Annotated in this window: 55 protein-coding genes and 3 tRNA genes (1 of these 58 running past the window's edge); 37 read left to right on the top strand and 21 right to left on the bottom strand. The window is 34.8% G+C overall.

What is annotated here, in order from left to right; all coding sequences use genetic code 11:
- On the top strand, nt 1–236 hold a 236-nt coding region (locus tag H4K33_RS13600; RefSeq protein WP_255493736.1), incomplete at its 5' end, for a hypothetical protein.
- A gap of 461 nt (nt 237–697) precedes the next feature.
- On the opposite strand, the gene H4K33_RS13605 is transcribed toward H4K33_RS13600, so the two are convergent.
- A complete protein-coding gene (locus tag H4K33_RS13605) occupies nt 698–2,104 on the bottom strand; it encodes a hypothetical protein (RefSeq protein ID WP_182649905.1) in 1,407 nt (468 codons plus the stop codon).
- A 178-nt stretch (nt 2,105–2,282) separates the two neighbouring features.
- Here H4K33_RS13605 and H4K33_RS13610 point away from each other — a divergent pair, with 178 nt between their 5' ends.
- Nucleotides 2,283–3,899: an ABC-F family ATP-binding cassette domain-containing protein gene (locus H4K33_RS13610; RefSeq protein WP_182649907.1), complete on the top strand. Its 1,617-nt coding sequence runs from the start codon at nt 2,283–2,285 to the stop codon at nt 3,897–3,899.
- 254 nt (nt 3,900–4,153) lie between these two features.
- On the opposite strand, the gene H4K33_RS13615 is transcribed toward H4K33_RS13610, so the two are convergent.
- From H4K33_RS13615 to H4K33_RS13635, 5 genes are all read right to left on the bottom strand, one after another.
- Nucleotides 4,154–4,348 carry a cold-shock protein gene (locus tag H4K33_RS13615; RefSeq protein ID WP_002991706.1) on the bottom strand — a complete coding sequence of 65 codons (195 nt, stop codon included), beginning with the start codon at nt 4,346–4,348 and terminating at the stop codon, nt 4,154–4,156.
- 15 nt (nt 4,349–4,363) lie between these two features.
- Nucleotides 4,364–4,783: a cold-shock protein gene (locus H4K33_RS13620; protein WP_182649911.1), complete on the bottom strand. Its 420-nt coding sequence runs from the start codon at nt 4,781–4,783 to the stop codon at nt 4,364–4,366.
- 818 nt (nt 4,784–5,601) lie between these two features.
- Nucleotides 5,602–6,228 carry a hypothetical protein gene (locus H4K33_RS13625; protein ID WP_182649913.1) on the bottom strand — a complete coding sequence of 209 codons (627 nt, stop codon included), beginning with the start codon at nt 6,226–6,228 and terminating at the stop codon, nt 5,602–5,604.
- A 328-nt stretch (nt 6,229–6,556) separates the two neighbouring features.
- Nucleotides 6,557–7,297, bottom strand: coding sequence for a LytTR family DNA-binding domain-containing protein (locus H4K33_RS13630; RefSeq protein ID WP_182649915.1), 741 nt, complete (start codon nt 7,295–7,297; stop codon nt 6,557–6,559).
- Nucleotides 7,298–7,307: 10 nt separating this feature from the next.
- Nucleotides 7,308–9,215: a histidine kinase gene (locus H4K33_RS13635; protein WP_182649917.1), complete on the bottom strand. Its 1,908-nt coding sequence runs from the start codon at nt 9,213–9,215 to the stop codon at nt 7,308–7,310.
- Between the two features lie 277 nt (nt 9,216–9,492).
- On the opposite strand from H4K33_RS13635, the gene H4K33_RS13640 reads away from it, so the two are divergent.
- Nucleotides 9,493–10,224 carry a YoaK family protein gene (locus tag H4K33_RS13640; RefSeq protein WP_182649919.1) on the top strand — a complete coding sequence of 244 codons (732 nt, stop codon included), beginning with the start codon at nt 9,493–9,495 and terminating at the stop codon, nt 10,222–10,224.
- 392 nt (nt 10,225–10,616) lie between these two features.
- On the opposite strand, the gene H4K33_RS13645 is transcribed toward H4K33_RS13640, so the two are convergent.
- A complete protein-coding gene (locus tag H4K33_RS13645) occupies nt 10,617–11,420 on the bottom strand; it encodes a DNA alkylation repair protein (RefSeq protein ID WP_182649921.1) in 804 nt (267 codons plus the stop codon).
- Nucleotides 11,421–12,168: 748 nt separating this feature from the next.
- Here H4K33_RS13645 and H4K33_RS13650 point away from each other — a divergent pair.
- From H4K33_RS13650 to H4K33_RS13745, 20 genes are all read left to right on the top strand, one after another.
- Nucleotides 12,169–13,467, top strand: coding sequence for a nucleotide sugar dehydrogenase (locus tag H4K33_RS13650; protein WP_182649923.1), 1,299 nt, complete (start codon nt 12,169–12,171; stop codon nt 13,465–13,467).
- 16 nt (nt 13,468–13,483) lie between these two features.
- The gene (locus H4K33_RS13655) at nt 13,484–14,893 is read left to right on the top strand and encodes a UDP-glucose 6-dehydrogenase (protein ID WP_182649925.1); all 1,410 of its coding nucleotides are present in this window, start codon (nt 13,484–13,486) and stop codon (nt 14,891–14,893) included.
- 27 nt (nt 14,894–14,920) lie between these two features.
- Nucleotides 14,921–16,039: a non-hydrolyzing UDP-N-acetylglucosamine 2-epimerase gene (gene wecB / locus H4K33_RS13660; RefSeq protein ID WP_182649927.1), complete on the top strand. Its 1,119-nt coding sequence runs from the start codon at nt 14,921–14,923 to the stop codon at nt 16,037–16,039.
- A gap of 41 nt (nt 16,040–16,080) precedes the next feature.
- Nucleotides 16,081–17,289: a UDP-N-acetyl-D-mannosamine dehydrogenase gene (gene wecC / locus H4K33_RS13665; RefSeq protein ID WP_182649929.1), complete on the top strand. Its 1,209-nt coding sequence runs from the start codon at nt 16,081–16,083 to the stop codon at nt 17,287–17,289.
- Between the two features lies 1 nt (nt 17,290).
- Nucleotides 17,291–18,337 (top strand): dTDP-glucose 4,6-dehydratase, encoded by a 1,047-nt coding sequence (rfbB, locus tag H4K33_RS13670; RefSeq protein WP_182649931.1) that lies wholly within the window; start codon nt 17,291–17,293, stop codon nt 18,335–18,337.
- A 68-nt stretch (nt 18,338–18,405) separates the two neighbouring features.
- Nucleotides 18,406–19,275 (top strand): glucose-1-phosphate thymidylyltransferase RfbA, encoded by an 870-nt coding sequence (gene rfbA / locus H4K33_RS13675; protein ID WP_182649933.1) that lies wholly within the window; start codon nt 18,406–18,408, stop codon nt 19,273–19,275.
- Nucleotides 19,275–20,396, top strand: a complete 1,122-nt coding sequence (locus H4K33_RS13680) for a GNAT family N-acetyltransferase (RefSeq protein ID WP_220485331.1) — start codon at nt 19,275–19,277, stop codon at nt 20,394–20,396. Before rfbA ends, H4K33_RS13680 begins: the two co-directional genes overlap by 1 nt.
- Before the next feature lie 4 nt (nt 20,397–20,400).
- Nucleotides 20,401–21,111, top strand: a complete 711-nt coding sequence (locus H4K33_RS13685; RefSeq protein ID WP_182649937.1) for a GNAT family N-acetyltransferase — start codon at nt 20,401–20,403, stop codon at nt 21,109–21,111.
- Nucleotides 21,098–22,234: a dTDP-4-amino-4,6-dideoxygalactose transaminase gene (gene rffA / locus H4K33_RS13690; protein ID WP_182649940.1), complete on the top strand. Its 1,137-nt coding sequence runs from the start codon at nt 21,098–21,100 to the stop codon at nt 22,232–22,234. The genes H4K33_RS13685 and rffA overlap by 14 nt, the downstream gene beginning before the upstream one ends.
- Complete coding sequence (locus tag H4K33_RS13695; protein ID WP_182649942.1) at nt 22,227–23,390, top strand: TDP-N-acetylfucosamine:lipid II N-acetylfucosaminyltransferase; 1,164 nt, start codon at nt 22,227–22,229, stop codon at nt 23,388–23,390. The genes rffA and H4K33_RS13695 overlap by 8 nt, the downstream gene beginning before the upstream one ends.
- Nucleotides 23,377–24,672 (top strand): MOP flippase family protein, encoded by a 1,296-nt coding sequence (locus H4K33_RS13700; protein WP_182649944.1) that lies wholly within the window; start codon nt 23,377–23,379, stop codon nt 24,670–24,672. Before H4K33_RS13695 ends, H4K33_RS13700 begins: the two co-directional genes overlap by 14 nt.
- On the top strand, nt 24,656–25,918 hold the full coding sequence (locus H4K33_RS13705) for a hypothetical protein (protein ID WP_182649946.1): 1,263 nt from the start codon (nt 24,656–24,658) through the stop codon (nt 25,916–25,918). Before H4K33_RS13700 ends, H4K33_RS13705 begins: the two co-directional genes overlap by 17 nt.
- Nucleotides 25,915–27,780: a hypothetical protein gene (locus tag H4K33_RS13710; protein WP_182649948.1), complete on the top strand. Its 1,866-nt coding sequence runs from the start codon at nt 25,915–25,917 to the stop codon at nt 27,778–27,780. The genes H4K33_RS13705 and H4K33_RS13710 overlap by 4 nt, the downstream gene beginning before the upstream one ends.
- Nucleotides 27,777–28,910, top strand: coding sequence for a glycosyltransferase (locus H4K33_RS13715; protein ID WP_182649950.1), 1,134 nt, complete (start codon nt 27,777–27,779; stop codon nt 28,908–28,910). The genes H4K33_RS13710 and H4K33_RS13715 overlap by 4 nt, the downstream gene beginning before the upstream one ends.
- Nucleotides 28,894–29,943 carry a right-handed parallel beta-helix repeat-containing protein gene (locus H4K33_RS13720; protein WP_182649951.1) on the top strand — a complete coding sequence of 350 codons (1,050 nt, stop codon included), beginning with the start codon at nt 28,894–28,896 and terminating at the stop codon, nt 29,941–29,943. Before H4K33_RS13715 ends, H4K33_RS13720 begins: the two co-directional genes overlap by 17 nt.
- Nucleotides 29,940–31,061 carry a glycosyltransferase gene (locus tag H4K33_RS13725; RefSeq protein ID WP_182649953.1) on the top strand — a complete coding sequence of 374 codons (1,122 nt, stop codon included), beginning with the start codon at nt 29,940–29,942 and terminating at the stop codon, nt 31,059–31,061. The genes H4K33_RS13720 and H4K33_RS13725 overlap by 4 nt, the downstream gene beginning before the upstream one ends.
- Before the next feature lie 12 nt (nt 31,062–31,073).
- On the top strand, nt 31,074–32,246 hold the full coding sequence (locus tag H4K33_RS13730; protein WP_182649955.1) for a glycosyltransferase family 4 protein: 1,173 nt from the start codon (nt 31,074–31,076) through the stop codon (nt 32,244–32,246).
- A gap of 4 nt (nt 32,247–32,250) precedes the next feature.
- Nucleotides 32,251–33,156: an NAD-dependent epimerase/dehydratase family protein gene (locus H4K33_RS13735; protein ID WP_182649957.1), complete on the top strand. Its 906-nt coding sequence runs from the start codon at nt 32,251–32,253 to the stop codon at nt 33,154–33,156.
- Nucleotides 33,157–33,165: 9 nt separating this feature from the next.
- The gene (locus H4K33_RS13740) at nt 33,166–34,131 is read left to right on the top strand and encodes a glycosyltransferase family 4 protein (protein ID WP_182649959.1); all 966 of its coding nucleotides are present in this window, start codon (nt 33,166–33,168) and stop codon (nt 34,129–34,131) included.
- A gap of 31 nt (nt 34,132–34,162) precedes the next feature.
- Nucleotides 34,163–34,639, top strand: a complete 477-nt coding sequence (locus H4K33_RS13745) for a transferase (protein ID WP_182649961.1) — start codon at nt 34,163–34,165, stop codon at nt 34,637–34,639.
- A gap of 107 nt (nt 34,640–34,746) precedes the next feature.
- On the opposite strand, the gene H4K33_RS13750 is transcribed toward H4K33_RS13745, so the two are convergent.
- From H4K33_RS13750 to H4K33_RS13775, 6 genes are all read right to left on the bottom strand, one after another.
- The gene (locus H4K33_RS13750) at nt 34,747–35,013 is read right to left on the bottom strand and encodes a hypothetical protein (RefSeq protein WP_182649963.1); all 267 of its coding nucleotides are present in this window, start codon (nt 35,011–35,013) and stop codon (nt 34,747–34,749) included.
- 533 nt (nt 35,014–35,546) lie between these two features.
- Nucleotides 35,547–35,795 carry a hypothetical protein gene (locus H4K33_RS13755; protein ID WP_182649965.1) on the bottom strand — a complete coding sequence of 83 codons (249 nt, stop codon included), beginning with the start codon at nt 35,793–35,795 and terminating at the stop codon, nt 35,547–35,549.
- Between the two features lie 478 nt (nt 35,796–36,273).
- Nucleotides 36,274–36,522 carry a hypothetical protein gene (locus H4K33_RS13760; RefSeq protein WP_182649967.1) on the bottom strand — a complete coding sequence of 83 codons (249 nt, stop codon included), beginning with the start codon at nt 36,520–36,522 and terminating at the stop codon, nt 36,274–36,276.
- Nucleotides 36,523–36,905: 383 nt separating this feature from the next.
- Nucleotides 36,906–37,346 (bottom strand): hypothetical protein, encoded by a 441-nt coding sequence (locus H4K33_RS13765; RefSeq protein WP_182649970.1) that lies wholly within the window; start codon nt 37,344–37,346, stop codon nt 36,906–36,908.
- Nucleotides 37,324–38,454, bottom strand: a complete 1,131-nt coding sequence (locus tag H4K33_RS13770; protein ID WP_182649972.1) for a hypothetical protein — start codon at nt 38,452–38,454, stop codon at nt 37,324–37,326. The genes H4K33_RS13765 and H4K33_RS13770 overlap by 23 nt, the downstream gene beginning before the upstream one ends.
- A complete protein-coding gene (locus H4K33_RS13775; protein ID WP_182649974.1) occupies nt 38,438–38,920 on the bottom strand; it encodes a hypothetical protein in 483 nt (160 codons plus the stop codon). The genes H4K33_RS13770 and H4K33_RS13775 overlap by 17 nt, the downstream gene beginning before the upstream one ends.
- 975 nt (nt 38,921–39,895) lie before the next feature.
- Between H4K33_RS13775 and H4K33_RS13780 the strand changes: the two genes are divergently transcribed.
- Nucleotides 39,896–40,144: a hypothetical protein gene (locus H4K33_RS13780; protein ID WP_182649976.1), complete on the top strand. Its 249-nt coding sequence runs from the start codon at nt 39,896–39,898 to the stop codon at nt 40,142–40,144.
- Between the two features lie 1,258 nt (nt 40,145–41,402).
- Here the strand turns inward: H4K33_RS13780 and H4K33_RS13785 are convergent.
- The 4 genes from H4K33_RS13785 to H4K33_RS13800 form a co-directional block, all read right to left on the bottom strand.
- Nucleotides 41,403–41,843, bottom strand: a complete 441-nt coding sequence (locus H4K33_RS13785; RefSeq protein ID WP_182649978.1) for an adenylyltransferase/cytidyltransferase family protein — start codon at nt 41,841–41,843, stop codon at nt 41,403–41,405.
- Nucleotides 41,844–42,078: 235 nt separating this feature from the next.
- On the bottom strand, nt 42,079–43,116 hold the full coding sequence (locus tag H4K33_RS13790) for a heme A synthase (RefSeq protein ID WP_182649980.1): 1,038 nt from the start codon (nt 43,114–43,116) through the stop codon (nt 42,079–42,081).
- A 4-nt stretch (nt 43,117–43,120) separates the two neighbouring features.
- On the bottom strand, nt 43,121–44,557 hold the full coding sequence (locus H4K33_RS13795; RefSeq protein ID WP_182649982.1) for a CCA tRNA nucleotidyltransferase: 1,437 nt from the start codon (nt 44,555–44,557) through the stop codon (nt 43,121–43,123).
- Between the two features lie 17 nt (nt 44,558–44,574).
- Nucleotides 44,575–45,147 (bottom strand): L-threonylcarbamoyladenylate synthase, encoded by a 573-nt coding sequence (locus H4K33_RS13800; RefSeq protein WP_182649984.1) that lies wholly within the window; start codon nt 45,145–45,147, stop codon nt 44,575–44,577.
- A 189-nt stretch (nt 45,148–45,336) separates the two neighbouring features.
- Here H4K33_RS13800 and H4K33_RS13805 point away from each other — a divergent pair, with 189 nt between their 5' ends.
- The 6 genes from H4K33_RS13805 to H4K33_RS13830 all read left to right on the top strand — a co-directional run bounded on the left by H4K33_RS13805 (nt 45,337) and on the right by H4K33_RS13830 (nt 47,937).
- Complete coding sequence (locus tag H4K33_RS13805) at nt 45,337–45,783, top strand: PaaI family thioesterase (RefSeq protein ID WP_182649986.1); 447 nt, start codon at nt 45,337–45,339, stop codon at nt 45,781–45,783.
- The gene (locus H4K33_RS13810; RefSeq protein WP_182649988.1) at nt 45,783–46,847 is read left to right on the top strand and encodes a chorismate-binding protein; all 1,065 of its coding nucleotides are present in this window, start codon (nt 45,783–45,785) and stop codon (nt 46,845–46,847) included. Before H4K33_RS13805 ends, H4K33_RS13810 begins: the two co-directional genes overlap by 1 nt.
- A gap of 4 nt (nt 46,848–46,851) precedes the next feature.
- Nucleotides 46,852–47,568: a bacillithiol biosynthesis deacetylase BshB1 gene (bshB1, locus tag H4K33_RS13815; protein WP_182649990.1), complete on the top strand. Its 717-nt coding sequence runs from the start codon at nt 46,852–46,854 to the stop codon at nt 47,566–47,568.
- A gap of 72 nt (nt 47,569–47,640) precedes the next feature.
- A tRNA-His gene (locus H4K33_RS13820) sits at nt 47,641–47,714 on the top strand.
- Between the two features lie 48 nt (nt 47,715–47,762).
- Nucleotides 47,763–47,836, top strand: a tRNA-His gene (locus H4K33_RS13825).
- A 24-nt stretch (nt 47,837–47,860) separates the two neighbouring features.
- Nucleotides 47,861–47,937: transfer RNA gene (locus H4K33_RS13830), tRNA-His, on the top strand.
- Between the two features lie 139 nt (nt 47,938–48,076).
- Here H4K33_RS13830 and H4K33_RS13835 read toward each other — a convergent pair.
- The gene (locus tag H4K33_RS13835) at nt 48,077–48,646 is read right to left on the bottom strand and encodes a porin family protein (protein WP_182649992.1); all 570 of its coding nucleotides are present in this window, start codon (nt 48,644–48,646) and stop codon (nt 48,077–48,079) included.
- Nucleotides 48,647–49,035: 389 nt separating this feature from the next.
- Here H4K33_RS13835 and H4K33_RS13840 point away from each other — a divergent pair, with 389 nt between their 5' ends.
- From H4K33_RS13840 to H4K33_RS13865, 6 genes are all read left to right on the top strand, one after another.
- Nucleotides 49,036–49,368, top strand: a complete 333-nt coding sequence (locus H4K33_RS13840; RefSeq protein WP_182649994.1) for a helix-turn-helix domain-containing protein — start codon at nt 49,036–49,038, stop codon at nt 49,366–49,368.
- Nucleotides 49,369–49,995: 627 nt separating this feature from the next.
- On the top strand, nt 49,996–50,856 hold the full coding sequence (locus H4K33_RS13845; protein WP_182649995.1) for an NUDIX domain-containing protein: 861 nt from the start codon (nt 49,996–49,998) through the stop codon (nt 50,854–50,856).
- A gap of 79 nt (nt 50,857–50,935) precedes the next feature.
- The gene (locus tag H4K33_RS13850) at nt 50,936–51,241 is read left to right on the top strand and encodes a hypothetical protein (RefSeq protein ID WP_182649996.1); all 306 of its coding nucleotides are present in this window, start codon (nt 50,936–50,938) and stop codon (nt 51,239–51,241) included.
- Nucleotides 51,242–51,416: 175 nt separating this feature from the next.
- Nucleotides 51,417–52,958: a SulP family inorganic anion transporter gene (locus tag H4K33_RS13855; protein WP_182649998.1), complete on the top strand. Its 1,542-nt coding sequence runs from the start codon at nt 51,417–51,419 to the stop codon at nt 52,956–52,958.
- Between the two features lie 2 nt (nt 52,959–52,960).
- Nucleotides 52,961–53,584 carry a carbonic anhydrase gene (locus H4K33_RS13860; protein WP_182650000.1) on the top strand — a complete coding sequence of 208 codons (624 nt, stop codon included), beginning with the start codon at nt 52,961–52,963 and terminating at the stop codon, nt 53,582–53,584.
- Between the two features lie 357 nt (nt 53,585–53,941).
- Entirely contained in the window at nt 53,942–54,580 is a 639-nt protein-coding gene (locus H4K33_RS13865) for a helix-turn-helix domain-containing protein (RefSeq protein ID WP_182650002.1), read from the top strand.
- 28 nt (nt 54,581–54,608) lie between these two features.
- Here H4K33_RS13865 and H4K33_RS13870 read toward each other — a convergent pair whose 3' ends face one another.
- Complete coding sequence (locus H4K33_RS13870; RefSeq protein WP_255493747.1) at nt 54,609–55,604, bottom strand: AraC family transcriptional regulator; 996 nt, start codon at nt 55,602–55,604, stop codon at nt 54,609–54,611.
- Between the two features lie 191 nt (nt 55,605–55,795).
- Between H4K33_RS13870 and H4K33_RS13875 the strand changes: the two genes are divergently transcribed.
- On the top strand, nt 55,796–56,518 hold the full coding sequence (locus H4K33_RS13875; protein WP_182650004.1) for a DUF6796 family protein: 723 nt from the start codon (nt 55,796–55,798) through the stop codon (nt 56,516–56,518).
- A 75-nt stretch (nt 56,519–56,593) separates the two neighbouring features.
- On the opposite strand, the gene H4K33_RS13880 is transcribed toward H4K33_RS13875, so the two are convergent.
- Both H4K33_RS13880 and H4K33_RS13885 read right to left on the bottom strand, forming a co-directional pair.
- Entirely contained in the window at nt 56,594–57,199 is a 606-nt protein-coding gene (locus tag H4K33_RS13880; RefSeq protein WP_220485332.1) for a hypothetical protein, read from the bottom strand.
- Nucleotides 57,190–57,671, bottom strand: the final stretch of a protein-coding gene (locus H4K33_RS13885; protein WP_255493748.1) for an AAA family ATPase. 787 nt of this gene lie beyond the right edge of the window; only the last 482 of its 1,269 coding nucleotides appear in the window; its start codon lies beyond the right edge, outside the window — the gene reads right to left on this strand; the stop codon is at nt 57,190–57,192. The genes H4K33_RS13880 and H4K33_RS13885 overlap by 10 nt, the downstream gene beginning before the upstream one ends.

A 57,671-nucleotide genomic window follows, 5' to 3' on the forward strand; every position in this document is an offset into this window, starting at 1 on the left:
TGTTTGAAGAGGTGTTGTTTGAAGAGGTGTTGTTTGAAGAGGTGTTGTTTGAAGAGGTGTTGTTTGAAGAGGTGTTGTTTGAAGAGGTGTTGTTTGAAGAGGTGTTGTTTGAAGAGGTGTTGTTTGAAGAGGTGTTGTTTGATGAGGTGTTGTTTGTTGAGGTGTTGTTTGTTGAGGTGTTGTTTGTTGAGGTGTTGTTTGTTGAGGTGTTGTTTGTTGAGGTGTTGAGATGTTGAGGTGTTGAGCCAACTGTTAACGACAAACAGATAACCCCTAATAAAAAACCCCTTCTATAGCAAAGAGAAGTTTGAGGCTATGGAAGGGGTTATATTTTTTAAGAATTTCAGTATAATATATTTAGTCCCCACTAATATTTTTATGATATCTTAAAATAAGTAAACACAATCAAGTATTGTGTTTTTTTCAAACTTCATAGACAAAAGTACAAGTACTTTTGTAAAAACAAAACACAAGTTTGCTTTTTTTTCACATTAAACCCTAGTATTTATCCCTGTTTAGAGAAATATCAATGTGATATTCTCAAAGTAATTACTTTAAAATCAAAGGATATAAGATACTTTATTAGAGAACTCAACCTCTCAACAAACAACAAACAACCAACAGCACCCAACCAACATAAAAAAAAACCACCCCTATAAAAGGAGTGGTTTTCTATGATCGATATTTTTTTATTTAACTATTTCAATAACTCTTCTATATTGCGATCGAAGATATTGACGAAAGCCTCTTGGATACTAGCATCAGCGTTTAAGATGATACTGCGTTGTATTTTGGTAATAATCCACTTGTCTTTCATCTCATTAAAATCTGTACAGCGCAATTCGATTAAGTTGGGGTGTTTGTATTGACTTACAAGATCTCTCCATTCGTTGTGTTCTCCGTCAATGCACACAGAAATAACCTGAATGTTAGGGATTTGTTCAAGCAGTTGTAAAGCTCTTTTATGGCTTGCTTCTGCATGAGCCAACCCGTTTTTGGTCCACACGAACATCAGTGTCTTTTTGTTGATCAACTTTTTGAATTCAACTGGTTTTTCGTTGAGATCAACTAGTTCTACACGGGGTAAGCGATTTTCGTACTTCAGATTTTGTACGGCATTCTGAATTTTTACAATCTCTTGATGCTGTGTCGTATCGGTTGAAAGTTTAAAATACGCTTCAAAAAACTTATCGTTATTATTGAGGTTTTGATCTTCCAGGAGGTAGATCAATGCTATATTATCTAAAATTGTATTCTTTACCTTTTCGTTGCGGATTAACGTGTCAACAACATTGAGTTTTGTTATGTTTTTGTCAAACTTTGTTTGGCTGTCAAAATCGAGATCCGACTCATCGCTAACTGAACTTAGCATAATAGCCAAATATTTGGTGAAAGACGAATAGCGGATTAACTTTTCATTGTTGAAATCTACTTTGTTTCGAAATGAATAGTAATCGGCAGGTAGTTGATCTCGGATATCTTCTTTTGTTCGAACATAATGCGCAATAGGGTAAATCTCTTTTTGACTAAAAAAGTGAAGATCTAGTTTTGTTTTGGCATACATGTCAAACTCAGGTCCCCAACCAACGATGGCTTTACTGCGTAAATAATAGGTGGTACGCGCTGCATGTGCAGAGTCTATAAAACGGATGAATTGATTCACACCATAATCGTAGTTTTCGTAACGCGTTGATTCGTCTACTAAATTTTTAACAGTAAGGTTCATTAAGAAGTTGTTCTTTTCTGCTCCACGACCTGAAAAAATGATAGAATGATCAAAGTCTCTGGAGTTTAAACGCAGGTGTAAGCTGTCATTTTTGTCAAAATAAACGTACTGAAATTCGGGGTTCATACGGTAAATGTAGAGCCCAGGTGAAAGTGAATCGAATTTCTTTTCAAAGTGGTTGTTTTTATCTAAGTAGATCGTGTCTAATAGGTCGTTATCTTTGAAAAATAAAATGTAATTGGTGGTTGGGTTTTGTATTTCGCCACTGAAATGAGCAGAGTAATCGGTTGTCTCGAATTTCTTTTGACAAGAAAATAACAAAACAACCAATGGCAATAAACCATAGCGAATACTGGTATGTAAAAAGTTACTACACATTGTTTGGGGAATAATGCTAGTTAAAAAATTGACGTCGAGGACAAAAGTAAGTTTTACGGTTAGTTAATGTTGTTAACATATGGTTAAAATAAGTAATTCAAAATTGAAATAAATTAAGAGAGATTAAATCTCATATATATTTAGTAATTTTGCAACAATTTAAATCAAACAAGAAATAATGTTAACAGTTTCAAATCTGTCAGTTCAGTTCGGTAAGCGAATTTTATTTGATGAAGTAAATGTAACCTTTACACAAGGTAATTGCTATGGAATTATCGGTGCAAATGGTGCGGGTAAATCAACTTTTTTGAAAATATTATCAGGAGAAATTGATCCTACATCTGGACACGTTATTCTAGAGCCTGGTAAACGTATGTCTGTGTTAAACCAGAACCACAACATGTTTGATGAGCATACAGTGCTTGAAACAGTGGTGATGGGAAACAAAGATTTGTTTGCCGTTAAAAAGGAAATGGACGAACTGTATTTGAATTATACAGATGAGAACGCTGATCGTATCGGAGAGCTTCAAATTCGCTTTGATGAGATGAATGGATGGAATGCCGAATCTGACGCAGCGACAATGTTGTCTAACTTGGGAATTGCTGAAGAATTTCACTATACTTTAATGGGCGAAATGGACGCGAAACTAAAAGTTCGCGTGTTATTAGCGCAAGCTTTATTCGGAAATCCAGACGTACTAATCATGGATGAGCCGACCAACGACCTGGATTTTGAAACCATCGGTTGGTTGGAGAATTTCTTGGCAAACTATGAAAATACAGTGCTTGTTGTATCTCACGACCGTCACTTCCTTGATGCAGTATGTACACACGTATCGGATATCGACTTTGGTAAGATTACTCACTACTCTGGTAACTATACATTCTGGTATGAATCTAGTCAGTTGGCTGCTAAACAAAGAGCTCAACAAAACAAGAAAGCAGAGGAGAAAAAAGCTGAATTAGAAGAATTTATCCGCCGTTTTAGCGCGAACGTTGCCAAATCAAAACAAGCAACTTCTCGTAAGAAAATGATCGATAAATTGAAATTAGACGATATTAAACCTTCTTCTCGTCGTTATCCTGCTATCATTTTTGATCAAGATAGGGAAGCAGGTGATCAAATCTTGAATATCACCGGATTGGCAAGTTCAATTGACGGTGAGGTTCTATTTAAAGATGTAGACTTGAATGTGGTGAAAGGGGATAAAATTGTTGTTATCTCTCGCGACTCTCGTGCAACTACAGCATTTTACGAGATTATTAACGACAACCTTAAAGCAGATGCAGGTAAAGTAGAGTGGGGAATTACTACTTCTCAATCTTACTTGCCAGCAGATAACCATGCGTTTTTTGAAAATGACTTAACGCTAGTGGATTGGTTGCGTCAATGGGCAAAAACAGAAGAAGAAAGAGACGAAGTTTATGTACGTGGCTTCTTAGGAAAAATGATTTTCTCAGGAGAAGAAGCGTTGAAAACGGGTCGTGTATTGTCTGGAGGTGAAAAAGTACGTTGTATGTTGTCTCGTATGATGATGCTTAGAGCAAACGTATTGATGCTAGATGAACCGACAAACCACTTAGACTTAGAGTCAATTACGGCTTTTAATAACTCATTAAAAGGATTTAAAGGTACGGTGTTGTTCACTACACACGATAAAGAATTCGCACAAACTGTGGGAACGCGTATCTTGGAATTAACACCAAATGGTGTAATCGATCGCTATATGACGTTTGAAGACTATTTGGATGATCCGAAAGTAAAAGAATTAAGAGATAAAATGTATAAATAGTTAACGGTTTACGGTTAACGGTTTACAGAAGATTTTTCAATTGTAAGAAAAGCCATTCCTTTGTAGGGGTGGCTTTTTTTGTTTTTTGCTTTTCGCAAGTTGCTTTTTTGCTAGATAATCGATTAAAGAAAAAACATCCTTAAATCAGAAAATTATCTGATAACCGATAACCACAAAAAAAGCCAACCCAACTAAATGGATTGGCTTTTTTGTTGCTGATAATTTACCGTTAACTGTAAACTGTTAGTCGTTAATTATCTAACTCTTCTAACTTCAACTGCGTTTAAACCTTTTTTTCCTTTTTCAACTTCGTAAGTAACTACGTCGTTTTCACGGATACGGTCAACTAAACCTGAAGTGTGTACGAAAATATCTGCTCCGTTATCGTCTGGTGTAATAAAACCAAACCCTTTTGTTTCATTAAAAAACTTTACTGTTCCTTGTTGCATAATTAATTGAATTTATTATTCTGTTTTAGCTGCTTCTACAGCTCTAATTCCATTTTTACTTTGCTCTAATTTAAAGCTTATTTTTAATCCTTTTTCCAAAGGTATATTCAGATCATTTTGGTGAAGAAAAATACTCTCTCTCGTCTTAGAATCGATAACAAAAGCATATCCTTTATCCGTAACATAACTGATGGTACCTTCGTGATTTTCTTGAGAGATTTTTTCTGTATTCTTGTAGTCTTGCTTTTCTTGCAAGGCTTGTTCTTCTGGGGTTAGGTGAGTTAATTGTCCTTGTTTATCTACATAAACAAATAAATCCTCTAAATCCTTTCCTTTATTATTGTGTTGTTTACGCTCTTCTCTGCGTTTTAATTTTTCTTCTTGTTTTTGTTTTTTCTTTTTGTTGTTTTCTTTTTTAAAAAATGAGTCTGCCATTAATTGAATAGTTAACAAATGCTCAAAGCATCTGCAGGTTTATATATAGGTGTTGCTTGTACAGCAACAAAGAGTAATATGATTTATTAAATATGTAGCCCCATGGGGTTCTTCCTTAAGAAGTGAAATGAGAAGTTTGTTTGGATAAAAAAACTGACTTACTACGTATGAAAATAAACAATATTTATCTTTTGGTGATAAATGCAAAAACAGTAGTAAAAGTTTGAAAAAGTTAAACGAAGAATACTCTTCGATTGAAATTTACCAGGCTATACAATATAGTTTAATTGCCGAAATCCCGACAAAGGTATTGTTTTTTTAATTAGAAAAAGGTTTTTAGTTAAAAAATATTTTTTTATTCAACACAAATAGAAATCTGCTATAAGCTTCGTTTTTTGAATTGAATCCATCTTGACTTTTTTAATTGAAGTGAAAATAAACTATTTTGAGTCTGATTAAAGGCGTTTTTAAGTTGAATAGCAGGGCTATGGAATGAAAAAAGGACAAAAAGCAGGTTCAAAAGAGCGATTTTTTACCAATTAGAGAAAGTTTAGAGCAATTCATCGTTCTATGGATGGACAAGTATACATCAAGAAAAGAAAAAACGCAAAAGGAACAAACCTCTTGCGTCTTCGTTTTAGATTGACTGTTTTGATATTGATACTTTGCTCAATATGCCTTACTAAACGCGTCTTTCTTTTATAGCAATTTTTTTGTATTGTGGGGTATGTAAACTTCTATTTCTTTTGTTTGTTGATTGTTGATTGTCGTTTGTTGATTGTCGAGATTTTCATCTCACCACCCACAACTCACGATCTCTATCTCCATTCAAGTGTTCCATCTTCTAATACAACAAAAGAGAATTCGTAATAATTTGTCGATGTTGATCTCTTTTTGTATCGCACTGCTTCACCTACTTTTTTTGCGTGAAGCGTTAAAGAAGCTCTTATTTTATTTTTTCCCTCTGCTTTAAATCTGTAGCTGTGTAGCACAAAATTGTTGTAGGTTTCATCACTATCTTCAGGGTATTCTTCCATAACCATCGTAACGGCTTTGATGAAGTTTTCGTAGGTTTTACTATAGTCTACATCTTTAATTGTAAAAACAAGGTCTTTTGATTTTGCCGGTATCTGAGGAAGGCGTTTTATATTTTGAGAAGCTAGTGTTTCTTCTTTGGGTTGCATGCCTTCTTTTAGGTTGTAAAACTGTTGAAATTCTTCTTCACCTTCCCAAAATTCAACTGAGATGTTTTGTAATCTCGTATCAAGTGGCGGGGTTGATAGGAGTAACTCACTAACTTCCATATCGGGTGAAAATGCTTTTTCTACTTCTGCTTTTAGTACAGCGGCATTGTTTTCTTCTTGTAAGTGGATCGCAGTATCGCTTCCACAAGAAAAAGCTAAAAATGAAACGATTGTACTAAATAGGATAACTGACTTTTTCATATACTTTTATTCTTAATTGTGTTTATATCTGTTAGAAAACCAAGTGAAGAATAAATCATTTACCTGCACATTAGCAGCAACATTACTTGATTTATTCTTCATAACGGTTGATTTATAGAACAAACAAAGAGTATCGAAAAGAAAATAGTCGATGTAAACGCGATTCAACTTATTGCACACAACACAAGTAGTCTGTTTATGGTCTACTGAATTTCTTTACGATGGGGCAAAGGTAAGTGCTTTCGCTACGAAAGATAGGCTGTATTGATTTTCGTCTATGCGCAATCAATATTCGTTGCGTTTGTTGGATTATTCGTTGAAAACTAGGCTAGGAAATGCGCTGTATATAGGCTGTAATCGCTTCTTTTTTTCGTTCAGATACGGGAATAATCGTTTGATCTACCAATTCGAGGTGACCTTCTTTGTAATATTTGCTGATATAGGTTGTATTGACCAAGAACGATTGATGACAGCGAATGAAATGGGCAGGTAGCAACAGCTCTTCATATTCTTTGATCACCTTAGAAACCATAAGTTTGTCTCCATTGGCCAAATAAAATGTCGTATAGCCTTTATCACTTTGACAGTACACGATATCGGCAACACAGACAATTTGTGTAAAGTGAAACGTTTTCAACGCAAGGCGTTGAGGAGGTTGCGGAGTTTGTAGTTGCTCCATAGCTACTTGTAGTTGTTCTTCTGCAAAAACATGTAGATTTCGTCGTTCATAACAGCGTTCGATTGCTTGTGTAAATTCTTGGTCGTCAAGTGGTTTTACCAAATAGCCCAAAGCACCTAGGTTCAATGCTTTTATTGCATATTGACTATAGGCTGTAATGAAGATGAGCTGCATGTTGGGATTGTTTATCTGCTGTAATAGTTCAAAGCTCGTACCGTCTTTGAGTTGGATGTCTGCCAAAATCAGGTCGGGTTGTTGAGCAAGTATTTCAGGATGTGCTTTGCTAATAGAATCAGAATACCCCACAAGCTGAAGATATGGAATATCAACCACTAGAGATAGAATGTATTTTAAAATAGCAACTTCGTCTTCGAGAATATAAACTTTCATAGGAACAATATTAAGCATAAATAAGAGGAATACACAACAGAACTTCAACGCCAGTACCTGAAGTTTCATCTTCTATGGGATACAAACGAAAAAAAGCTCGTTTCTTCTCTGAGTGAAATAGAGCATCCAAGCGCTCTTGTGTAATAACTTGCGCGAGTGATTGTTTTGTGGTATTTGCCGTCGCTTCTTTGGGCTGTAATCCGCACCCATTGTCGCGAATATAGAGGAGAAGTTGTTCGTCTTTTTCTTTTACCGTTAGGGTTAGTATCCCCCGATACGCTATGTTCTTAAACCCGTGTTCAATGGCGTTTTCTATAAAAGGTTGTAGCAGCATGGGCGGAATGAGTATTTCATCCGTATTGATAGCTGTGCAGTCTATCCGAAAGTCAAAAGAATTGTTATATCGCATTTGTTGAACCTGAAGGTAATTTTCAATCGCATTCAAATCTTCCGATAAAGTAACAAAATCGCGGCGATTGAGTTCGAGAATATTGCGGATCATTTTTGATAAAGTGATCAAATATCGATTGGCTTTTACTTTGTCTTCCTGGTTGATAAAACCTTGTAGGTTGGCAATTGCATTGTAAATAAAATGCGGATTGAGTTGTACTTGTAGTAGACGCTGTTCTAGCTCCATTTTTTTGTTTTCAATGGCGAGTCCCTTGTTTTTTTCGCTAAGCAATCGCTGGCGATATAAAATCAAAGAGTAAGAAAGCAAACCAATGATAAAGAGTACAATAAACGAAGTGATCCAACGCTGTTGTAAAAATGTTTTTCTCTGCAATTGATAATTCTCCTTGAGAGAGGAGATCTCCACATCCTTTTGTTTAGTTTGATATTGGAGTTCTAGTTCATGGAGTTTACTGGCATTTACTTTTTCTTTTATCCGAGTTGAATGCGCAAAAGAAGAGTCTAAAGCAATAAGTGCCTGTTGATAATCACCTTTGTGTTTGTATACATTACTCAATCCACCATAGAGTTGATTTTGTTCCAGAATTTTCATTTGTTGCGCCAACGCAATTCCCTCTTTATAGTAGTGAATAGCAGAGTCAAGTTGTTGATTGCGTTCAAAACTAGTCGCTAAATTATTGTATACTGTCGGATGAAGCTGATTGCGTTTCTTGTTGTAATGAAAGTAGCGTTTACTACTTTGTAGGGCCTCATCAAAATGACCAATCAGTGCAAAATAACGTGCTTCCATATCGTAGTAACGCGCTATAGCAATTTCGTCATTCGAGTCTCTTAGTAATACTTTTAACTGTTGTAAGGCCGCTTGCGCCTGATTTTGGTCTTGTAATTCGGCAGCTAATAAAAATGAAATGTCATAAAAACGCGTTTTAATGCGACGGTTATCCCTGAAAGGATGCTGAGCATAATAACGTTCTGTAAAGTCAAGAGAACGTTCCATATCGCCATTTAAGAAATACGCTTTTGCAAGTAAATCATACAATTGATAATCTAAAATCGTTGCGTGCTTGTTTACGAGGTCCAATTGTTGATAGAGCAATTCCATGAATTCCACCGAAGCTACTCTTTGATATTTAATTTCTTGCCCAAGCTTGGTATATGTCAATAAACGCTGCCAAACGGGATCTACTGCCGGATACGCTTCAAAAGCCTGTTTAAAATAAAGATCCGAACTATCTTGCTGCTGTGTGTACTGAAACAAGAGACTCTGGAAGTAAAGTCCATATGGAGAGCGCTTGAACTGTGAGTCAGACTGATGAAGTGCTTCTTCTATCACTTGCTTGCGATCTAGCGCCGCGATCGTATCCAAACTAATGTATAGTGCTAAACTCTTTTTTGATTGAGTCGTGTCTGAGGGAGTGCTCCATTTTTTTTCTGATAAACTAGAGGCTTTTTTTTCACAACTACTTAGCAGGAGTATCGCAAGTAAAAAGGAGAGTATACGAAGCATTTTTTTTTGTGTTGATTGTTGATTATTGTTGAGGTGTTGAGGTGCTGAGGTGTTGAGAGAGAAGACAACTCACCGTCTCACCAACTCACCAATTCACAACCGATCAGCAAACTTAAATTATAATTTTTTACTAAAAAAGAGAAAAACGGTGTTAGACCTCAAACAACAATCAACAAACAACAATCAACAAACGACAATCAACAATCAACAAACAACAATCAACAAACAACAAACATCACAATGGATTTTGTACCTTTGAAAAAAAGGACTTCGGATCATGTTTAGGCATCAAGGTAAAAATCGGGCATATTCACATAATCTCAAATTAGCTTCCGTACTATCAGGTGTGGCGGGGATCGTTAATATTGTAGGAGTATTGGGATTGAGTACCCTAACTACCAATGTGACAGGACATTTTGCTTTTTTTGCAGAGGAATTTATCGAAGAAAACTACAGTAGAGCCTTAGTTTACCTCATTTATACTTTTTTCTTTTTGTTGGGTTCTTTTATATCTAGCCTTATTATGGAATGGGTACTTAAACACAAACCGGAAGTATCTTATGTAATTCCGATTTTGATAGAAGTGATCTTGTTGGTAGGAATTAGTGCTGTTGATATTTTTTATGAAGGCGCATTGCAGAAATACAGCGTTTTCTGTGCTTTGGTGCTCCTGTTCTCTATGGGGTTACAAAACTCCTTGGTAACGAGAGTTTCCGGTGCAGTGGTTCGAACAACACATCTTACAGGGTTATTTACCGATTTGGGAATTGTACTCTCTCAATTGTTCTTTTATAAGAATAGAGCAGAACGTGTGCGTCTCTTCCGAAGTGTCTTCTTAATGCTTGCCATTATTGGCTGTTTCTTCGTTGGCTGTGTAGCGGGCGGATTTTTGTACTTTCACTATCAGTTTAAAACACTCGTCTTAGCTGCTATACTGCTGTTGTTTGCGCTTTGGTACGATCAATTGCTCATGAGCTATTATACTTTGAGAAGGCGAATTCGTTTGTAGGGGTGTTTGGTGTTCGGTGTTTGGTGTTTGGTGAGGCGTTGAGATGTTGAGATGTTGAGATGGTGAGATGGTGAGATGTTGAGTTGGTGAGATGGTGAGACGATGAAATCGGAACGCAGTGAAAATCGAAACGCAGTGTAGATTCATCGAACACCGAAACAAATATAAACTCAGTGAGATATATTCATCGAACACAAAAACCAATATAAACTCAGTGAGATATATTCATCGAACACCAAAACAAATATAAAATAAGTGAGATAGATGGTGAGGCGATTGGACGATGAGATTGTTGAAAGAAAGTAAATACCTTCTTATTACAGCGTTTTTACTTAACGAGAAACTCAACAACTCAACAAGAAACTCAACGCCTCAACAACTCAACCAATAAATTACTTATCAATCGTTCTCATCGCTTTTTTAACAATATAGGTTGTAGCTTTAGTATTGCTTTCTTTCAACCATTGTGCACAGAGGTTACGCACAAAATCGGGTTGTGTTTTACTGGCGTCATTCAACCAGTTGGCTACGCTGTCTTGCACGTATTTAGCAGGATCATTGCGAAGATTTTCCAATAAAGGCAAGGCTAGTGCCGGATTGTTTTTTAGTATTTCGATGTGTGCACACCAAACGCCACGCGGACGAATAGATTCAGTAGCAAAGCGACGGATATTTTCATCAGCGTTTAGTGTCCAAGGCAAGAGTGTTTCTAAACTCAGCGATAAATTGGCAATAATAGTAGGGCGAACCGCCATCCATGCTGTTTCTCGAACACCAAAATGCGTGTCAGCAGCAAAAGCTTGAATAGCATTTAATTTTTCTAAGGGACTATATGTCGGGTGTAGTCCAATCATGTAGGTGGCCCAACAACGAACCATATCAGCAGGGTGATGACTCAAGATAGAAAAGAGCTTCTCGTCTTTGGCTGTTGTCGCTTGTTGAAGGAGAAGTTCGCCAATAGTTGCATTTCTCAGGGTAATTGTAGGTTTCTTTAACGCAGCTATTGCCGCAAGTGTCGCAGGTAAATAGTCCGTTCTATCGCACTGCTCCAAGACCGTTTGTAGTAATATACTTGAGTCAATAGCGAGCCATTCAACTAAATTAGCTGTTTCAATTTCACCTCGGTTTAACTGCTCCAATAGTTCAGGCGGAATCCCCGCAACTGTTTTAGAACCTTTTCGTTTTACTTGATCCATTTTTTTTTCTCTATGTTCATACAAAGGTTGTTATCTTTTTTTGACCTTGCAATACCGCATAAAAATGTCACCTATGTTTTTTTGGAAAGAGGAAAGAGGATAGAGGAAAGAGGATAGAGGATAGAGGAAAGAGGAAATCGCAGCGCAGTGAAAATCGAAACGCAGTGAAAATCGAAACGCAGTGTAGATTCATCGAACACCGAAACAAATATAAACTCAGTGAGATATATTCATCGAACACAAAAACCAATATAAACTCGGTGAGATATATTCATCGAACACCAAAACAAATATAAAATAAGTGAGATAAAGAGGAAAGAGGATAGAAAGAGGAAAGAGGATAGAGGATAGAGGATAGAAAGAGGAAAGAGGATAGAGGATAGAGGTGTTCTCACCATCTCACCATCTCACCATCTCACCATCTCACCATCTCACCACCTCACCACCTCACCATCTCACCACCAAACAACAAACACCAAACAACAAACACCAAACAACAACTCATAAAAATCCAATAAACGCTGATATATAATAATATAAGTTCTGTAATTTAAACGTATTTAACTTTTTATATATTTAATGCATGATTTTTTAAGGGAGTGGGAGAATGCTTTTACTTAAAAATAATAAAAGGAATGTTATGCGAAATGGTTAAAAAATGTACCTTTGTGTGCTTAGGGAAATAGCTTAAGCTAAAAACACCTTACTTTTTTATCTGAATTTTTAAGTAATAAGAAAGTAACAAAAAATGAAAAAGAAATTTAAGATTGCTGTTATAGGGCAAGGCTACGTTGGTTTGCCTTTGGCTTTAGCATTTTCAAAACACTACCCAGTAGTGGGATTTGATATTAATGCAAAGCGCATTTCGTGTTTGCAACAAGCGCAAGATGATACCAAAGAAGCAGATCAAGAGCAGTTAAAGGTATCGTTGATGACCTACCAAACTTCTGGTGGTGTTGTTGGATATTTACCTAGTTGTGAAATTAAAGATTTAGCTGACGCTAATGTTTTTATTATTACTGTTCCAACGCCAATCAATCAATTTAATGCACCTGATTTATCTCCGTTAAAAAGCGCTTCTCGCTTGGTAGGAGAGGTACTGAAGCCTGATGATATCGTGATTTATGAATCTACGGTATATCCCGGATGTACCGAAGAAGAGTGTATCCCTGTGATAGAAGCCACATCCAAACTACAATTTAACCGCGACTTTTACGTTGGATATTCACCAGAGCGAATCAATCCTGGAGATAAGGTTAATACGTTAGAAACTATTGTTAAAGTAACTTCGGGTAGCACACCTGCTATTGCAGAAGAAATAGATCAACTCTACCAACAAATCATTCATGCCGGAACTCATAAAGCAACTTCTATCAAAGTGGCAGAAGCAGCAAAAGTAATTGAAAATGCACAACGCGATGTCAATATTTCTTTTGTTAATGAACTGGCGTTGATCTTTGACCGTATTGGTATTGATACCCAAGAAGTGTTGGAGGCTGCAGGAACCAAGTTTAACTTCTTGAAGTTTAAACCCGGATTAGTAGGAGGACACTGTATTTCAGTAGATCCGTATTATTTAGCACATAAGGCCATTCAGTTGGGGTATTACCCAGATGTGATTCTTTCAGGTAGACGAGTAAACGACGAAATTCCCGTTTTTATCGCGAGTAAGGTAGTGAAACTTATGGTGCAAAAAAACATCAATGTAAGCCAAGCTAAGGTGTTGTTATTGGGCTTTGCTTTTAAAGAAAATTGTCCGGATACGCGCAATACCAAAGTGGCGAAGATATATGAAGAGTTGATTTCTTACGGCATAGCTGTTGACGTTTGCGATCCGTGGGTAAACCCCAGCGAAGTGAGAGACGAATACGGTTTAGAACTTGTGTCATCGATAGATATACTCAAAAAACAATACGATGCTGTGGTATTAACTACAGCACATAAAGAATTTGATAAATTAAACGTCAGTGAATTAGTACATCATACAGGCGTTGTATTTGACACCAAAAGTGTGTTAGACAAAGATAAAGTAGATAGTAGATTATAATAAGATTAAAGGTAGAATGAAAAAAGTTACTAAGATTTGTTGTGTGGGGGCAGGTTATGTAGGTGGACCTACTATGGCCGTTATTGCGTATAAAAACCCTCATATTCAGATTACGGTAGTTGATGTCAATGAAGCGCGTATTCAGGCGTGGAATGATCCAAACCTAGATAAATTACCCATTTATGAACCAGGTTTGGATGCTGTTGTAGCAGAAGCAAGAGGACGTAACTTATTTTTTGATACCAACGTAGATAAAGCTATTGACGAAGCGGATATGATTTTTATTTCCGTTAATACTCCGACCAAAACGTATGGTAAAGGAAAGGGAATGGCTGCCGATTTAAAATACATTGAACTCTGTGCGCGTCAAATTGCCCGTGTAGCAAAAACGGATAAAATCGTAGTTGAGAAATCAACACTGCCCGTGCGTACAGCACAAGCGATTAAGCGTATTTTAGATCAAACGGGTAATGGAGTGGAATTCCAAATCTTGTCAAACCCAGAGTTCTTAGCAGAAGGAACAGCCATTCAAGATTTGATGAATCCTGATCGCGTGTTGATTGGAGGGGCTGAAACGCCAAAAGGACAAGAGGCAATCGAAGCGTTAGCTGCTATTTACGGAGCTTGGGTACCCCAAGAGCGCATTTTACGCACCAACGTTTGGTCGTCAGAATTGTCAAAATTAACTGCAAATGCTTATTTAGCTCAACGCGTGTCTTCCATCAATGCTATTTCAGAACTATGTGAAGCTTCGGGAGCAGATGTGAGCGAAGTAGCTAGAGCTATCGGAACAGATAGCCGTATCGGAAGTAAGTTTTTGAAAGCATCTGTAGGTTTTGGAGGATCGTGTTTTCAAAAAGATATTTTAAACTTGGTGTATATCGCTAAATCTTATGGTTTAGAAGAAGTGGCGGATTACTGGGAACAAGTGATCTTGATGAACGACTACCAAAAGCGCCGTTTTGCAGAAAACATCGTAAGTACGTTGTTCAATACCGTAAACGATAAGAAAATTGCATTCTTAGGATGGGCATTCAAAAAAGACACCAATGATACCCGTGAGTCTGCAGCTATTTATGTAGCCAATGATTTGATTGAAGAAGAAGCACAAATTCACGTGTATGATCCGAAAGTAACTGCACAGCAAATGTTGTCTGATTTAGACTATTTGGCTACCCGTGAGCCAGAAGCAAATAAAAAACACCTTACCGTACACCAAGACCCTTATGAGGCTTTAAAAGATGCACATGGTATTGCAGTGCTAACGGAATGGGACGAATTTAAAACCTATGATTGGCAACGCGTTTACAATGAAATGCAAAAACCAGCGTTTATCTTTGATGGACGTAATATTTTAGACCGTCAAGCATTGGAACAAATTGGTTTTGAAGTGTATACGATAGGGAGAGGAAAATTAAAAAAATAGATTGTAATTTAAATTATAGCAAGCAAAATGAAAAAGAATTTAATTGTATTCGGTACAAGACCAGAAGCTATTAAAATGGCACCCCTGGTAAAAGAGTTTAAAAGGCATAAAGATCAGTTTGATACTCGTGTATGTGTAACAGCGCAACACAGAGAAATGTTGGACCAAGTTTTAGAATTCTTTGAGATCGTACCGGAGTATGATTTGAATTTGATGAAACCCAATCAAAACCTGTATTCTTTAACAGGAGATATCATTGTAGGGTTAAAGGATATTTTAGAGGAGTTTAAACCTGACTATGTTTATGTACACGGAGACACAACTACAACAATGGCGGCGAGTATTGCTGCTTTTTACAGTGGTGCAGAGGTATGCCACGTAGAAGCTGGGTTGCGTACACATAATAAAAGAGCTCCTTTTCCTGAAGAAATTAATCGTCAGATTACAGGACGTGTGACAGATTATCATTTTGCTCCTACAACAGCATCTCAGGAAAATCTATTGAGAGAAAATATAAATCCAAAAGACATTCTAATTACAGGCAACACAGTTATTGATGCTTTGTTGGAGAGCGTAGAGCGAGTAGAAGACTTGCAGAATGCTGAAATTGACCAATTAAAACAAATGGTTGAAACGGATAAGAAATTAATTTTAGTAACAGGTCATCGACGTGAAAATCACGGAGATGGGTTTATTCGTATATGTGAAGCATTAAAAGAAATAGCAACAACACATGCGGATGTACAAATTATTTATCCCGTTCACTTAAATCCTAATGTTAAAAAACCAGTGTATGAAATTTTATCTGGTATTTCTAATATTAAATTAATTGATCCATTGGCGTATCCATCATTTGTTTGGTTGATGAATCAAAGTTATATGATTGTTACTGATAGTGGAGGGGTGCAAGAAGAGGCGCCAAGTTTAGGTAAACCTGTATTAGTGATGCGTGAAACAACAGAACGCCCAGAAGCTGTAGCAGCTGGAACTGTAATTTTGGTGGGAACAGATAAAGAAAAGATAGTAGCAGAAGCAAATAGCCTGTTAACAGACACACAACGCTATGCTAAAATGTCTGCTTTACACAACCCTTACGGAGATGGTAAAGCATGTCAACGTATCGTCGAGTTTATTGGTAAATTGTAATATAGTATCGAGCAACATAAAAAATAAATAGAGTTAGAAAAATGAATACACAAGTAGTAACAATAGGGTTAGGATATATCGGACTACCAACATCTGCACTAATTGCACAAAACAAAATTGGTGTACATGGTGTTGATATTTCACAACATGTGGTAGATACCATTAATGCAGGAAAAATTCACATTGTCGAACCAGATTTGGATAAGGCCGTTGCAGAAGCAGTGAATAATGGTTATTTAAAAGCGGCAACAACACCTATTGAGGCTAGTACTTATTTAATTGTTGTGCCTACACCGTTTAAAGGAAATCATGAACCGGATATTTCGTACGTAAAAGCAGCTACTACAGCTATTTTACCTTTGTTGAAAGAAGGTGATTTATACATCATTGAATCTACATCACCTGTTGGAACAACAGAGAAAATGATGGAATACATCTTTACTGAGCGTCCAGAATTAGTAGGAAAAATCTATTTAGCATATTGTCCAGAGCGTGTATTACCCGGAAATGTAATGTATGAATTGGTTCACAATGATCGCGTAATAGGAGGTGTAGATGCCGCTTCTACAGATAAAGCTGTGGCTTTTTATAGTCAGTTTGTACAAGGTACTCTGCACAAAACCAATGCACGTACAGCAGAAATGTGTAAGTTAACAGAAAACTCTTCTCGCGACGTGCAAATTGCCTTTGCAAATGAGTTGTCTTTGATCTGTGATAAGGCGGGAATCAACGTGTGGGAACTAATTGAATTAGCAAACAAACACCCTCGTGTAAATATCTTACAACCGGGCTGTGGAGTTGGAGGACATTGTATTGCTGTAGATCCTTATTTTATTGTTTCTGAATTTCCAATGGAATCGAGAATTATTGCTCAAGCTAGAGAAATAAACAATTATAAATCATTCTGGTGTGCTGAGAAAGTAAAATCGGCTCGTTTAGAATTTGAATTAAAAGAAGGTCGCCAACCAGCTATTGCAGTTATGGGATTAGCGTTTAAACCAAATATTGATGATTTACGTGAATCACCAGCAATTTACATTGCTGAACGCATCTTACAAGATTCAGGTGATGCAGATATGTTTATCGTTGAACCAAATGTACATGATCACAAAGTATTTAAACTAACGGATTATAAAGTAGCTGTTGAAAAAGCTGATATTGTTGTGTTCTTAGTTGCTCATAATGAGTTTAAAACCTTAGAAATAGCAGAAAATAAAGTAGTTTTAGATTTTTGTGGGATAATTAAGTAAGATGAAAAAAATAGTTATTACAGGAGGAGCAGGATTTATTGGATCACACGTGGTACGCCAGTTTGTGACTAAATACCCCAATTATCAAATTTACAATCTTGATGCGTTGACCTATGCAGGTAATTTGGAGAATTTAAGCGATTTAGAAAAGGCCCCTAATTATACGTTTGTAAAAGGAGATATTACGGATGAACAATTTATTCAAGACTTGTTTCAACAAGAACAATTTGATGCGGTTATTCACCTTGCTGCTGAATCACATGTTGATCGTTCAATCACAGATCCTTTAGCCTTTGTTCGCACCAACGTAATAGGTACAGTGAATTTGCTTCAAGCGTTTAAATCGCTGTGGCAAGGCAATTGGGACGGAAAGCGCTTCTATCACGTGAGTACAGATGAAGTATACGGTAGTTTAGGAGAAACAGGTTTCTTTTATGAAACAACGGCTTATGATCCAAATTCGCCTTATTCAGCTTCTAAAGCTAGCTCGGATCACTTTGTACGTGCTTATGGAGAAACTTACGGTATGCCTTATGTAGTGAGCAACTGCTCTAATAACTATGGACCCAATCACTTTCCAGAGAAATTAATTCCCTTGTGTATTCACAACATTATCAATAAAAAACCATTGCCCATTTATGGAGATGGAAAATATACCCGTGATTGGTTGTTTGTGATTGATCATGCAAGAGCTATTGATGATGTATTCCACAAAGGAGGAAATGCCGAAACATACAATATAGGCGGATTTAACGAATGGAAGAACATCGATTTAGTAAAGGAACTATGTATGCAAATGGATGCTGTTCTTGGGCGTGAAAAAGGAGAAAGTGAGCAATTAATCACTTTTGTCAAAGATCGACCAGGTCATGATCTGCGCTATGCTATCGATGCAACGAAGATTAATAAAGAGTTAGGGTGGTCGCCGTCAGTGACATTTCCTGAGGGATTAGCCAAAACCATCGCTTGGTACATGAGTAATCAAGAATGGTTGCACAATGTAACTAGTGGTGCTTATCAAGATTACTATAAAGAACAGTATAAATAATAAATTTTATCTTGTTTTGATTTTAAGAATTTAGCTAAAAGAAAGACAGGATATAAACGAAAAAAACTATGAAAGGAATAATATTAGCAGGTGGATCTGGGACGAGATTACATCCATTAACACTTGCCGTATCGAAGCAATTGTTGCCGATATACGACAAACCCATGATCTATTATCCACTGTCTGTATTGATGTTGGCAGGTATTCGCGAGATACTTATTATCTCAACTCCACATGATCTACCCAATTTTAAAAAGTTATTTGGGGATGGTAGCCAATTCGGAATTCAACTAAGTTATGCAGAACAACCAAGTCCCGATGGCTTAGCACAAGCTTTTATTATTGGAGAAGAGTTTATCGGAAATGACGATGTTTGTTTAGTACTGGGAGATAATATTTTCTATGGAGCAGGGCTACAACAAGTATTAGAAAAATCAGTTGAAACAGTTCGTAAAGAACAAAAAGCTGTAGTTTTTGGCTATTATGTTAATGATCCAGAGCGCTATGGCGTGGCCGAATTTGACGCAGAAGGCAATGTGTTGAGTTTGGAAGAAAAACCAGCACAACCCAAATCAAATTATGCAGTTGTAGGTTTGTATTTTTATCCAAATTCTGTGGTAAAAATTGCCAAAGAAGTAAAACCATCACACCGTGGAGAGCTCGAGATTACTTCTGTAAATCAAGAATACTTGGCACTAGATCAATTAAAACTACAAACGATGAGTCGTGGTTTTGCCTGGCTAGATACCGGTACACATGAATCCTTAACGGAAGCAACCGAGTTTGTAAAAGCGGTAGAAAAAAGAACATCCCTAAAAATCGCTTGTTTGGAGGAAATTGCCATACGAATGGGATTTGTTGAAAAGAATCATATTCTTAGTGCAGTAGAAGGTTTAAAAGGAGATTATTATAATTATATCCAAAATCTATTGAAATAATGGCATCTAAATATTTTTATTCTGAGTTAGAATCAAAGCGCTTTAACATGAATATTGTTAGAGCTAGTGCTGAAAATATAGAGGTAAGAGAATTGAGTAAAACGATTTATAGCAATCTTACCGATATCGTTTTTTTACGTGTTCCTTCTTCTAAAGGATTTCAAATGCAAGAGCTGAATAAGCTGGGGTTTGAGTATTTTCAAACAGATACGCTAGTTTATTATATTGTGGATTTTTTGAAATACAACATTCAAGATTTACGCAATCAAGACCTGATCTTCAAAAAGGCTACTGCAAATGACACCCAGGTACTTCGTGGAATGGTAGAGGTAATTTTTGAAGGATATACAAACCATTATTTCTCTAATCCGTATTTGTCAAAAGAGGGTATTTTAGAAGGCTATATCGAGTGGGTATTAAACTTTTTAAATGAAGAAACAAAAGAAGTATTCCTTGTTTACCGCGGAGAAACACCTATTGCTTTTGCTACATGTAGCTTAGATGAAGGTGTTGCAGAAGGTGTACTTTATGGGGTAATGCCTGATTATTCAGGAGGAGGAATTTACTCTGATATCATTCGTTATACCCAAAAATATTATCAGGCCAAAGGTGTTGAGAAAATGAAAGTTTCAACCCAGGTTCAAAATTATGCTGTACAAAAAGTTTGGGCAAGAGAAGGGTTTTATATGAACGAATCTTTCTCAACGATACATATCAATTCCTTGTTAAATTACTCTGTAGAAAAAGTACATAGCTTTGAGTATTTAGTAAAAGAAAGTGATATTGAGAGTTACGCTCAAGCAAGTAAAGACTACAATGAAATTCATTTTGATGTAGAAGCTGCTAAAAAATCAGGGTTTAAAGATCGAATTGCACATGGATTATTAGCAACAGGAGAGATATCAAGAATTATCGGTACCGAATATCCAGGAGTAGGATCTATTTTTATGAACTATAAGAATATTTTCTTAGCTCCAATGTATTTGAACGAATCATATCGATTTGTTGTGACAACTCCGTTTAAAACAGAAAAAGGCGTTTATATCTGTGTTGTTAAAGTGATGGATAAAAATGATAAATTAGTAGTAGTCTCGTATAATCAAGTTCTTAAGAGAAAGTAAGTAAATGAGAAAAGAAGTGGAATATCTAGAATGGGATAGTGATTTTTTTGGACATAGAATAGGTAGAACTTACATTGATGATTACTCAAATTTTACATCACTTAATAGAGACGATTTTGATCTTGTTTACGTGTTTAGTTCGAAGCCAATCGCTGAATTAGATTGGGCATTGAAAGATGAAAAATGCGTATTGAGTTGTCAATTAGAACAAGAGGAACAAACTAATTTATTGATAAGTAAGGATGTTATTGTCGAATCGTTTGATTCTGACAAACATTCATATGATCAATTGTTAGCGTTAGTATATGAAAGTGGTGTTCAATCTAGATTTAAAAAAGATACAAACTTTACCAGTACTGGGTTTAAAGAATTATATAAAAAATGGCTAGATAATTCTTTATCAGGTCATTTTGCTTTAGACACTTTAATTGCTAAGTATAAAGGAGAAGTTGCAGGATTTCTAACTTTTAACGACAGCGCAGATGGTACAGTGAATATAACCTTAACTGCTGTTCATTCCGACTTTAGAGGAAAGAAAATAGCGACAATTTTAATTCGTGAATTCAAAAAAAGAGTTCAGATGAAAGGATATAAACGCGCTATGGTTGTAACTCAGTTTACAAATGAGCCAGCCATGCATTTATATCAAAAGAATTTATTTAATATTTATAGTATAACCTACATTTATCATATTTGGAAGCATGATACCATTTAATAAACCCTATTTATCAGGAAAAGAACTCGATTATATTCAAGATGCGGTTCTTAATCAAGGAAAACTTTCCGGTAATGGAAAGTATACCAATTTATGCCAGAATTTTTTTAATACACGTTATGGGTTTAAAAAATCACTACTGACAACTTCATGTACAGATGCATTAGAAATGGCTGCTATTTTAGCAGATATTAAAGAAGGAGATGAAGTGATTATGCCTTCTTATACTTTTGTGTCTACGTCAAATGCATTTGTTTTAAGAGGAGCAAAAATTGTATTTGCCGATAGTAGAGCAGATCATCCAGGTATTGATGAGGATGCAATCGAATCGTTAATTACTGCAAAAACAAAAGCCATTGTTCCTGTTCATTATGCTGGTGTAGCTTGTGATATGGAGAAAATCATGAACCTTGCAAATAAATACAATTTATTGGTTATTGAAGATGCGGCTCAAGCTTTAGATAACGATTTTACTTTTTCTGATGGTACGAAGAAAGCTTTAGGTGCAATTGGGCATTTAGCCGCTTTTTCTTTCCATGAAACGAAAAATATTATTTCTGGTGAAGGAGGGTTATTAGCTATTAATGACGAGCGTTTCTCAAGAAGAGCAGAGATTATTTGGGAAAAAGGAACTAATCGTTCTGAGTTTTTTAGAGGTGAAGTGGATAAGTATGGTTGGGTAGATATGGGATCTTCTTTTTTACCTTCAGAAATGATCGCTGCTTTCTTATGGGCACAGTTAGAAAATATCGATCGAATTCAAGAAAGACGTATTGCAATTTGGAATCAGTACGAAACACAGTTGAAAGATTGGGCATTGAAAAATGATGTTATGTTGCCTTTTATTCCAGAAAATTCAACAAACAATGCACATATGTTTTATTTGGTTTGCAAAGATGTGGAACAACGCACAAATTTAATTCAACGATTAAAAGACAACAAAGTATCAGCCGTTTTCCATTATTTAAGCTTACACAAAAGTGCATTTTATCAAGATAAACACGATGGTCGTCAGTTAAAACAAACAGATCGATATTCTGAATGTTTAGTGCGTTTGCCATTGTATTTTGAATTATCGAATGAACAAGTGAAAATGATAACAGAGGTAATTGTAAATGGCTAAGATTTTACATTTAATTCCAGATGAAAAAGTAACAGATAATGTCATTGAAAATTTTGAAAAAGTTTTCAATGACAATGTTTTTTTTGTGTATGGGAATCCTAATAATAGAAAGTATTGTAAGTCGGTAGGGGATCATATTATTTTTGGACAAGAGGAACTGTTTGTCAAAGAAAATATCAACTTAGAAGTATCAGGAATAATCGTTCACGGACTCAATCATATTTTTGCAAAATTGATTCTGACTGTCGATAGAAAGATTAAAATTGGATGGTTTGCATGGGGATACGACATTTATTTTTTACCCAAATTAGTTGACCGACTCTATGCGTCTGATACTTATAAGTTTTTGACTCAAAGAGATAGTAAATTTGTACTCGTTCAAAAAATTAAAAAGAACCAACTTTTAAGAGGGTTATACTATAAGTTAGTTGTAAAACGTGAGGATTTCTATTTAACCTACGAAAAAGCACACCAGCGTATTGACTATTTTTGCAGCTATATTAAAGAAGATTATGATCTTTTTAATTCGGTATACGCTAATAAAACGTCCTTTCTCGAAACGGGTTATTTTTCAATCGATCAATATCTTGCAGGACAAGAAGAACTGCGTGTAAATATCGAAGCATCAAATATTTTGATCGGTAATTCAAATTCTCCAGAATGTAATCATTTGGATGTTTTTAGCTTGCTTAAAGAGAATGAGTTGAATCAAGTAAAACTAATAGTACCATTAAATTATGGTACTGATATCTCGTATAAAAATGAAGTTCTAAGACAAGGCAAGTTGGCTTTTGAAGATGATTTTTTGCCCTTGCTAGATTTTATGGATCGAGCAAAGTATTTTGAGCTTTTATCTAGTTGTAGTACGGCAATATTTTATCATTACCGCCAGCAAGCCATGGGCAATATCATTGCCTTCTTGTATATGGGTGGACGCGTTTATCTGTCTAAGAAAAATCCTGTATTTCACTATTTTAACCGATTGGGAATTAGAGTTTTTGATTTAGATACAGAGTTTGAACGTTATAAAAATCAAGTGTTAGAGGAAGATGTCATTTTGCATAATCAAACTATCTTAAAAAGATATTTTAGTAAAGATGTTATTCTAAAACAAAGTAAAGAATTAGTAGATCAGTTGTTGAATGTCAATAGATAATCAAATTAGAAAAGGACTAGGGTGGACGACAATTTCAACGGTGGTTATTGCTGTTGTTGCTATTGTTAAAATATCAGTGCTTGCTCGTTTTTTAGACAAAAGTGATTTTGGTTTAATGGCTATCGTAACTTTTGTTATTTCCTTTATGGAGTTGTTTAATGATTTTGGTGTTTCTATCGGAATTTTACACAAACAAGACATAACAAAAAGAGAGTACCACAGTTTGTATTGGGTCAATCTCGGAATTAGTGTTATGCTATTCGGTGTTTTAGCTGTTTTGAGCCCTTTTATTGCGGGATTCTATGATATGCCTCGCCTAACAGAATTACTCTGGCTAATTGGCTTTAATCTCGTAATTAGCGGTATTGGACGACAGTTTAAAACGATTGAACAAAAGGAGCTTCAGTTTAATTATATCGCACTTGTTGATATGATTGGTGCCTTGTTGTCTTTAGTGGTAGCTATCTACCTTGCCATGCGTGGGTATGGTGTACTTTCTTTAGTCTATTCCCTAATGATACAGTTTGGTTTTGTAAACCTCTGCTATTTTGTTCGTGGAATTAAAAAGTATGGACTATCTTTTCATTGTAAAATAAAAGAAACGATCCCCTTTTTGAAGATTGGTATGTATCAAGTAGGTGGACAAGTAGCTAATTATTTCAATCGAGATTTAGATGTACTGCTGATCGGTAAATTCTTTTCTCCCGATGTCTTAGGAGGTTATAGCTTAGCAAAACAGTTGGTATTTAGACCTTTTCAGCTTTTAAATCCTATTGTATTACGCGTAGCTTCACCCGTTTTGGCCCGTTTTCAAAATGATATAGCCGAGTTAAGACGACGCTATTTGAGTATGCTAAATATGATTGCTACTCTAAATATCGTAGTTTATGGATTGTTGATCATTTTTGCTCCTTTAGCCGTTCATATTTTATACGGTCAGGAATTTGATTCGATTGTAATCTTGGTGCGCATCTTGTCTATTTATATGATCTTTAGAGCCATCGGTAACCCAGTAGGAAGTTTAGTGATAGCAACAGGACGCACAGATTTAGATTTTTATTGGAATCTTTTGCTACTTTTAATCATGCCAATATTTATCTATGTGGGGAGTTTATTCGGTATAATAGGAGTAACTCTATCTCTAGTGTTGGCCATGATTGTGTTATATATTCCTAGTTGGAAATTGTTTATTAGTAAATTGCTTGATGTAAGTTTAATGGATTATATAAGATCCTGTTTCGTTTTAGATTTTAAAAAAATTATCCATGGAATCAAATCCTAATATGTTAGATGCTGCAAAGCAAAGAGTAAAATTTAAATTATCATTTGAGGTTGTCCTTGTCTCATTAATTATTTTATTACCTTCAGTTGAATTATTTAGCTATCTTTTTAGAGGATTAATTCCTTCGTTTGCTCTTTTTTTTTTGTGGATTGTTGTTTATTTCCTGAAAGGATATAATTCGCGGATTAAAGTTATGCGTGAGTATTTTTCTATCTTTTTACTTTTAATGATCATATACCTCGCTATTTTTATTCATTATAGCCTATCAAGTACGGGGAAGGCAGGACTATTACAGTTTCTTAATTTGTTACATCTAGGATGTATTTTTACAATTTGTGTTTATTATTCTAGTGATTACGAAAAGGATGTCAATTTAAGACATAGTGTGTTTGTTGTAGTTCTTGCTGTATTGTGTGTCTTTTCTATTATATCGATACCTTATATTTTCAATAACGATGTTTTAGTGATTCGAAATCTATCTAGTGGACAATTGACTTCATTTCAAGAGCTTGATGCTAAAAAACATGGTTTAGGAACAAATGGACTTTACTCCAGTTTGTCTATGATTATTGTTTTTGCATTAGGTACGATGAAATCGTTTAAATTAAATAAAAGTAGTAGAAATTTGCTTTTACTTTGTCTTATACCTTTGAGTTTAAGTATTTTTATTTCTACCTTTTTTGCGTCTGTAGGATTATTTGTATTTGCATTATTCTACTATTTCATGATTAACACAAAAAAGAATCCCTTTGTGCTTATTTTTCAAGCCTCTTTATTGGTAGCAGGTAGTTATCTTTTATTTAATTTCTTTCTGGTAGACTTAGAATTGTTTAAGCCCATTCTAAATAAAATGGAGCGATTCAATGAGGTAGGGGGAGATGATACTGGTAGAACGATTTTAGCTAGCAATTCCATAAATACTTTTTTAGAAAATCCATTATGGGGGATTGGTGTACCCGATAAAGGTAGTTTTAATTTGATCGGAGAACATATGCCTTGGGCTGATTTTTTAGGACAATATGGGATGATTATTACAGCTTTGATCTATCTAGTTTTTTTACTCTTGTTTAAGAAAATATTTCTGCAACCTCGCAAAATTAGCAACAAACTGCTGAATCCAGCGAATAAAACGATATTCATATTATTTATATTAGGTAATTTCATTAGTCCAATGATATTTTATCCTTTAAGTTATTGTTTGCTATTTTTATGTGGATTACCAATCTTAGATAGAAGTAAATTATGAAAAAATCAAAAATATTCATTTTCTTAAGCGGTCTATTAGTTATAGTCTCTTTTTTATTGGTTCAAAATGTAATAGTAAAGAATAAATTCAATTTTAACTCTGCAGATGAAAAACTCTTATTCGATGACGTAAACAGGGTTAAGAATATTATTAATGATAGATCTGCTTATCCTGTAATGCTCAACATAAGAAAAGACAAGACGATGTTGATCGAGTATGAGGATCATGTTATATTTGATTTTGCTAAAGATAACATCGATGCTAAATCTTTTAAAAAAATAAAAAACAGTTCATATAAGAGCGCCTTGTATTCATTAGGTTTCCTAAGAAATTATATGATTGAAAATGGAATAGAAGGGATTGATGTTGAGCAAGTGGATAAGCTTGTGGATGAAGTTATTGATTTGGCACAGTCTTTTGTTGTTTATGATGTATATATAAATCACGATCATCCTGTAGCTGAGCGGTTAGAATCCTTGGTCTTGTATATCTCACTAAAAAAAGCTGCGGGCTATGTAGTATCGAATAAAGAGGTTAATCACGTTAAGCATTTAGTAGACCTTCTTATGGAGAAAGATTTTTTCTCTTATCATATGAATCACGGATTAATGCAAATACGTGCTCTATTAAGAGTTGGAACAATTGTACAAAAACAAGAAATTATTGATAGGGCAAAAGAGTATTTATTTGATGTTTTACCTATTTATGTTAGTGAGGATGGAAGTATTTTGGAATCGGCTTTTGGTTATCAATACTATATTTTTTTGCAATTTGATTTATTCAATACTATTCTAGGTTATAACGATGATCATACACTTCGAGAAACTGTTGAAAAGCAAAAACGCTATCTTAATTCGATCGTATCGACTACTGGTTTTTTACAAGGAACAGGCGATTCGTATAATCAAAATATCGATACTACATTAATTGCTAACAACAGTAAAGGATATAATATTTTTCAATTTGAAAATAATGTAGCGGGGTTGTCTTCTGAAAACAAAGACTTTATGATGTTTTTCGTGTCTCTTGACAATAAACCGAATGTTCATAAATTACAAGAAGATTTAGGAGTATATCTTTATTATAAAAGACCCTACATCATAAATTCAGGAACTTATTCGTATGAAGTAAATGACGAGTTTAGAAAAATAGTTCTTGGACCAACTATCCAAAATGGGCCTAAATTTAAAGAAGAAACAATTACGAGTTCGGAGATTAAATCAGTTAATATCGAGGAAAATGAAGTTAGTTTTCTAGGACATGCACAATCTGTATCAAATGAAATAGATCGAAAAGTGGTTTTTAGAGACAAACATGTAATCGATGTTTTTGATTCTTCTGAATCAAATTTTACCTCTTCTTTTATTATTCATCCTGAAATTAAAGTAGAAGCTATTGATAAGTTTATGGTTAAGTTAATAGCAGAAGAAGATCAAATAGTGGTTCAGAGTTTAAAACCAATATACATGGATACTATTTTTGTATCGGATAGCTATAAATCAAAAGTGCAAACGATAAAGTTAAGTACAAAAGATACTAATCAATTTTCTTTCTATTTGCCTGATAATTTCGAAATTGATCTTACTACTTTGTCGTCAAAATTGAAGCATGGTAATTCTGAAAGGTATAATGTAATGAAAGAATTAAAACATAAGTATCCAGTAACTTTAGTAGTGAGGAAGGTTTTTGTTAGTTATATTTTGCTAGCAGGAACTTTTGTTCTTGCTTCATTGGCATTTTTACTTAGAAGGCTCTTTTTTACCTATCTATATCTCTTATTTAATTTATTTTTATTGTGTAATCTTTTCACTAGTGGAAAATTGATTATTTACATTGTATATTTTATTAACTCTTTGAAATGATGACGAATATTGTATTTATAGCCAAAACGAATCTTAACAATGATGGAAGAATTCTCAATCAAATTAAAATATTGAATGAGGTTAATTATGGAAAAATTAAATTTGACTTTATACTCTTACCTGATAAACCGGTAAATATTAGCTTAGATTCTAATGTTGAAATACATGAGATTAATCCTTTAGTGAGAAATTCGAAGATATTAAGACCCTTGATTGTTTTAGAATTTACATTTCGTGCATTAATGAAGTTGATTAAGCTAAAACCAAAAGTAATTCATACTCAGGATTTTGCTGTAGTTCTACCCGTTTATATATATAAAAAATTTATTCGTAGAAAAACAATATTAATTTATGATGATCATGAAATGCCAAATGAAAATGAGTCATTTCAGTATCGTATTCTTCAGAGGTTTGAGCGAAAACTAATGAAAATAGCTGACGCTGTAATTTATGCGAATAGTGAAAGACAAGAAATTTTAGATAAAGAGCTTGGATTAAGTAAAAGTTCATACTTTCTTAATCTTCCTTATTTTGAAGTTGTAAATGATGATTCTAGCAAATTATCTATTGATCTCCAAAAGAAATTAAATGCAATCAAGCTAGTAAAAACAGAGGGAGGAAAAGTAGTTATTCATCAAGGGGCACTAGAAGAAGAACGTGGAAGAGAAAAATTGGCAGTTTTGAGTTCAAAGCTAGTTGGTAGTCAGTATCGAATTGTATTGTTAGGAATTTCAAGACAAGAATTTGATGCGTTTTTAACCCAATATCAATTGTCTGAAGATGCATTTATCTTTGTAGGAAGTGTACCTTACCAATCGCTAGACTTGTTTTGGCAATTAGGAGACATTGCTGTTGTTATGTATTTACCTACATATATAAATAATAGATTATGCGCGCCAAATCGTTACTTCATTGCATTAAAAAATTGCATTCCAACCTTAGTTAATAAAGATAATCCTGTTTTGTTTAATTTTACTAATAAATATAATTCAGGATTTTATATTGAAGATATTGAAGATGTAAAAAAACTTGATCAGGTCGCTAACCATAAGTATCAAAGCGAAGTGCTTTCAATATTGAAGGAAGAGGAAATCAATAAATTTTTGTCTGTCTATGAGAATTTTATTTAATCTTTTATTTTTCACTCTTTGTTTTCAGTGTTTTGCAACTGAAGATTTATCTGTTTTAGTTGAACGCTTAAAATTGAAGGCAGATTTTGTTATTCTTTCTCAATCCGATTTTATTCACGCTTTAGAAAATAGTAAAGAGAATGACGTCTTATATATAAAAGGAGAGGTAGAAATAGATTTAACGGGAGTGGAGGATATTGAATTGAAAGAAGGTGTTAAATTAATTGGAGATCGGTCAAAAAATAAGCAATTAGGTGCTCTATTATATACAAAAAGTGATGGCGTTTTTCCTCTTTTTAAAGTTGAAGGCGATGATGTACTTATTGCGGGATTGCGAATTAAAGGGAATGATGGGAAAATTTTAAAAGGTAAAGATCATCTAAAAAATAAAAGTAGAAGAAAGATTAAAAAAAACTATTTAGAGTATTACAATAAAAATATGTATGACCCTCCTGTTTCCATTGGAATTTATACAAGTGAACGCAATACAATAATTTTTAACTGTGAATTATCCCAATGGACCCATGCAGCGATATACCTTCAAAAAGGTGCAACAAATATAAAAGTTTTGAATAATGATATTTTTGATAATCAACGATTTGGTCTAGGATATGGTGTAGCCGTTAATGGTGGGGATGTTGAGATAGATGGAAATTTTTTTAAAAGTAATAGACATGCTGTTGCTTCAAATGGAGTTAAAGGATCTTCCTATTTTGTGAGCAATAATACTTTTGAAGTTTCAAAAGGAAATCATTGGGCTGTTGATGTGCATGGTGGAGTTGATAGAAAAGATGGTACGCAAATAGCAGGTACTTATTTTGTTGTAGAAAATAATTTATTTATAATAAATGAAAAGACTCCAGCAGTAGTAGTTAGAGGAGTACCAGAAAAACTTTTCTTGATTAGTAATAATCGAGTTATCTATACTCTGGAAAATAAGGATCAAAAGTTGATTGGATATTTTTTTGAGCAAAGAAATGCTAGAGGCAATTTTAAAGTTGAAAATAATAATGTTTTAGTAAAAGAGATATGAAAATCTTAATTATTGATAGTAATTATCCCATAAATACACGTAATTCCAAAATAGGTGATTTTTTGAGGCATAAGCAAGACGTCACGGTGATTATAAGTGCTTGGTTAAGGCAAGGAACACTACTTTCTAAAGAAGCTTCTGGAAAGGAGTATATTTTTGAATATCCAAGTAAGCTAGGTGATAGATACAGTAAGGTTATGAATATTTTTAGGTATTTTAAATATTTAAAGAAGGTCAATCACATTGAAAAACCTGATGTTTTACTGTGTTCTCATTATGACATGTTGTTTTTAGGCTATTTTTTAAAGAAGAAAGGACAAATTCTTGTTTACGAAAATTTAGATGTTCCTACACATTCCAATAGTTTGGTTTTAAAAACTTTACAAGCTATAGAAAAGTTTAGTTTAAAAAAAACAGACTTTATGGCTTTAGCCTCAAGGTTTTATGTTGATTTGTATTCCAAATTCACCAAGGATATCCTTGTTTTGGAAAACATTCCTAATCTTAATAAGAACACGGAAGTTGCCCCTGATAAGGTTAATAATACAATACATAATCCAGATAAAATAGTAATTTCTTTTATAGGAGGTGTTAGATATGTTGATATCTTAATAAAGTTAATAACATTTTCTGCAGCTTATAAAAATGTGGAAATCAGAATTTATGGGGAAGGACATGAAAGTCATATACTTAAAAGCTTTTTAGCTAATGAAGCGTACTCTCATGTTAAGATAACAGGACGGTATGATTACAGTGAAATTAGCAACTTTTACTTGATCAGTGATTATATATGGGCTGTTTATCCTAGCGACAACCACAATGTTAAGTATGCAATTTCTAATAAATTTCATGAATCATTATTTTTTGATAGACCAGGAATTTATGCAAAAAATACTTGTTTAGGTCAATTTGTCGAACATGAAAATATAGGTTTAACAGTTGATTATAAGGATGATGAGTCTTTAAAGCAATTATTTGATAAAATTGTGGAAGATAAATCGATATATAATGAATTGTTATCATCTATTGCTAAGTATAAAGAAAAAAATGATGTTTCTTGGGATCAAAGCATGAATGAGTTTTATGCTGTTTTAGTTAAGCTTGTTGGTAAAAAATAATAGAAAAATACTATGATAACCAAAAATATACTTTTTTTATCTTTTTATTTCGAACCTGATTTATGTGCAGGTTCTTTCAGAAACAGCCCCTTATTAGCCGAGGTTTCCAAACAATTGGGAGATAAAGGAAAGATTACAGTTATAACTACCAAACCCAATCGGTATAGTAGTTTTAAAGAAGAAGCTTTATCATTCGAAGAGAAGGAAAACTATACAGTGCACCGTATTCAATTGCCTTCACATCAAAGCGGTATGAAGGATCAGATTTTTGCATTTAAAGCTTATTACCAAGCTGTAAAAAATCTAGTGAAAAATGAAAAGTATGATTTAGTTTATGCTTCTTCCTCACGTTTGTTTACAGCTTATTTGGGTTACACAATTGCAAAAAAACAAAATATTCCTTTATATCTCGATATTCGAGACATTTTTGTAGATACAATGAGTGATGTTTTACACCAAGGAATTGTAAAAAAAATTGCTTTACCTGTATTGAAAAAAGTCGAGAAAAAGGTATTTTCTTATGCTACTCATATTAATCTCATATCAGAAGGATTTAAGGGGTATTTTGATAAATACGAAACAACTTTTAGTTATTTTCCTAACGGAATAGATGACGTTTTTCTGGAAAACAAGGCGGATCAGACTAAGGTTAATGATAAAAAGGTAATTACCTATGCAGGTAATATCGGACAAGGACAAGGATTACACAAAATTATCCCTAAAGCAGCAAAAGAATTAGGAGATTCTTATGTTTTTCAAATTATTGGTGATGGGGGAGCAAAACAAGAGTTGATAGAGGAAGTAGAAAACCTTGGTTTGTCAAATGTAGTTTTCATGAAACCCGTTAGGCGAAACGAACTTATTGATATCTATAATCATTCTGATTATTTGTTCATACATTTGAATGATTTTGAAGCGTTTGAAAAAGTATTGCCTTCTAAAATATTTGAACTAGCTACATTTAAAAAACCAATAATTGCTGGTGTGGGCGGTTTCGCTTACAGTTTTATGAAGGAAAATGTAGCAAATATTATTTTATTCAAACCTTGTGATGTTGATGATATGGTACGTCAAATGAATGAATATGTGTACCGTTTAGAGGAACGAAACGAGTTTAAAAATAAATTTAAGAGAACTCAGGTCAATCAAAAGATGGCAGAAACAATTCTTCAGTATTTAAAGTAAATCAATGTATAAAATTACAATAACAGGAACCTCTGGATTTGTTGGACAAAATCTTGTCCCTTATTTAGAGCAAAAAAAATATAAAACAGAGCCATTATCTTTAAGACAACCTAATTGGCAAAAGGAAGTTGCTAAAGACGCAACGGTATTTATTCATTTGGCGGGTAAAGCACATGACACCTCCAATACAGCAAATGCGGAGGAATATTTTGCTGTTAATCGCGATTTGACGATTGAGTTATTTGAGCTTTTTTTGGCTAGTGAGGCGAGAGATTTTTTCTATTTCAGCTCAGTAAAAGCAGTTGCAGATACTGTAGAAGGAGTTTTAGAGGAAGATGTTGTGGCTAAGCCTTTAACACCCTACGGGCAATCAAAACATGAAGCAGAACAATACTTGCTAAAAAAGCAACTCCCTCAAGGGAAGAGAGTTTTTATTATTCGTCCGTGTATGATACATGGACCAGGAAATAAAGGTAATTTAAATCTGCTTTATAAAATTGTAGAAAAAGGCATCCCTTGGCCGTTGGCCTCTTTTGATAATCATCGTTCTTTTTTATCTATTAAGAACTTATGTTATTTGGTAGAAGCCATGATCCAAAATGATACCGTTCCTTCAGGAATATATAATTTCGCAGATGATAAAGCTTTAGCAACAAATGATTTGGTTGCTTTAATTGCCAAAATATCCATGAAAAAACCGAAGCTGTGGTATCTTTCGAAGAAGTTAATGTCAACTGTAGCCTCGATTGGAGATAAAATAAAGTTACCTTTGAATTCCGAACGCTTAAAGAAACTAACGGAGAATTATGTTGTTTCGAATGAGAAAGTTAAACGTGCTTTAGGCATACATCAATTGCCTGTTAGTGCAGAAGAGGGATTAGAACATACCATTAGAAGCTTTAGAAAATAAAAATAGATTATGGAATATATTCTGTTAGTAGCAATACTTTTTATTGCAGAATTAGTGTACTTTAAGATAGCAGATAAGTACAATATTATTGATAAACCCAATGACCGAAGTTCTCATACGCAGATTACTTTAAGAGGGGGTGGAGTAGTATTTTATTTTGGGGCTTTAGCCTATTTTATTTACTCTGGTTTTGAATATCCTTACTTTTTCTTAGGATTAACCGCCATTACTATTATTAGTTTTTTAGATGATATCTTTACATTATCCAATAAGATACGTTTACTCATTCACTTGATATCGGTGCTGTTGATGTTTTATCAATGGAATTTGTTTGCCTTATCCTGGATGTGGATTGTTCCTGCATTAATAGGAGTAATAGGTACAATTAATGCCTATAATTTCATGGATGGTATTAATGGAATTACCGCTTGGTATAGTATGGTTGTTTTGGCTTTATTAGCCATGGTAAACATAGATGTACAGTTTGTAGATCAAAATCTAATTATATTTGCTATGTTGGGCGCAGCGGTATTTGCGTTCTTCAACTTTAGAACTAAAGCAAAAGCTTTCGCGGGTGATGTAGGTAGTGTATGTATGGCATTTATTGTGGTATTTCTACTAGGACAATTAATCATTACAACAGGTAACTTTATTTATATTCTTTTCTTGGTTGTTTATGGTATTGATACTGTATGGACAATCGTACGACGTTTGTTGAAAAAAGAAAATATCTTTCAGGCGCATCGTTCTCACCTATACCAATACTTGAGCAATGAAGCTGGTATCAATAAGTTGTATGTGGCTTTTGCTTATGGAATTATTCAATATCTAATAGGTACTTCAGTTATATCTTTAACACACGAATCTGTAACGGTGCAAATAGGAGTTAGTATTGGAATATTAGTGGTGTTAAGTGGTGGTTACTTACTTTTAAAACGAAACATTATTACTAAATATGTAGAACCTAAAAACTAGTATAACATTTACTTTAAACAGGAGCAAACAGATGGAAAAAATAATGATTTACGGAAAGGGTGGCCATGGAAAGGTTGTTGCAGATGCAATTCATCAAATTAATAATACAATTTGTGTAGATTATTTTGATGATGCTAGTAATCCATATCAAGTAAGTTACGAATCAGAGGCGAAGATAATCATTGGAATAGGCAATAATGAAGTGCGCAAAAGAATTTCAACAGAAGTAGAACATTCATTTGGTATAATTGTTCACCCAACCGCTTATGTAGCACCAACTGCAAAAATAGGTGAAGGAACGGTGGTATTGGCTAATGCGGTTGTACAGGCTGATGCACAGATAGGAAAACATTGTATTATAAATGCCAATGTTACTATTGATCATGATGCTATTATAGAAGATTATGTCTGTACTTATCCTTCAGCTTATGTAGCTGGATTTGCTCGTGTTACCGCTTTACAAACACTAAAACCGGGACAAGTGGTCTGGAAATCAGAGACTTTTTAATATAAAAAAAAGGATGTTCAATAGAGCATCCTTTTTTTTTTGTTGTTCGTTGAATGTTGTTGCAAAACAACGGGAAACAAATAACAAATATAAAAGCAAAAATACTTTTATTCCTTAAATTGCAATTCAACTAGTGGTTCTTTAAGTTGTTGTAGGGTATGGACTACTTCGAGGATTTGCTGTATATCCGTTGAAGTTAAAAAGAGATCATTTCCATTTTCTGTGCAATGTTGAACGTAGTAGTAAAACAGTTCGTTAATGCTTTTTGCATAGGATTCAAAACAGGCATTGTGTTCGTATAACATATGCAGTAGCATTAAATTATGTTGATCACTATTGATCACTTGAAACTGAGATTGAGGGGGTTTGTTCATAATCGAAACTAGTTTTAAAGATAAACTCGTACAATTTAGGTGTCCTAACGTCTAGATATCGATTTTCACGTTTACGGTTGTTTCCAATACCGTCACCATGTTATACGAGTAATTTTTTAATATCTTCTAAAGATATCTAGTTAAATAGGAAGTATAAAAGTAAGGTGTTTTTAACTTTTTAAAAAGTGTAAAGTGTTGTAAGTCTGTTTGTTATTTGAATAGTGAACGCAATTGTAAGTTTTTGTTTGTTGGGTGCATGTTGTTTGTTGTTCGTCGATAGTTGTTTGTTGATGGGAGGGTGAGTTGATGAGGTATTGAAATCGAAACGCAGTGAAAATCGAAACGTAGTGTAGATTCATCGAACACAAAAACCAATATAAACTCAGTGAGATATATTCATCAAACACTAAAACCAATATAAACTAGGTGAGATAGTTGATGAGTTGATGAGATGTTGAGTTGATGAGATGATGAGGTGTTGAGATGGTGAGATGGTACAACAAACAACGAACAACAAACAACGAACAATCTACTCACTCCAAAAGCGGTTCTTGTAGTTGTAAGAGAGAGTTGACTACTTCAAGAACACATTGTACGTCTGTACGATCGATAAATAGCTCATCTGGATTATCTGTACAGTTTTGTACATAGTAGTAGAAGATTTCGTTTATGCTCTTGGCATAGGTTGTAAAACTGGCATTGTTGTCATAAAGCGCTTGTAGAATGGCCAAATTATGACGATCAATAGCCGCTTGCGTTTGTGGTAATGGAAGCTTACTCATAATCGATAAAATTAAACCCGTACGGAGTAGGTGCCCTAACGTCTAAACAATATCATTTATTTACGTTTGCGGTTGTTTCCAATACCGCCACCTTGCCGTACGAGCAATTTTTCTTCATGTATGGATATTGTTTAGTTAATAGGAGAGATAAAAGTAAGCTGTTTTTTGTTTATGTAAAAGCATAACTAATTGTAAATGTGTGTTTTATTTGAAAATTGAACGCAATTGTAAGTTTTTGTTTGTTGGGTGCATGTTGTTTGTTGTTGGTCGAAAGTTGTTTGTTGATGGGAGGGTGAGTTGATGAGGTGTTGAAATCGGAACGCAGTGAAAATCGAAACGCAGTGTAGATTCATCGAACACTAAAACCAATATAAACTAGGTGAGATAGTTGATGAGTTGATGAGATGATGAGATGATGAGGTGTTGAGATGGTGAGATGGTACAACAAACAACGAACAACGAACAACAAACAATCTACTCACTCCAAAAGCGGTTCTTGCAGTTGTAAGAGAGAGTTGACTACTTCAAGAACACATTGCACGTCTGTACGATCGATAAATAGCTCATCTGGATTATCTGTACAGTTTTGTACATAGTAGTAGAAGATTTCGTTTATGCTCTTGGCATAGGTTGTAAAACTGGCATTGTTGTCATAAAGCGTTTGTAGAATGGCCAAATTATGACGATCAATAGCCGCTTGCGTTTGTGGTAATGGAAGCTTACTCATAATCGATAAAATTAAAACTCACATGGGGTAGGTGTCCTTTACGTTTCAACATATAATCTTTACGTTTGCAGTTGTTTCCAATACCGCCACCATACCATGCGAGTGAATTTTTTGATCATTATTTAAGAAGTTGAATTAAAAAGGAAGTATAAAAATAAGCTGTTTTTTGTTTATGTAAAAGCGTAACTAATTGTAAATGTGTGTTTTATTTGAAAATTGAACGCAATTGTGAGTTTTTGTTTGTTGGGTATATGTTGTTTGTTGTTCGTTGAAGGTCGTTAGTTGAAGGTAGATTTTGCTTAAACAGAAAGTACTTTCTTTAAAGAAGAATCCCGTCATCTCACCGATTCACCGACTCACCATCTCACCATCTCACCAAACAACTAACCATCTTGTGCAATTACTTGTTGTATATTCGTTGGGGTAACGTGAACCACGCTATCAAGGGTACCATTGGTTACGTATATAATTCCTAGAGAAGGTAGTAAAGAATCGAGAGCATTTAGTTTTGGTTTATACTGAATAATTGTACATGCTTTATTTTGGAAAAGATTGTGGTTAATAAAAGTTCCTGTATTATTGAGGAGAATAAGTTCTTGTTGGGTAGGTTGTTTTTGTGTCAAGTAATGGAGGAATTCATTCAAACAAGGTCCGCAAGAGATTTTGTTTTCATCCACAAGGTAAATTTTCTTGATGTGAGGGGTAATGCGCACTTGATACTTTTTTTCCAGATAAGTAATAGGCGTTTGTTTGGTGTGTTGCGTACAGCAAAATAAGCTGAAGAACAGAAACAAAGTGATGCTATATTTCAGTGTGTATTTCATAGGTTAGTTGACCAAAGGTTTCATTTCTTTTTTCTACAAATAGTTTGTTGTTTGCTAAGAGAACTGAGTTGATATTATATTCTTCTCCATCAAAAATTTTTGAGCCAAGTAAGTTAAAATGTTTATCGTAATGTTTAACCATAAATGAAGAGACGGGGAGCTGAGATACATTATAACTATAGACATCATTGTCTATGCTAATAATGACAAAAAAATCTTGAGTGTTTTTATCGTATACGATATTATCGATATAGCTTACTTTTTGGTTGTCTTCTTTTTTGTCTTCTCCTGCTATCAATTGCTCTTCTGAGATTATTTGCGTTTGCGATAGAATATTCATGTTGTAGTCTAACTCATAGATGACTCTGCTAAAAGGGCTGTAAGCGTAGAAACTATGTGCTAGATCAACAAGTAACGTTTTGCTGATGATCGATTTTTTTTCGTCAAAAAGACCGGGTCTCATTTTGATCCTAGGAGCGGTAAATAAATGCTGGACCACAAGTAAGACGAAAGACTTTTTTTCTAAAGTACGCAGGGCTTTTTGTCGTTCAACTTCAGATAAATGGGCATGAGCCTCTGTATAGTCTTGATTAGGGCTAAACAAAATGGTTGTCGTAAATTGCTGAAGAGAAAAATGCGTGTAGCAATTATTTCTAAAGGGAACTAAATAGTAGTCATGTTCATCTCCCATCTTTGAAATAAGAGGTTTTAAATCGCGTGATTGTAAAACATCTCCTTTGGGATTAATAAGGTAAAACTGATTGAGATCTTCTCTGCTTAACGTGTATAAAATGGAATCTTTACTTATAAATTTGATGTTGTTAGGGCTTTTTTGCAAGTGAAAGTTGATGGTTAGTGAATCAGTTTTATTACCAGCTAGGTCAAAAAAGTAAACCAAGGGATTTTCAGCTTGGTTGTTGATAAAGTAAAGTTGATAACTTTGAGTTGCTTTATCGTAAAATATTCCTCTGCCGACAATAGGATGGGTATTATATCCTAGATCTAAAACAATAGTATGTTGACTTTTAGAACAGCCAGAAAAAACTGTTGCAATACACAGTAGTACTGCAACAGTAATAAGAAAAGAGAGATTAGGTTTGCTGTTCATTTGAGTTTACTATTTGAAAAGCGATTGTTTGTGTAGGAAATTGCGCTTTCTTAAGGTGAAAAAAAAGTTTGTTTAAACTTTGGTTTTTTGCAAGCTCAATGGTGTACCCTTGGTTCTCTAAGTCTTGTTTAAGTTTTTCTACGGATTGTGTATAGCTTGGGGTCGGTGCTATAACAATAACGATATCAGAAAAATTGCAGTCGCCATCGTGATTTGTACATTCATTCATGGTGTCAACCCATACTCTTCTTGGAGGAGATTGTTGTGTTAGGAAATTGCCTATCAGAGCAATACCTTTTTCATCGATGTAGAGTTTATTTAAATCTCTATCACTCAAGCTTTGCTTCTCGTTTGAAACGAAAGTTGAATTGTTTTTTTCATTTACTACGCTTTCATCTTTGTTACAGGATGAAGTTGTTAGTCCCAATGTAATTATGGAGACGAACAATAAATTAAGTGACTTCATTGTTTTTTTTTAAAGGGTTAAATTTTTATATCATATGAATTTTTGTCATTAGTTGATGAGATGCTCAACAAACAAGTGAATTTCCTTAACATCTCAACAAAGAGCAAAAAGGTTGAGTTGATGAGATGTTAAGACGTTGAGATAGACCCAACAAACAAAGATTCATAATCGAAACTAGTTTTAAAGATAAACTCGTACAATTTAGGTGTCCTAACGTCTAGATATCGATTTTTACGTTTTCAGTTGTTTCCAATACCGCCACCATGTTATACAAGTGAATTTCTAATATCTTTTAGAGACATCTAGTTAAATGGGAATTGTAAAAGTAAACTGTTTCTTGTTTATTCAAAAGCGTAACTAATTGTAAATGTGTGTTTTATTTGAAAATTGAACGCAATTGTAAGTTTTTGTTTGTAAGGCATATGTTGTTTGTTGTTCGTTGAAGGTCGTTAGTTGACGGTAGATTTTGCTTAAACAGAAAGTACTTTCTTTAAAGAAGAATCCCGTCATCTCACCGACTCACCATCTCACCATCTCACCATCTCACCGACTCACCGACTCACCATCTCACCATCTCACCGACTCACCGACTCACCATCTCAAACAACAAACAAACCTCACTTTAAATCAATCCTTTTTTATTCTCATTTTGTGAAAAAAACCAAGACGAGTTACCAAAGGAGTGAGAATTATAGATTATTGTAGGGGCTAAAATTCAATATATGTCACTTAATGTCTTGTTAGTCAATCATTTGTGGTGTTATTTTTTCGATTTTATGAAAAAAAAACTAGTTTCTTTACACATAATTAAAAAGTTAATTGCATAAATTAACAAAAGCATTAATTTTTAGTACAAAATTGCGGTTTTATTGAATATATGTTAAGTGTTTTTTGTCTAAAACAAATAATAAATCAATAAAATTGCTTTTTTTATGATATATTTGCATTATATGTTAACGTGCTAAAAATAAAAATATGTTAGATTCAGTTGTTTTAAAACAAGAATCGTTAAGGCAGGATGATTATTTTGATGAGTTTTTAGTTTTGTTAGAAAATAAAAGAAAACAAGGTCGAAATTATCTCTCTTTGTCAAAGATTCCTATTAGTTTGCATTATCGATTGATACAAGAGGGGTATTCTATTAAGAAAGAAAAAAAAGTAGTTACGCGCTATTTTTTCTGGAAAAAAATTATTTATTACTATAAGGTTGAACGATCAACCTAAAACAAACTTTTGTTTACACCCGAGATAAGTACTAACAATCTAAATCGAAATCGCCCATACCTTTGAAGGTTGATCAATAACAAAAGCGAACCCCTTTTAAATATTGTGTGCAATAAAAGCACTGCTACTGAGTGTTTTTTATTCTGCTTATCTAAATATACCTGTCTTATTAGACAGGTATTTTTTTTTAGTAGAAAGACTATGTTCTTTTTCAACTGTGAAAATTAACGCAAAAAAAAAGAAGACAACGAAATTCAGGCTGTGTATTATTGAAACTAATTGAAAATAAATTAACAATAGTTAAATAAAATGAAAAGTTTTTTCTGTTAAAAGATGTAATAATTATTTTAGTTGAGTTTATTTATTTTTATTTCACTTTTTTTTAATAAAAAATATACTTTTAGTTGTATTATTTACTATATTTATAAAGTCTTACTTTAATAAACCAAAGGCGTTATTAATGAAGCGTATGGGTCAAAATGGCAATTGAAATTGAGCATTTTGTGTTTTTAGTTCTTTTAAACTGAAAATAAGAATGTAATAACGTAGCATGAATAGAATAATGCGCTAGTATTTGATTGAAAAACAGTTCCTCTAAAGAAATGTGATCGATACAAAATAAAAGGAGTACAAACGAATGCTAAATGTATGTATTTGGTAAAGCAAGTAACTCCAATTAAAGATAAATATTTGTTTTTTGTTTACACCTAAGATAAATAAGGAAAGAGTAGATTCAATGTATTGCAAAAATATTTGAAGTCAATAGAATTTGTTAACCGTTATCCTCACTGCAATCTTAAGGAAATACGATACAGTGAATCCGTTCTAACCGTATTATTTATCGCATAAAACCTGCTCGGAACTACTTTCTCTGAGCAGGTTTTTTTTTGATTGGTTATTTGATGAGGTGGTGAAATCGAAACGCAGTGTAGATTCATCGAACACCAAAATAAATATAAAATAAGTGAGATAGTTGATGAGGTGGTGAGTTGATGAGGTGGTGAGTTGATGAGGTGGTGAGTTGATGAGGTGGTGAGTTGACAGTTAATGGCTTCCTTCTCAACGTCTCAACGTCTCAACACTTCAACGTCTCAACACTTCAACGTCTCAACACTTCAATGTCTCAACGCCTCAACACTTCAACGTCTCAACATCTCATCAACTCAACGTCTCAACATCTCAACATCTCATCAAACAACGAACAACGAACAACGAACATCAAACAACGAACAAAAAAAAACGCCTCAAGGGCGTTTTACTATATGGCTATCATTTTTCCATTTTCTTTTTCTGCGACTTCTTTTCGCAAAGAGCTGCTAGAGAACCGATGGTCTCTGGAATTGTAGTACAACTCAATTCCTTTCTCTTCGCAGTAACTTCTACCTGTAAAGTTCTTTGACGCATATTCATCGCCTAAGATTCTAACATGTATGTGAAAAGCACGTAAAATATCTTCTAAATCTTGCTCTGTTGTATACGGAACAATTTCATCTACAAATTTACAACCTTTTAACTGAATGTAGCGTTCTACTACAGTTTGTGTAGGTTTATTTTTTTCAGGTCTGTCAATAGTAGGATCTGTTTGTAAACCTACAATTAAATAATCGCATTGACGTTTAGCCTCTTCTAACATTTTGATATGACCTGCATGTAACAAGTCAAATGAACTAAATGTAATACCAATTTTTTTTGTTGTCATAGCATAATGGGGGTTAAAAGTTTATAATCGAAATGCTTGTTGTAAGATGCAATACGGTTAAAACTTTTGATAATATCTACAAAAATACAGTGTTTTTATCTAAACTACCAAAGGATTTAAGGGAATATTAAGCTTTGGGGTAGTAATAATTCTTTTGTGAAAGAAATAGTAAACAAAAAGCGCCTATACCATAGAAGTATAAACGCCTTTTTATGTGTTATCGTATAAGTAGAATCTAATCTAATGAACTTTTGCCGCTATAGTAGCATTTTCTCGCTTCTAAGAACAAATAGTATTGAACTCCAAATAGGATAGAGGCTAAAACTAAGTGGGCTGTCTGTGAGCCAAACGGAAAATGGGCATATTGCATCGCAACGCCAGTTAAAATTTCCAGTACTAAGAGTATAGCTACCCATTTTACCTTTGAGAATCCGAGGTTGAGTTTTTTGTTTAAGAAGAATAAGTAAAAGTTTAAAACAAAAACTAAAATCGAGAAACTACGGTGAATGTAAAATTCAACAGTAGGAGTATTTAACCAGAGGTATTCATTTGTAATTCCCGCTTTTACTTGTTCGTCAACAAATTCTCGCACTTGTGTTCCTAAAACAACTTGTACCAACGTCAGCAAGAGCGTAATAACTGTTAAGACGCGGAAAGTAGCATTGTATTTTTTGATTTCCGTTTTGTTTTTTGCTGCTTTGATAATATTGATTAACAAGGCCACAATAACCAGCGCCATTACCATATGAACGGTAATTTTAAGCGGATTGAGTACAGAATAAACCACTGTAGCACCTAACCAAGCTTGGAATCCCATCAAGAAAACAACGAGCCAAGAGCCCAATACGAGTTTCTTTTTAGTTGACCAATAGCCAAAGGAGGCGATAGCTAGTGCTAAACAGGCTAAACCTGCTACGGCACCACAAAGTCGGTTGATGTATTCTGTCCAGGTGTGTTGAGGGTTAAACTGGGCATAGTCGTGTTTGGTATACTTTTCCCAATGCACTTCGTCATAAACGGATGAGGTTGTAAAGGTGTCTTTTGCTTTCCATAGCGCTTCATCGTGAATGATCATTTGTCCCTTTTTATATGTTCGATCGGGTTGCCACGTCAGAACTTCTTCTTCTGTAGGGGGAATGTAGTAGCCAAAACACTTGGGCCAATCCGGACATCCCATTCCAGAACCAGTCATTCGAACAGCTGCTCCCGCAAAGATCACCATGTACACAAGTACAAGTGAAATTTTCGCCAAAGGTAAAAAAGAGCTTTTCATAGTATTATTTATTTACAATTGTTAGTCCTATTTTTTCTGCTTTTGCAAGCATAAAATCATAGGCCGCGTCGTATTCATTGGGAATAACTCCCTCTAAAATAGCCTCTTTGATGGCTTCTTTTAAAATACCTATTTCCTTGCATGGCTGTAAGTTGAATAAAGCCATGATTTCCTCTCCTGTAATTGGGGGTTGGAAGTTGCGGATATGATCTCTTTCTTCCACTTCAACAATCTTTTTGCGTACCATTTGAAAGTTGTTGTGGTATTTCTTAAACTTGTTTGGATTCTTTGTAGTGATGTCAGCTTCACATAGGATCATCAGGTCTTCTACATGCTCTCCGGCGTCGAAAACAAGGCGTCTAACAGCCGAATCGGTTACTTCTTTTTGCGACAAAACAATAGGACGAGAACTCATCATAACCATCTTCTGCACAAATTTCATCTTCTGATTCAACGGCATATGCAGACGGGTAAAGATGTTTTTAACCATTTTACCTCCCAAAAATTCGTGTCCGTGAAACGTCCAACCTTGTTTTTTCGAGAATCGCTTGGTCGGTGCTTTACCTATGTCGTGCAACAAAGCCGCCCAACGCAACCACAGGTCATCTGTGTTTTGCGCAATATTGTCAACCACTTCTAAGGTGTGATAGAAATTGTTTTTATGGGTGTGTCCTTCGATTTCTTCTACCTGATTTAATGCAATGAGTTCTGGTAAAATCAAATGAAGCAATCCCGTTTTATACAACAAGAGAAATCCCTTTGATGGCTGATCAGCCAATAGGATTTTGTTGAGCTCCTCAACGATGCGTTCTCCTGATATAATAGCTAAGCGCCCTGCATTTCTGGAAATAGCTTCTAGCGAATCTTCTTCAATTACAAAATGAAGTTGCGCGGCAAAGCGAATTGCACGCATCATGCGCAAAGGATCGTCAGAATAGGTGATGTCTGGATCAAGGGGAGTGCGGATCAATTTGTTTTTGAGATCTTCACTTCCGTTAAACGGATCGAGAAGTTCGCCATAGTTTGCCTTGTTCAGCGATAAAGCTAAAGCGTTAATGGTAAAATCTCTTCTATTTTGATCATCTTCTAAGGTTCCGTCTTCCACTACAGGTTTACGGCTGTCAAAGTGATAAGATTCCCTTCTTGCGCCAACAAATTCAATATCAATATCATCATAACGCAACATCGCCGTTCCGTAGTTTTTGAATACCTGAACTTTAGGATGATTAGGAAGCAAATTTGAGACAGCCAAAGCCAATTCAATACCGCTGCCTACAGCAACAATATCAATGTCTTTTTTTGAATCTCTTTGCAGTAAAAAATCGCGTACAAAACCGCCTATTACATAAGCGTCTACGTTTAAGTTTGATGCGGCTTGGGCAATAATTTCAAAAATAGGATGGTGTAGTGCTTCTTTATATGTTGGGTTATCTTGGGTCATAGTTTCAAATGGCACCTTTACTTTCTAATGATCGTTACTTGTGCGTTTTCTTTTAATTTAATGATAGTTGAAGGTTTGATTGGTTTATCTTCTTGCTGACGCAATTGAACAACGTAATCCACACCTTCAATAATACGTGGATCAATGTCTTTAAAGCGCTGAGGCGAAGGTGCACCACTAATATTTGCCGAGGTTGAAACCAAAGGCACTTTCATGCGTTCAATTAAGTTATAGCAGAAAGGCTCTTTGACAATGCGCATACCTAAGGATTGATCTGCCGCAATAATTTCGGGTGCAACCAATTTTGGATTGTCCAAAATAAGCGTCGTAGGTTTGTCGCTAAATTCTAATATTTCCCAAGCTACTTCGGGAATATTGTGAAATACGCGGTGTAAAAGGCGATCGCCATTTACTAATACAATCATGCTCTTGCTTTCTGCACGTTGTTTTAATTGATATATCTTTTTGATGGCTTCCGAATTCGTCGCGTCGCAACCAATTCCCCAAATCGTATCTGTGGGATACAAAATAATACCGCCATTTTTAATCACTTCAAAAGCGTTGTGAACTTCTTTTTGGATATCTTCCATTATCAGTCTCCTTACAATAAAATTGGTTCTCTATTTTAAGGGCTTAAAAATACTAAAAAAATAGGATACACATGAGCCTTGTAGCAGAAGAAATAGACCCATACTTTCAAAAAAGAAAGAATTATAATATTTTTAAGAGGAGTACATCTTTTTTGGCTTACTTTTAAGACGCCTAAAATTAGTTATATTATGCATGTGAAACGCAGAAAGGATTTTAATAAAGAAGAGGTATTGGCAATGTATGCAAAAGTGTCTAAAAACACGTTGATGGAAACATTGCAAATTGAATATGTAGATGCAGGTCCGGAGTTTTTAGTGGCTACAATGCCCGTGAATGAACGTGTACATCAGCCTGCAGGGTTATTGCACGGTGGTGCGATGGTTGCCTTAGCAGAAAGCTTGGGAAGCGGTGCTTCTTTGATGCTGATAGACCCAATGCTACAAGAAATTAGAGGTATTGAGATCTCTGCCAACCACGTACGAAGCAAAAGAGCAGGACAAGTAACAGGAACAGCGCGTTTAGTACACCGTGGTCGAACTTTGCATCTATGGGAAATTCGAATCACAGACGAAAATGACGTGTTGTTATCGGTGTGTAAAATCACCAATATTGTAATTGAAAAAAATAAGGACTAATGAAGTTATATGAGACGTGGACCGCACATATAAAAGAAAATAAGCCTTATGTTCTGTATAAAAAACCAGGGCAAACAAACATAACGGGATTGTTTCAAAGGGATTCTTCCTTGCATCTTGTTGAAAATTTTAAAGAAAGTGGATTTGTACTTGCGCCTTTTTACGAAGGCGTGCGTTTTTATATCCCCTTTAGTGAATCTCATCGGATAGAAGGTGAACTCTTAGAGCATAAGTTTACTTACGGAGCGTTTGAATTAGCGTATGAGCAGCAACCAGCGAAAGCCAATTTTGAGCATTTAGTGCAGCGCTGTGTACAGGCAATTAAACAAGGCGATTTTGAGAAAGTAGTGCCTTCTCGTAAGGAAGTATTAGCGCTTCAAGAACAAGATATACAATTGCTTTTTTCCAAACTAGTTGTCGCTTATCCCGAAGCATTTTGCTATGTGATTTACCACCCTCAAGTTGGATTGTGGATGGGGGCAACCCCCGAAACACTCGTAGCGCTTGAAGGACATGTACTCCACACTATGGCGCTTGCCGGAACCCAAGTTAACCACGGTAAAGACGAGGTTTTTTGGGGCGATAAAGAGAGAGAAGAACAGCAATATGTAACTGATTTTATTGTTGAGAAATTGAGACCAATGAGCAAGCAGATGGAAGTTTCTCTGCCTTTTACTAAAAGAGCAGCTAAAGTGATGCACATTTGTACTGCTATTAAAGCACAGTTAGAAGAGGTTGACCTGAAAATGATTGTCGATGCATTACATCCGACACCTGCCGTTTGTGGAATGCCCAAACCGATTACCCGTGATTTCTTGTTGAGGGAAGAAGGATACACGAGAAAGTATTATGCGGGGTATTTGGGAGAGTTGAATCACACCATACAACAAGAAAACACCTTGACAACGGAAAGTCATTTGTTTGTTAATTTGAGATGTATGGAGATTGAAAATCAACAAGTTAATTTGTATATTGGGTGTGGCGTAACGGAAGATAGCGATCCGACGAGTGAATTTGTCGAAACCGTAAACAAATCGACCACAATGAAAAAGATTTTATTTTAAGCGTATGAAAGTAGATATATTAGCCTTTGGAGCACATCCAGATGACGTAGAATTAGGATGTGGAGCAACCATAGCAAAAGAAATTCACTTGGGAAAAAAAGTTGGAATTATCGATTTAACTCGTGGTGAATTAGGTACAAGAGGCAGCGCTGAGATTCGAGCGCAAGAAGCCGCTGATGCCGCTGCTATTTTAGGCGTTACAGTAAGAGAAAACTTAGGGTTTCGCGATGGTTTCTTTGTCAATGATGAAACCCATCAATTAGAAATTATAAAAATGATTCGCAAGTACAAACCCGAAATTGTTTTGTGCAATGCGATAGACGACCGTCATATCGATCACGGAAAAGGTAGTAAATTAGTGTCGGATGCTTGCTTTTTGGCGGGATTAAGACGTATTGAAACCACAGTAGATGGAGTAGAACAGGAGGCTTGGCGACCAAAATTGGTATACCACTACATTCAATGGAAGAATATCGAACCTGATTTTGTTGTAGACGTAACGGGATTTATCGATCAAAAGATGAAAGCAGTATTAGCCTACGGAACTCAATTTTACGATGTAAATTCTAAAGAACCTTCAACGCCAATTACGTCTAAGAATTTCCTTGATAGTATTATTTACCGTGCACAGGACCTAGGGCGATTAATAAACAAGGAACATGCAGAAGGATTTACAGTAGAAAGATATTTGGCAGTCAATCGTTTAGATGATTTGATGTAAAATTTTTAAAAAAATGCTTGCAACGTAAGGAAATATGGCTACCTTTGCAAGCGTCAAAATAAGACAAAAACGGTGGTTATAGCTCAGCTGGTTAGAGCGTCGGATTGTGGTTCCGAAGGTCGTGGGTTCGAAACCCATTAATCACCCAAAAAAAATTAGGTGAATGTATTGAAACACCTTAAAAAATATACACGGTGGCTATAGCTCAGCTGGTTAGAGCGTCGGATTGTGGTTCCGAAGGTCGTGGGTTCGAAACCCATTAGTCACCCAAAATCGCACAAAAATATACACGGTGGTTATAGCTCAGCTGGTTAGAGCGTCGGATTGTGGTTCCGAAGGTCGTGGGTTCGAAACCCATTAATCACCCCAAAAGAGAGTATGAGTTTTCATGCTCTCTTTTTTTTTAGTTAACAGCGAACAGTTAATGGTAGATTTTGCTCTTTGTTTGCACCATCTCACCAACAAACAACAAACAAAAAAGGAGAATGCTGAGGCATTCTCCTTTTTTTTAAAACTTATATCCTACTGAAAGTTGGAATACCCCGTTTTTACTAGATTCACCTTCTTTGTTGACTTTACTTAAACCTAAGTTGTAGCGTACATCAGCAAATACTCCCATTGGTAATTCGTAACCTACACCAAAGTTTAAACCAAAGTCTACCGCGTTGATATTGTCTTTGACGTCTTGTTTAACTTTAGTTCCGAATTCTTTATATTCAGAATCAGCTTTTACATTAAAACCAATTTGTGGACCTGCCTGAACGCTTAAACCATCCATTACATAGTATTTCGCCATGATAGGAATGTTTAAATAATCCAATTTTAGTTTGAAACTTTCATCTCCTTTTACTCCTTGAGAAGAGTATAAAATCTCAGGTTGAACAGAGAATTTTTCGTTGATGAAGATCTCAGCTAAAGCCCCTACGTGAAAACCAGTTTTACTAGAAGTGTTGTCTAAGTTTGAAACATTTGAAATGTTTAAACCCGCTTTTGCTCCTAATTTAATGTCTGGAGTTTGTGCTAATGCAGCACCGCTGAATGCGAAAACAGCTAATAGACTCAATGTAATTTTTTTCATAAACATTTATGTGTTTGAAGTTTAATTAGTATTAAAAGTATGTATTTTTTTTGATAAAAAATATTTAAAATAAACTATTTTGTAAGTATTTGATAAAGAGTATGTAAACATGTTGAGATTTAACTTGTATTAAAAGTTTCTTTTTATGTGAATTTTATACTTACAATAATTAAATATGAAATATTGTGAATTGAAAACTAAATGAATCAAATTTTTGTTTGATGTTGTAGGTAACGGTTGATAAAGAAGGAAATTTGTGTTGTATTGCGATCTTTTGACATGAAAAAGAAAGGGAACTCGTGGTGTAAATGCGCGAATAACGTTTGACTGAAAAAATTAGGTCATGCTAACTTTTAGTTAGACCTTTGCTTGTATAAGAATAAAAGAGGATGCAGAAACAAGTCATAATAGATAAAGTATGTCCCTTAGAATACGCCGTTAAAGCGATAAGTGGAAAATGGAAGATTCCAATTATTTGGAGAATTAATGAGGGAGAACGCAGACCAAGTGAATTTTTACGCGGCATTGCAACAGTAGATCGTCGGGTGCTCAATCAACAACTCAAAGAATTGGAAGAAACGGGTATCTTGACAAAACAGCGTTTTGATGAAGTACCGCCAAGGGTTGAGTATACCCTTACTCCAATGGGACTAAAATTAGTAGAGGTTTTAACACAACTCAATGCCTGGGGTTCTCTTTTATTGGAAGAACATCAGAAATGAAAAATCTATAGGTTGTGATGCGCTAAAGTCGTAGCAGGCAGAATGTCGAAAAAAAGCTAGAAGTTTAACTACTAGAGGATAAAAAGAGAACAGAAAAGACAAGAATTAAAATGAAAAATTCACTTTTTTTGATGAATTTAGACCAAAAACAAGTGAAGAAAGAATAATGTTTTTTTGTTTTTTTTGTGTTATGTATAATTTTATTGAGCGTATTTTTCGTTTATTTTAGTTGGAGTTTTTATTGTATTAAAATAAAATTAAAAAGATCAATCACTGTTTTTTTTTCTTGTTTATTAACTAGATTGTTATTTCCTTTGTTGGGGAATTAAATAAATGAGTGAAGGGACTTTAGAGCTAAATATTCTCTTTTTTAAGTAAGGCGAAAAGGGAGGTATACGAAGCGAAAAAATGGAACTTCATGTTGAATTAGAATTCTAAAGGGTGCTATTTATTTGTTTGTTGTTTCAAAATAGCCCTTTAAATTGTAATGAAAGTTAAGTGATAAAAACGGGTAGTTTTTAATGCAAGACAAAAAAATTTGTGAAAAAGAAAAAGCAGGACTCTATTGGGGTCCTGCTTTTTCTTTTTAACTTAGTTATCTCTACAAAAAAAGTAAAAGCAATACGCATGAATAGGGTATCTTCATCTGAAATTAACTTATTTCCCATCAACGAATCAAATCATTCTCAATTACTTGAAATAAAGAAAGGAGGAATATCTTATTGTGTTACTTCTTTCGAAAGGGGAGTGGCGGACGAGGCTGTGTTTGATAAAATAGGTTATTTCGCACAAAGACAAGACGAAGTTGTAGGCTATTTTACGCTTCGTCCCGAAGGAAATTTTGCTCACTTGGATGAATGTTGTCTGTTGTCTACTTTTGGAGATCAAGAAACGATAAAGGCGTTATTTGCTAAAATTAAAGCAATTGGGCAGGCCAACCGCTATGCGTATCTGTTAGCGTGGACGATAACGCCATTTAAATCTGTTTTCGAACAGTTAGGCGGACAACTCTCACAAGTAGTTCCCTCTGAGATGATAGACCAAAATAGACTTGCCTATTACCTCACAGTGGTTGATGAACCGTGGATAGATTTACCAACAGCTGGATTAGTGTGTTTAAAAGGAGATCAAGTACTTTTGGCGTATAGCAAAAACAAAAAGGCTTGGTACTTGCCTGGAGGAAAAATTGATCCAGGAGAAAATAGTCAAGAGGCACTAATTCGAGAAATTGAAGAAGAATTATCTCTCTCCTTGCAACCAGATCGGTTGTCTTTTCTAACGCGTATTGTAGCTCCGGCTTATGGAGAAAAGAAAAATATTATGATGCAACAAGATTGCTATCTGTATGATATAAAGCAAGATAAAATAGAAGTCGCCAATGAAATTGGTGGAGTGGAGTATTTTTCCTTAGCCGAATATATACAACATCAAATTCCCGTTCCAGGGGTATTGAAAGTGTTTGAATTTTTAACAACGAAATGGAAATAATTCTTCTGATTGTGTTTTTATAAAAAAATTAACAGGCGTAATTCTTGTGTTTTTTTAGAAAAAAAATATTTTTGTTTCCATGAAATACGCGTCAATACTCGTTTTACTTTTCTTTGTCAACTTTATTGCTACACCGACTATTGCGGTGCTAGCTGGCATTGAATTAGATATTCCGATGATTACTATTTCTGAAGAAAATAAAAAACCCATCACCAACGCTGAAGAAGAAGAGAAAGGACACTTTAATGACTTTCATTGTTTTCAGGATGATTTTATCTTCCAAAATCAAGAAGATACTGGGCTTACTTTCGCTCAGTCGAAATTGGTGTATGAATCTTTAGAATTTGACGTTTTATCACCCCCTCCAGAATTTTTTGTTGCTTAATTGATGATCGGTTATCAGTGATCGGTTATGCGTGATCAGTGATCAGTGATTTTGTTGTAAGAAGACTTTTCTTATGACCAAATGTGTTTTATCGTAAACAATCAACAGTCGACAATCAACAGTCTACGGTCAACCGTTAACTGTTAACAGTCAACTAATTTTAAGTAAACAAAAAATGAAATTCAATATAAATTTGGCAACGCTTAAACCAAGTGTTGCTCCAGGCCTTGTGGTCTTTTTAGTCGCGCTTCCGCTCTGTTTGGGAATCGCATTAGCTTCGGGTGCTCCGCCCATTGCCGGAATAATATCGGGAATAATAGGGGGGATTGTCATTGGTTTTTTGAGCAATTCCAATGTAAGTGTAAGTGGTCCGGCAGCAGGATTAGCAGCGATTATTTTAGCGGCTATTAGTGAGCTCGGGTCTTTTCAATTGTTTCTAACAGCAGGAATCATCGCTGGTTTACTGCAACTTCTCTTTGGTTTCTTGCGTTTGGGTACGCTAGCTAACTTTTTCCCATCTAGTGTAATAGAAGGGATGTTAGCAGGTATTGGATTGGTTATTTTAATCAAGCAATTGCCTTTGGTTTTAGGTGTAGATATCCAAACTGCTTTTGCAAATTGGGCTACCATACACAAGGGAACACTACTTCTTGCTGCTTTGTCGTTAGCTATTCTTATCCTGTGGAATAAGAGTTCCAAATTGAAGAAATTAACTTTTTTACCTCCGGCTTTAGTTGTTGTAGGATTAGGTATTGCGTTAAATCAATTTTGGATTGCCACTGCTAGTTCATGGGCCATTGATCAAACGCGTTTAGTTTCCATCCCTGCATTGGACAGTTTATCTGATCTAGGTTCTATTTTTGTTCTACCTGATTGGAGTGGTTTTTCAAACTCTGCCGTATGGATTGTGGCTGTAACCATCGCCATCGTTGCGTCTATTGAAACACTTTTGTGTATTGAAGCAACAGATCGTTTGGATCCGTTGAAGCGCCATACGCATATGAATAGAGAACTTAAAGCACAGGGAATTGGCAATGTGTTGAGCTCTCTTATTGGAGGTTTACCCATGACATCTGTGGTTGTTCGCTCTTCCGCTAATATCAACGCAGGTGGACGTTACAAAACTTCTGCCATTATTCATGGAGTGTTTTTACTCCTAGCTGTGGTTTTGTTGTCTACCGTACTCAATATGATTCCTTTAGCTTCTTTAGCAGCTGTTTTAATTATGGTCGGTTATAATTTAGCCAAACCAGCTATTGTCATCCATTTTTGGCACAAAGGTTATACCCAGTTTATTCCTTTTATCATCACTTTTATTATGGTTGTAGTAACCGATTTATTAATGGGAGTTTTAGCGGGAATGGCTGTTAGTTTCTTCTTTTTATTGCTGGGTAATGTGCGTAAAGCTTTTGCGATGGAACACACTATCGTTGGCGATCAAAAAAAGTATACCCTGACTTTGGCACAAGAAGTGTCATTCTTGAACAAAACAGCAATCAAAAATAAACTCGATCAATTGCCTGACAATTGTGAACTAGCCATTCGCGCAAAGCAAATGAGCTATATCCACATTGACGTGGTTGAGCTGATACAAACGTTTATCAACGAAAAGGCCAAAGAAAAAAATATCTGTATTACAACTACTGGATTTCACAAATCAGTACAAAGTAACGAAGGAGAATCAAACATTATTTTATCACATCGAAAATCTATTTAAACATGAACTCATTTACAAAAGAAATATTAGCAAATACTACACCAGAACAAAGTTTGAACTTATTGTTAGAAGGAAACAATCGCTTTGTCAATAACTTAAAATTTAATCGAAATTTCTTACACCAATTGCAGGAAACAAAAGACGGACAACATCCGCATGCCGTAATCTTGAGTTGTATGGATAGTCGTGCTCCCTTAGAACACGTTTTAGATCAAGGAATTGGAGATATTTTTAGCTTGAGAATTGCAGGAAATGTATTGACGGATGAAGTGATTGGAAGTATGGAATACGCATGTAATGTTGTTGGGAGTAAGCTAATTCTAGTCTTGGGACACAGTCGTTGTGGCGCTGTAACAGGAGCGTGTAATCACACAAGTTTGGGGAAACTAGATACCATTTTAGAACGCATACACCCCATAGTAGAACAAGTACGTGAAAAGCACAAAAATGAAACAATAAGTCAAGCTGAATTGGTCGAATTAGTGACGATGGAGAATGTTCGCTCTATTGTTCGTCAGCTGCAAGAAGTTAGCCCTTCTTTAACTCAATTGATTGAACAGGGCCAAATAGGTGTTGTCGGTGGCTATTATGATGTAGTGAGCGGTAAAGTAGAACTGATTTGTTAGTGGTTTGTACACTTTTTTAACGTTGATTAGCCCCAATTATTTGGGGCTTTTCTTTTGCCAATTTATCCTACTATGCCTTTGGTTTTATACCAATGAAAAGAGCTAAAATGCATGTTATGTGAATATTATTGTTAAATAAGTTATTATTTGTGATTTTTTTGTACATTTAAGCGATTGAATTGTTTGTTAATATAATTAAATATAAGCAGGTAAAGGTTGTTTTGTGTGTAAATTAAATCTTTATTAATTTTTAGAAGCTATTTTTTTGTTGTTTTATTTGTGATTATTTAATTATGATTAAATATTTTAACATTAATCGATAAAAGCTAGTTTTTCAACTATAATAGAAAGTAAACTATGTTAGACGCCAACGAAATAATTAGAAAACTAAAACAATTACTTGGTTTTAAGACCGACTTAGAACTAGCTAATTTGTTAGGGATAAAACCCAATACGCTCTCGTCATGGAAAATTAGAGAAACTTTGCGCTATGATAAGATTATTGAGATTTGCAGAAAAAATAAAATAGACTTAAATGAGGTTTTCCTAGTGCATCCCAATGCGGTTTACAATGTTGATATGGATAATCGGGTTGTGAAAATGATTGCCGCAGATCACCATATCGAATATTGTATTAATCCCAAGAAATGTTTGGCAACTTCTCCTTCTTATGTATTTCCCACAGAAGAAGAAGTAAATATTGGATTTCAAATTGTCGTTGAAAATATGTATCCTACCATAAAAGTAGGCTCTTATGTATTGTCGAAAAAAATTGATATAAGCGAAATTAAACCCTGGCATATTTACGTTATCATTATCGAACAGAGAGGTGTTCTATGCTATCGTTTTAAACGTTGGACAGAGGATGCTAATCTTTTGTTTATAAGTGATAATCCGGTGTTTGAAAACCTAACGCTTCAACCTAGTGATATTCGAGAAATGTTTATTATTCACGGTATTTTCTTACCCAATGTAAAGAAACTTCTAGAGTATTAATAACAGTTGTTCTTCGGGCATTTTACAATTATATATTTTGTAAATATTGACTTGGGGATACGCCGTATTTCTTTTTGAATGCGGTAGCAAAATGACGTTGATTTTTATAGCCAATTTGATCGGAAATCTCGCTGATGTTTAATACTCCTTCACGGAGTAAATGCACAGCATGTTCCATTTTTGCATGTGCCCAAAAAGAAAAAACCGTTGTGCCAAATAGCTCTTTAAACCCTTTTTTTAAAATAAATTCGTTAGTGCCAACGATATGGGCCAAATCAAGTAAAGAGTAGTGACTGTCCAAATGCTGAAGGATATACTGACGTACGGCGTGGATTTTATCAATGTCGTGCTGTTTTAAAGAACCTTGATAGGGGAGTTTGTCGCAAAATTGTTCAAATTGAAGAAGGAGGAGTTCTATAACTTTTGCCTCTAAAAAGAGGCGTTTGAAAATTCCCTTTTTATCACAATGGATAATCTGTTCTATGATCTGATACATCTGGTGGTTAATCTGGTAGTGCTCGGGGTGTAATAAACTCGATTTTCCCTTGGCTATAGCGTTTCTAAATTGATCAAAAAGAGGATGATCTGTTGGTGTGAATTTTGCAAAATATTCGGGTCTCAAGTTGATTTCAACCTGTTGGAAACAAGCGTGTTCCCATTCCATTTTTCCTCCTAAACCATTTGTGTATAACAAGTTGTGAGCATGCGCATTGAAGCTTATGTTACGGTCAAATTGACTTGTATATGCCGTACTCTTTCCCTGTAAGGTAAAGTGCATCTCGATCGTTTCAAAGTTACTGTCAAATCCCAATAAAAGTTTGTGCGCTAACTGCATATCACCAAAACCGATATGTATACCATCAAAGTAAATTTCTTTGTAAAATCCGCGACCGAGAAAAGAATTTAGGTAGGTGGTATGCTCTTTAATTCCATCTTTCCCCAAATCAAAATAAGTCGAGGGATATTCTTTTTCTACTAGTGTTTGCTTGTGTTTGCTGTCATACAAGCGCAAGGTCATTGCCATAGCTTTTCTTTTTGCGGACCTTTTAATCCGTATTTGAAACATTGTGATAGAAATGAGCTTCTACCTTTGTACAAATATATGAATTATTTAGAACGAATCTTAATAATTAAATAAATGAAGCCGTTAGGTTGATGATTAGAATAAATACAGTCAATCAACGTAGCGAACGCAAAATTGTAAAACACAAAAAAATGACGTATTCAACAAAAATTAAATGGTCTTTTATTTCTAGTATTATTGCTTCCATTCTTTGGGTAGTAGGCGATATACTCATTGTGGGGTTTCACGTAGATCCAGCAAAATATCCTTTATTTACATCAACTTATGTAGATCAACTTGATTCAACATTAGCCTTACTCATGATTGAGGGCTCAACAGAACGTTTGATGTGGGGGGCGTTAATCGCTTCGATGTCGGCGTTTTTATTTTTACCTGGGGTATGGTTGGCTTATCAATTTTTTCGTGATAAAACGAAGGCTTCCGCATGGGTTACTTACTTTATCTTAGTTATTAGTGTGGTCTTAATGCCTTTAGGTCATGCGGATTTCTTTTATAGTGGTGAGCTATTCAAAGCAATTTATCATACAGATCCTAGTGCGCATCCGTATTTAATTGAAATGGCCACAGCGTTTACCAAAGTATTGTACATCGCTTGGGGAACCGCAATAGCTGTTCTACTTTTTGGGTGGTTGCTATTTTCAATCTTTGTTTTTAGCGGAAAAACAATATTGCCGAAATGGGTAGGCTTTATTTCTCCTGTATTTCTTGCACTCTATCAACAACCTATCAAAATGCTATTACCAGAAGGACTTCTAAAGGCATGGATTAGTGCTGCGGGATTCAATATTGCTTATTTAATTTTCTTTGTGCTGCTTTTTGTGTTCTTTCGCAAAATGGAAGGGGAAAGCAAATAATACAAGGTAAACAAAACGACTAGAAGTGGTCTAAAGAGTTTACATGGTAAAGGGATGGTGATTTCGCTATCCCTTTTATTCTATAGAAAAACGAGTGGTTATTTGAAGAGATACACCCGTTTTATCTTTTAGTATTCTACTTTGAATCATTTCGTTTTGAGGAACTTTGTAAACCGCTTTATTGGAAATGATGGGATTGATAATTTGATGTTTTAGATCTGGATGATGTTCTTTGAAGCTGAGTATGGTTTCTTCAAATTTTCTTCGAGCATCAGTTAACCAACCTTGATTGAGCTTTGTCTTTATTTCGAAAAATAAAATCCAATGTGCTCCATCAAATAAAAAACCTTCACATCGTTTAATGAGTTCGGTACCTTGATGATCAGATGAGAAATCAAGAGGATTACTATTGTCATCATTTACATTGTATGCTCCTGTTCTATATATAGGAATACAAAAATCGATTGCTTTGTATTGTATGGCATTGTTAGTAAGATTTTCAATGGTAAAATCCCAAAGATCTTCTTGATCAAAGAGTACAACAGCAGGAACTCGATTAGAGGCACTTGCATCGCTTATTCCAAATAGACTTTTCGAAAATGTACTACAACAAGGTACGGCTGTTGTTGAACAATTGCCATTGGGAGTTGTACAAGGGTGTGCAAAAAAATCTACAGGCATAATTCGTCTTCAAGTGCTAAGAGTTTTGAAAATAGTTCGTTGGTTTCAGCAAGGCCATCGTTTAGGTAATTTTCATCTGAAGGTAAACCATTATACGTTTTTAGCTTAGTAATTGTACCAGTTGTCTCGTCTAATTGATAAATGATTAAATCATCTGCTGCTAAAGTAGCGTCTAATGGAACAATGTCATACAATCTGTTTCTTAATTCAACTGAAGAATCTAGCATTTTTTCTTTTAACTTATTTGCTTCAATAGCTAATGTTAGGTAATTAACTAAATATGGACTATGCGTTGTCATTATTAATTGATTGTTCCCGCTATTATAAGCTAATAGTTGATTTAATAATAAACGCTGAGAACTTGGAAACAAATTCTGCTCTGGTTCTTCTACAATATTGATGAGGTGTTTAGCAATGTACTTGCCATTGATTTGTTTCTCTTTTTCACGAATGACTTTTTCATCATAATTGT

This window comes from Myroides sp. WP-1 (assembly GCF_014145635.1).
Classification (GTDB): Bacteria; Bacteroidota; Bacteroidia; order Flavobacteriales; family Flavobacteriaceae; genus Flavobacterium.

Bases quoted from the DNA above. Each gene is read 5' to 3' on its own strand.
- H4K33_RS13605 (WP_182649905.1), bottom strand. From the start codon at position 2,104: ATGTGTAGTAACTTTTTACATACCAGTATTCGCTATGGTTTATTGCCA.
- H4K33_RS13610 (WP_182649907.1), top strand. From the start codon at position 2,283: ATGTTAACAGTTTCAAATCTGTCAGTTCAGTTCGGTAAGCGAATTTTA.
- H4K33_RS13615 (WP_002991706.1), bottom strand. From the start codon at position 4,348: ATGCAACAAGGAACAGTAAAGTTTTTTAATGAAACAAAAGGGTTTGGT.
- H4K33_RS13620 (WP_182649911.1), bottom strand. From the start codon at position 4,783: ATGGCAGACTCATTTTTTAAAAAAGAAAACAACAAAAAGAAAAAACAA.
- H4K33_RS13625 (WP_182649913.1), bottom strand. From the start codon at position 6,228: ATGAAAAAGTCAGTTATCCTATTTAGTACAATCGTTTCATTTTTAGCT.
- H4K33_RS13630 (WP_182649915.1), bottom strand. From the start codon at position 7,297: ATGAAAGTTTATATTCTCGAAGACGAAGTTGCTATTTTAAAATACATT.
- H4K33_RS13635 (WP_182649917.1), bottom strand. From the start codon at position 9,215: ATGCTTCGTATACTCTCCTTTTTACTTGCGATACTCCTGCTAAGTAGT.
- H4K33_RS13640 (WP_182649919.1), top strand. From the start codon at position 9,493: ATGTTTAGGCATCAAGGTAAAAATCGGGCATATTCACATAATCTCAAA.
- H4K33_RS13645 (WP_182649921.1), bottom strand. From the start codon at position 11,420: ATGGATCAAGTAAAACGAAAAGGTTCTAAAACAGTTGCGGGGATTCCG.
- H4K33_RS13650 (WP_182649923.1), top strand. From the start codon at position 12,169: ATGAAAAAGAAATTTAAGATTGCTGTTATAGGGCAAGGCTACGTTGGT.
- H4K33_RS13655 (WP_182649925.1), top strand. From the start codon at position 13,484: ATGAAAAAAGTTACTAAGATTTGTTGTGTGGGGGCAGGTTATGTAGGT.
- wecB (WP_182649927.1), top strand. From the start codon at position 14,921: ATGAAAAAGAATTTAATTGTATTCGGTACAAGACCAGAAGCTATTAAA.
- wecC (WP_182649929.1), top strand. From the start codon at position 16,081: ATGAATACACAAGTAGTAACAATAGGGTTAGGATATATCGGACTACCA.
- rfbB (WP_182649931.1), top strand. From the start codon at position 17,291: ATGAAAAAAATAGTTATTACAGGAGGAGCAGGATTTATTGGATCACAC.
- rfbA (WP_182649933.1), top strand. From the start codon at position 18,406: ATGAAAGGAATAATATTAGCAGGTGGATCTGGGACGAGATTACATCCA.
- H4K33_RS13680 (WP_220485331.1), top strand. From the start codon at position 19,275: ATGGCATCTAAATATTTTTATTCTGAGTTAGAATCAAAGCGCTTTAAC.
- H4K33_RS13685 (WP_182649937.1), top strand. From the start codon at position 20,401: ATGAGAAAAGAAGTGGAATATCTAGAATGGGATAGTGATTTTTTTGGA.
- rffA (WP_182649940.1), top strand. From the start codon at position 21,098: ATGATACCATTTAATAAACCCTATTTATCAGGAAAAGAACTCGATTAT.
- H4K33_RS13695 (WP_182649942.1), top strand. From the start codon at position 22,227: ATGGCTAAGATTTTACATTTAATTCCAGATGAAAAAGTAACAGATAAT.
- H4K33_RS13700 (WP_182649944.1), top strand. From the start codon at position 23,377: ATGTCAATAGATAATCAAATTAGAAAAGGACTAGGGTGGACGACAATT.
- H4K33_RS13705 (WP_182649946.1), top strand. From the start codon at position 24,656: ATGGAATCAAATCCTAATATGTTAGATGCTGCAAAGCAAAGAGTAAAA.
- H4K33_RS13710 (WP_182649948.1), top strand. From the start codon at position 25,915: ATGAAAAAATCAAAAATATTCATTTTCTTAAGCGGTCTATTAGTTATA.
- H4K33_RS13715 (WP_182649950.1), top strand. From the start codon at position 27,777: ATGATGACGAATATTGTATTTATAGCCAAAACGAATCTTAACAATGAT.
- H4K33_RS13720 (WP_182649951.1), top strand. From the start codon at position 28,894: ATGAGAATTTTATTTAATCTTTTATTTTTCACTCTTTGTTTTCAGTGT.
- H4K33_RS13725 (WP_182649953.1), top strand. From the start codon at position 29,940: ATGAAAATCTTAATTATTGATAGTAATTATCCCATAAATACACGTAAT.
- H4K33_RS13730 (WP_182649955.1), top strand. From the start codon at position 31,074: ATGATAACCAAAAATATACTTTTTTTATCTTTTTATTTCGAACCTGAT.
- H4K33_RS13735 (WP_182649957.1), top strand. From the start codon at position 32,251: ATGTATAAAATTACAATAACAGGAACCTCTGGATTTGTTGGACAAAAT.
- H4K33_RS13740 (WP_182649959.1), top strand. From the start codon at position 33,166: ATGGAATATATTCTGTTAGTAGCAATACTTTTTATTGCAGAATTAGTG.
- H4K33_RS13745 (WP_182649961.1), top strand. From the start codon at position 34,163: ATGGAAAAAATAATGATTTACGGAAAGGGTGGCCATGGAAAGGTTGTT.
- H4K33_RS13750 (WP_182649963.1), bottom strand. From the start codon at position 35,013: ATGAACAAACCCCCTCAATCTCAGTTTCAAGTGATCAATAGTGATCAA.
- H4K33_RS13755 (WP_182649965.1), bottom strand. From the start codon at position 35,795: ATGAGTAAGCTTCCATTACCACAAACGCAAGCGGCTATTGATCGTCAT.
- H4K33_RS13760 (WP_182649967.1), bottom strand. From the start codon at position 36,522: ATGAGTAAGCTTCCATTACCACAAACGCAAGCGGCTATTGATCGTCAT.
- H4K33_RS13765 (WP_182649970.1), bottom strand. From the start codon at position 37,346: ATGAAATACACACTGAAATATAGCATCACTTTGTTTCTGTTCTTCAGC.
- H4K33_RS13770 (WP_182649972.1), bottom strand. From the start codon at position 38,454: ATGAACAGCAAACCTAATCTCTCTTTTCTTATTACTGTTGCAGTACTA.
- H4K33_RS13775 (WP_182649974.1), bottom strand. From the start codon at position 38,920: ATGAAGTCACTTAATTTATTGTTCGTCTCCATAATTACATTGGGACTA.
- H4K33_RS13780 (WP_182649976.1), top strand. From the start codon at position 39,896: ATGTTAGATTCAGTTGTTTTAAAACAAGAATCGTTAAGGCAGGATGAT.
- H4K33_RS13785 (WP_182649978.1), bottom strand. From the start codon at position 41,843: ATGACAACAAAAAAAATTGGTATTACATTTAGTTCATTTGACTTGTTA.
- H4K33_RS13790 (WP_182649980.1), bottom strand. From the start codon at position 43,116: ATGAAAAGCTCTTTTTTACCTTTGGCGAAAATTTCACTTGTACTTGTG.
- H4K33_RS13795 (WP_182649982.1), bottom strand. From the start codon at position 44,557: ATGACCCAAGATAACCCAACATATAAAGAAGCACTACACCATCCTATT.
- H4K33_RS13800 (WP_182649984.1), bottom strand. From the start codon at position 45,147: ATGGAAGATATCCAAAAAGAAGTTCACAACGCTTTTGAAGTGATTAAA.
- H4K33_RS13805 (WP_182649986.1), top strand. From the start codon at position 45,337: ATGCATGTGAAACGCAGAAAGGATTTTAATAAAGAAGAGGTATTGGCA.
- H4K33_RS13810 (WP_182649988.1), top strand. From the start codon at position 45,783: ATGAAGTTATATGAGACGTGGACCGCACATATAAAAGAAAATAAGCCT.
- bshB1 (WP_182649990.1), top strand. From the start codon at position 46,852: ATGAAAGTAGATATATTAGCCTTTGGAGCACATCCAGATGACGTAGAA.
- H4K33_RS13835 (WP_182649992.1), bottom strand. From the start codon at position 48,646: ATGAAAAAAATTACATTGAGTCTATTAGCTGTTTTCGCATTCAGCGGT.
- H4K33_RS13840 (WP_182649994.1), top strand. From the start codon at position 49,036: ATGCAGAAACAAGTCATAATAGATAAAGTATGTCCCTTAGAATACGCC.
- H4K33_RS13845 (WP_182649995.1), top strand. From the start codon at position 49,996: ATGAATAGGGTATCTTCATCTGAAATTAACTTATTTCCCATCAACGAA.
- H4K33_RS13850 (WP_182649996.1), top strand. From the start codon at position 50,936: ATGAAATACGCGTCAATACTCGTTTTACTTTTCTTTGTCAACTTTATT.
- H4K33_RS13855 (WP_182649998.1), top strand. From the start codon at position 51,417: ATGAAATTCAATATAAATTTGGCAACGCTTAAACCAAGTGTTGCTCCA.
- H4K33_RS13860 (WP_182650000.1), top strand. From the start codon at position 52,961: ATGAACTCATTTACAAAAGAAATATTAGCAAATACTACACCAGAACAA.
- H4K33_RS13865 (WP_182650002.1), top strand. From the start codon at position 53,942: ATGTTAGACGCCAACGAAATAATTAGAAAACTAAAACAATTACTTGGT.
- H4K33_RS13870 (WP_255493747.1), bottom strand. From the start codon at position 55,604: ATGGCAATGACCTTGCGCTTGTATGACAGCAAACACAAGCAAACACTA.
- H4K33_RS13875 (WP_182650004.1), top strand. From the start codon at position 55,796: ATGACGTATTCAACAAAAATTAAATGGTCTTTTATTTCTAGTATTATT.
- H4K33_RS13880 (WP_220485332.1), bottom strand. From the start codon at position 57,199: ATGCCTGTAGATTTTTTTGCACACCCTTGTACAACTCCCAATGGCAAT.